Source organism: Promicromonospora sp. NPDC057488 (assembly GCF_042802395.1).
Classification (GTDB): Bacteria; Actinomycetota; Actinomycetes; order Actinomycetales; family Cellulomonadaceae; genus Promicromonospora.
In genome coordinates, this window is the sequence record NZ_JBHVEG010000011.1 from 1 (window position 1) to 56,835 (window position 56,835).

Sequence of the window (56,835 nt, forward strand, 5' to 3'; positions counted from 1 at the left end):
GGCCCGGAGACCGGGCCCGGCCCGCTCGGCTCAGGCGATGCCCGCGCCCTCGCCCGCGGGCGTGAGCACCCGGGCCAGCTGCTGCGCCTGGACGCTCAGCTCCGCGGCCTTGAACGCGTGCTCCTGGGTCATCGCGTTCTCGGTGCGCTCCAGGCAGTCGAGGATGAGCCGGCCGAAGTACGGGTAGCCCACGTTGCCCTTCGCGACGAGGTGGTGCTCGCCCTCGCCGTTGACCAGGAACACGTGGCCGGGGCCCTCGTCCGTGGCGACGTTCGTGTACTTGCGCAGCTCGATGTAGCCCTCGGTGCCCAGGATGAACGTGCGGCCGTCACCCCAGGTCCGCAGGCCGTCCGGCGTGAACCAGTCGACGCGGCAGTAGCCCGCGGCGCCGTTGTCCATGGCGATGTTGGCCTCGCCGAAGTCGTCCAGCTCCGGGTGCTCCGGGTGGTTGTAGTTGGCGATGGCCGCGTGCGTCACCGTCGCGTCCTTGGCGCCCGCGTAGTGCAGCATCTGCTCGAAGTTGTGGCTGCCGATGTCGCACAGGATGCCGCCGTACCTGTCCTTCTCGAAGAACCAGTCGGGGCGGCCGGTGCCGAGGCGGTGCGGGCCCAGGCCCATCACCTGCAGCACGCGGCCGATCGACCCGCGCTCGACGAGCTGGTCGGCCAGGACCGCCGCCTCGACGTGGATGCGCTCGGAGTAGTAGACGGCGTACTTGCGCCCCGTCCGAGCGGTGGCCTCGCGGGCCGCGGCGAGCTGGTCCAGCGTGGTCAGCGGAGCCTTGTCCGTGAAGTAGTCCTTGCCGGCCTCGATGGCGCGCAGGCCGAGGGCGGCGCGCTCCGACGTGACGGCGGCGCCGGCGACCAGCCGCACCTCGTCGTCGTCGAACACCTCGTCCTCGCTGCGCGCGACGCGCACGTCGGGGAACTTGGCGCGGAACGCCTCCACCTTCGCCGGGTCCGGGTCGTACACCCACTTCACGGTGCCGCCAGCGGCCTGGAGGCCCTCGGCCATGCCGTAGATGTGGCCGTGGTCGAGCCGCACCGCCGCGAACGGGAAGTCGCCCGCGCTCACCACGGGGTCCGGTACCGGCTCGGGCGCGTAGTTGGCGCCGCTGGTCGCGTTCATCAGTTTGCCTCCTGGTTGCTGCTGCCGACCGTGATCGCGCCGGGCAGGTCGCCCACCGACGCGGTCTTCTCGAAGAAGTGTGGCGCCCGTGCCACCAGCGTCCCCGTGCGGTAGTAGGGGTCGTCGGGCCGCAGCGGCAGGTCGACGGTGCGGCGCTCGATGCCCGCCTGGTAGATCGCGGTGACCAGCTCGACGGCGCGGCGGCCGTCGGCACCGGTGACCGCGGGGACGCGGCGGTCCCGCACCGCTTCGAGCGTGTCACCGATCTGGCCGTTGTGCCCCAGGTGGGCCAGCGGCTGCCGGGCCGCGGCCAGGGCCTCGATCTTCGCCACGCGCTCGGGGTTGCCGTCGGGTGACGGGAAGCCGTTGGGCGAGGCAGCCGAGGCCACCACCTTCCACGGCTGCGAGACGCGCGCGTCGCGGCCCTGCACCACGATCGCCTGCTCCTCGCCGTGGTGCACCACCGAGCTGGTCACCTCGGCCAGGGCGCGGTCGTACTGCAGCACCGCCACGGAGAGGTCCTCGACCTCGGCGTTCTCGTGCGCGGCGTTGGTGAGGACGGCGGTCACGGCGCGCGGGGCGCCGAGCATCCACTGGGTCAGGTCGAGGTGGTGGATCGCGTGGTTCAGCGTGCAGCCGCCGCCCTCCGACTCCCACGTGCCGCGCCACCACAGGTCGTAGTACGCCGTGCCGCGCCACCACGCCGAGTTCACCTGGACGTGCGAGACGGGCCCGGCGAGGCCCGAGTCCAGCACCTCCTTGAGGGTGGCCATGTCGTCGCGGAACCGGTTCTGCGCCACCACGGACAGCACGCGGTCGTGCTCGGCGGCGGCCGCGATCATCGCGTCGCACTCCTCCAGCGAGGGCGCCATCGGCTTCTCGACCAGCACGTCGACGCCGGCGCGCAGCGCCGTGATCGTCAGCTCCGCGTGGGTCGACGGCGGCGTCGTGATGCTCACCAGGTCGAGGTCCGGCTCGGCGGCCAGCAGCTCCTCGATGCTCTCGTAGGCCCGCGCCTCGGGCACCTGCAGCCGGGCGCGCTGCTCCGCGGCCTTGCCCGGGACGATGTCGCAGACCGCGACCACCTCGCACTCCTGCGCGAAGCGACGGTATCCCTCGGCGTGCGCACCGGCGATACCGCCGGTCCCGACGATGCCGATCTTGAGCATGCTTCCTCCGGTTGGCGTCCTGGACGACGACGGCACGGCGCCGGTCGCGCGGAGGCGGTGCGGCGTCGCACATCGCATCATACGTATGATGCGACGGTTCATCATCGTCATGTCCGGTGCGCGGGATGTCAAGGGCGGGTCGCCCGGCAGGTGCCGGCCGGCGGGGTGAGAACGCGCGGCGGGCTCAGGCCGCGGGATGCGGCAGCACGCCCGTCGACTCCCGCCACACCACCCGCTGCAGCGGGGCGGTCGGCGGCGGCGTCTCCTCGTCGCGGACTGCGGCGACCAGCCGGCGCATCGCGCGCCGGCCGGCCTCGACGAAGTCCACCGGGATCGTCGTGAGCGACGGCATCGTGTACGCGCTGAAGTCGGCGTCGTCCCAGCCGGTGACCACCAGGTCGCCCGGCACGGACCAGCCGCGCTCCGCCGCCCCGCGCAGCACGCCGAGCGCCACGTAGTCGTTGGCGGCGATCACGGCGAGCGGTGGCGCGTCGTCGGGCAGGGCGAGCACGGCGTCGCGACCGGCCTCCGGGGACCAGACGCCACCCACCACCCCGAGCGACTCCACACCGTGCCGCTCGACCTCGGCGAGGTAGACGTCACGGCGCGAGCGCGCCGACGCGAAGCGCTCGGGCCCGGCCACGTGCAGGAACCGGCGGTGGCCGGCATCGACGAGGGCCGCGATCACGGTGCCGAGCAGGCCGGCGTCGGCCAGCTCGCCGGTGGTGCGCAGCTGCTCGTCGAGGGCGGGCTCGGCCACGACGGGCGCGGCGTCGTCGTCGAGGTGGAGCGCCTCGGGGACTACCGGGAGGAACGTCAGCACGCCCTCGACCTGGCCGCCCCGGGCCAGGTCGACGACGCGCTCGGTGCGCGCCTCGGCGGTCCCGTCCACGCTGTGGGTGTCCACGGCGTAGCCCGCCTCGGCCGCGACCTCGGCGGCGCCGGTGAGCATGCGCAGCCGGTTGTCCACGGTCACGCCGGTGACGACGGCCAGCCGGCCCGAGCGCTGGGTGCGCATCGACCGCGCGGCGAGGTTGGGCCGGTAGCCCATCGACGCGGCGACCGCCAGCACGTGCTCGCGGGTGCGGGGGGCGATCGTGCCCTTGCCGGACAGGGCGTAGGAGACCGTCGACTGCGACACACCGGCGGCGCGCGCGACGTCGTGGCTGGTGGGCTGGCGGGCTGACATCGACACAGTGTCCCCTCTGGCCGCCGCCCGCCGCATCAGCTCGCCCGCGCGGCCGGCGGCGGGCCGGCCGGGACCGGCTCCTCGAACACGAGCAGCGTGTGCGTGTTCTCGATGCCGTTCATGCCCTGGATCTGGTCCAGGATCAGGTGCCGCAGGTCGGCGTTGTCGCGGGCGCGGACCAGCAGCACGAGGTCGAACTCCCCGCCGACCAGGCCGATGTGCTCGACACCCCGTAGGGTGCGCAGCGCCTCGCGGACCGAGCGCCACTCCGACTGCCGCAGGTTGACCGTCACGTAGGCCGACGTGCCCAGCCCGGCCAGCACCGGGTCGATGTCCGCGCGGTAGCCGCGGATCACCCCGCTGGCCTCCAGCCGCTGCACCCGGGCATAGGCGTTCGCGCGCGAGATGTGCAGCTTCTCGGCCAGCGCGCGCATGGACATCCGGCCGTCCGCGCGCAGCTCGTCGACGATGCGCTGGTCGACGTCGTCGAGGCCTCCTGCCACTTGTCTCGCTGCCACGCCCTCAGCCCCTTCCGCGCTGGACATTTGGATCGCGTTACCCAGCCATGACTGGACAGGTTCTCGGATCCTCGCCGTTGATGGAATCCGAATGGAAGTTTGACCAGTATATCTACATGGTGAGTGACGTAGATCTCATGCTCCCTACCCGGGAGCCGGTCATGCTGCTCGATCCGGAGGGCCGGCCGACCGCCGGCGACGGGGCAGCGCTGCCCACGGCGGACGAGCTGGTCAGGGGCCTCGCGGGCATGGTCGCGGCCCGCCGTTTCAACGAGCAGTCCTCGGTGCTGGTGCGGCAGGGCAGGCTGGCGGTGTACCCCTCCTCCTACGGGCAGGAGGCGTGCCAGGTCGCCGCCGCGCAGGTGCTCGACGACGGGGACTGGCTCTTCCCCACGTACCGGGACACCGCGGCCGCCGTCGCCCGCGGCGTCGACCCGGTCGAGGTGCTCGGGCTGCTCAAGGGCGACTGGCACTCGGGCTACGACCCGTACGAGCGCCGCGTGGCACCCCTGGCGACGCCGCTGGCCACGCAGCTCCCGCACGCCGTGGGGGTGGCGCACGCCGGGCGGCTGCGCGGGGAGTCCACCGTGGTGCTCGCGATGTGCGGCGACGGCGCCACCAGCGAGGGCGACTTCCACGAGGCGCTGAACTTCGCCGCCGTCTTCCGGGCGCCGGTCGTGTTCTTCGTGCAGAACAACCAGTACGCGATCTCGGTGCCGCTGTCCCGGCAGAGCGCCGCGCCCTCGCTGGCGCACAAGGGCGTGGGCTACGGCGTGCCCGGCGAGCTGGTCGACGGCAACGACCTCGCGGCGCTGCTGTCCGTGCTGTCCGCGGCGGTCGAGCGGGCACGGTCCGGGGCGGGACCACAGCTCGTCGAGGGCCGCACCTACCGCATGCAGGCCCACACCAACGCCGACGACGCGACCCGCTACCGCACCGACGACGAGGTCGCGGCCTGGGCGGACCGCGACCCGCTGCTGCGGCTGGACGCCTACCTGCGCGCGGAGGGCCTGCTCGACGACGCCAGGGCCGCCGCGCACGCCGACGCCGCCGACCGGCTCGCGCGGCACACCCGGGACGGCATCAACGTCGACGTCGTCCCGGACCCGGCGGACCTGTTCGCCCACGTCTACTCCCGCCCGACGCCGCAGCTCGCGGAGCAGCTCGCGCAGGTCAGGGACGAGCTGAGCCGGGACGAGCCGGGCTCCGACGAGCCCGGCACCGACACGCCCGGCGCGGACGCGCCGAACCGAGCGGAGGCCCGCTGATGACCAGCACGACGGTGGAGCACGAGACGCTCAGCACGGCCCAGGCGATCAACCGCGCGCTGCGGGACGCCATGACCGAGGACCCGACGGTGCTCGTGCTCGGCGAGGACGTCGGCGCGCTCGGCGGGGTCTTCCGGGTCACCGACGGGCTCACCGCCGAGTTCGGCGAGGACCGCTGCTTCGACACCCCGCTGGCCGAGGCCGGGATCGCGGGGTTCGCCGTGGGCCTGGCGATGAACGGCATGCGGCCCGTGATCGAGATGCAGTTCGACGCGTTCGCGTACCCCGCGTTCGAGCAGGTCGTGAGCCACATCGCCAAGATGCGGAACCGGACCCGCGGCCGCGTCGAGCTGCCCCTGGTCATCCGGGTCCCGTACGCCGGTGGCGTGGGCGGCGTCGAGCACCACAGCGACTCGTCCGAGTCCTACTACGCGCACACGCCCGGGCTGCACGTCGTGGCGCCGTCGAACCCCGCGGACGCCTACCGGCTGCTGCGCGCGGCGACCGCCTCGCCGGACCCGGTGGTCTTCCTCGAACCCAAGAAGCTCTACTGGGCCAAGGGCGAGGTCTCCTTCCGGGGTGGCGAGCCGGGCATCGGCACGGCCGTGGTGCGCCGCGAGGGCACCGACGCCACCCTCGTCGCGTACGGCCCGTCCGTACCGGTGGCGCTGGAGGCCGCCGAGGCGGCCGCGCGCGACGGCCGCAGCCTCCAGGTGGTGGACCTGCGCTCGATCGTGCCGTTCGACGACGCCACGGTCTGCGCGGCCGTCGAGTCGACCGGCCGCGCCGTGGTGATCGCCGAGGCCGCCGGGTTCGCCAGCGTCGCCTCCGAGATCGCGGCCCGGGTGAGCGAGCGCTGCTTCCACTCGCTCGCGGCGCCGGTGCGCCGCGTCACCGGGTTCGACATCCCGTACCCGCCGCCCAAGCTGGAGCACCTCCAGCTCCCGTCCGTGGACCGGATCCTCGACGCCGTCGACGACCTGCAGTGGGAGGACGCATGAGGGCCACCGCGACCGAGCAGACGTTCCTGCTGCCCGACCTCGGCGAGGGGCTCACCGAGGCCGAGGTGGTGCAGTGGCTGGTCGCCGCGGGGGACGTCGTCGCCGTCGACCAGCCGGTGGTCGAGGTCGAGACGGCCAAGTCCGTGGTCGAGGTGCCGTGCCCGTACGCCGGGCGGGTGGGCGTGCTGCACGCCGCCGAGGGGGAGTGCGTCGAGGTGGGGCGGCCGCTGATCACGATCGCGGCGGTGGGCGCGGAGGAGCCGGAGCCGCCGCCGGATCCTGTCGCGCCGACGCCGGATCCCGCCGCCGAGGCGTATCGCACCGAGGAGCAGGCCGGGTCCGGGAACGTGCTGGTCGGGTACGGGACGTCGGCGCATCCCGGGGCGGGACGGCGGCGTCGGCCCCGCGGGGTGCGGCCCGCGCCATTGGCTGCGCCGGCGCTCGCGCTGGCAGCTCCGGCCGAGCCGCTCGCCGTGGCCCCGGCCGCGCTCGCCGCCGGCGACGGCGCCGTCGCCTCCGGCGAGGGCCACGACAGCCGTCCCGTGCGCGTGATCTCCCCGATCGTGCGGCGGCTGGCCCGCGAGGCCGGGCTCGACCTGCGCGCGATCCCGCCGACGGGCGCGGGCGGCACCGTCACCCGGTCCGACGTGCGTGCCGCGATCGACCGCGCCCGGGCGGCGTCGGCCCCGATCGGGCTCTCGGCCGAGACCACATCCGGCGCCCCCGACGTCCCTGGCGAGCACCGCATCCCGCTCGGCGGCTTCCGGCGCGCGGCGTCCCGGGTGCTCTCCCGCAGCCGGGCCGAGATCCCCGAGGCGACGGTCTGGGTCGACGTCGACGCGACCGCCCTCTGGGACCTGCGCGAGGCCACCCGCCGGCCCGACGATCCCGGCCCGGGGCTGCTGGCCCACATCGCCCGGTTCGTCGTGTCCGCCCTGGCCGACCACCCCGTGCTCAACGCACGGTTCGACGCCGAGCGCGACGAGATCGTCGTGTCCGACACGGTCAACCTCGGCATCGCCGTCCAGGGCGAGGCCGGTCTGGTCGCCCCGGCCGTGCTCGGCGCCGACGCGCTGACCACGCGTGAGCTCGACGCGGCCCTGCGTGACCTCACCGCGCGCGCCCGCACGGGCCGGGCCACGCCCGAGGAGCTGGCCGCCGGCACGTTCACGCTGAACAACTACGGCAGCCTCGGCGTCGACGGCAGCGCCGCGATCATCAACCATCCCCAGGTCGCGATCCTGGGGTTCGGCCGCGTCATCGACCGGCCGTGGGTAGTGGACGGCCAGATCGTGCCGCGCAAGATCACCCAGATGTCCTTCGTCTTCGACCACCGGGTCTGCGACGGGGCGACGGCGGCAGGCTTCATGCGCCAGGTCGCGGACGCGATCGAGGACCCGCTCCCGGCGCTGGTCCGCCTCTGACGCCGTACTGAGCCGCGTTCAGCAGGCAGCGGGCGACCGCCACCGGAGGGCTGGTGGTCGCCCGCGGCCTGCTGAACGAGAGTCAGTCCGTGGGCCCCGGTGGGCCCGCCGGGTCAGCTGCCCGTGAAGCGGGGCGGGCGCTTCTCCTGGAAGGCGGCGAAGCCCTCCTGGTAGTCGCCCGTCTCGCTCAGGGTGCCCTGGGCCTCGTTCTCGTGCGCCACCGCCGCCCAGAACGCCACGCGCTCGTCGCGCAGCTCCGTGACCAGGCGCTTCGAGGCCAGGAACGCGCTGGTCGGCCCCTGTGCCACCCGCTCCACCCGGGTCCGCGTGAAGTCGAGCAGCTCCGGCCCCGGCACCGCCCGGGAGAACAGCCCGGCGGCTACCGCCTCGGCCCCGCTCATCAGCTCGCCCGTGTAGACCAGGTCGAGCGTGCGGTGCGCGCCCAGGCGGTCGAAGAACAGCGCGTGCCCGCCCGAGTCGAGCGTGGCCCCGAGGTTGGCGAACGGCGAGCCGATCTTCGCGTCGTCGGCCACGTAGACGACGTCGGTGGCGATCAGCAGGCCCAGGCCCACGCCCAGGCACGCGCCGTGCGCCGCCGCGAAGGTCGGCGCCGGGAACGCGGCCATGCGCCAGAGCAGCGGGGTCACCCGGTTGCGCAGGTAGCCCAGGGCGTCGTCCGTGCCCGGGTCGACGGCGGAGATGTCCCGGCCCGCGCAGAACGCCCGGCCCTCGCCCCGCAGCAGCAGCGCCCGCACCCCGGCCGCCTCGGCCTCGCGGTAGGCGTCGTCGAGCTCGGCCAGCGCGCCCTCGTCCAGGGCGTTCAGCCTGCCGGGGGCGTCGAGCACCACTTCCGCGACGTCGTCCTTGACGGTCAGCGTGATCATGAGTCGTAGTCCACGGAGATCTCCTTGCTGGTGGGGATCGCTTGACAGGTCAGCACGTACCCGCGGGCCAGCTCCTCGGGTTCGAGGGCGTAGTTCTCCGCCATCTCGACCGTGCCCGAGACCAGTTTGGCCCGGCACGTGCCGCACACGCCGCCCGCACACGCGAACGGCACGTCGCCGCGCACCCTCAGTGCCGCGTTGAGCACGCTCTCGCGCGCCCCGGCGGGGGTGGTCACGGTCGCCGTCGTGCTGTCGAGGCGGAACGAGATCGAGTGCGACTCCTCGTCCGGCGCGCCCCCGGCTGGCGGGACGCCCCGGGGCGCCGTCGGCCGGTCGGGGCGGCCCGTGGTGAACAGCTCGTGCCGCACGCGCTCCGGCGGCACGCCCAGGTCCGTCAGCACGGCGCGGCAGGCCTGCACCACCTCGAACGGCCCGCACAGGAACCACTCGTCCACGTCGTCGGGCCCGATCAGGGACGTCATGATGCGGCGCAGCCGCTCGGCGTCGAGCCGGCCCGACAGCAACTCGGCACCCCGGCGCTCGCGGGTGAGCACGTGGTGCAGGGCCAGCCGGGCGGGGTAGCGGTCCTTGAGGTCGGCGAGCTCGTCCACGAACATCGTGTCCGTGGTGGTCCGGTTGGAGTAGACCAGGTCGAACGTGCTGTCGGGCGCGGAGCCCAGCGTGTGCTCCACCAGCGACATCATCGGGGTGATGCCGGAGCCCGCCGCGATGCCGACCACGCGCCCACCGGTACCTGGCGGACGGTGCGACACGAACAGGCCCTCGGGGCTCATCACGTCCAGCGTCATCCCGGGCGCGAGGTGGTCGATCGCCCACGGCGAGAACAGCCCGCCCATGTCGCGCTTGATGCCCACCTTGAGCGACCCGGCCACCGGCGCCTGGCAGATCGAGTAGGTGCGGCGCACCTCCTCGCCCGCCACCCGGGCGCGGACGGCGATGTACTGCCCCGGCGCGTAGGTGTACGCCTCGGCCAGCTCGTCGGGGATCTCGAACGTCACCTCGACGGCGTCGGCCGTCAGCGGCCGTACGGCGGCCACGGTGAGCGGGTGGAACCGGGCCCGGCGCCGCGCGGGCGCGGCCGGCACGGGCGCGTCGGCGAGCGGCATCAGTGCTCCTTGAAGTGGTCGAAGGGCTCCTCGCAGCGCCGGCACACCCACAGCGCCTTGCACGACGTCGAGCCGAACCGCGTCAGCTCGCGCGTGTGCAGCGACCCGCACCGGGGGCACCGGATGCCCAGGTCCAGCGAGACGACGCCGCCCGCGCGCCGCGCCGGGGGCGCGATGCCGAACTCGGCGAGCTTGCGCCGGCCGGCGTCGCTCATCCAGTCGGTCGTCCACGCGGGGGAGAGCACCACGTTCACGCTGGCGCCCGGGAACCCGTGCTCGGCGAGCGCGACCACGACGTCGTCCCGGATCGCGTCGACGGCGGGGCAGCCCGAGTAGGTGGGCGTGATGTCCACGACCGGCGCCCCGTCCACGAAGCGCACGCCGCGCAGCACGCCCAGGTCCTCGATGGACAGCACCGGCACCTCGGGGTCGGTCACGGCAGCGGCGACGTCCCAAGCGGCCCGCTCGGGACCCGCCGCCGGGCGGGGCCGGGCGACCTGCTCGACGGGACCGCCGACGGCGCCCATCACCACACCGCCCCCGGATGCCGGCGGGCCAGCACCTGCATCTCCGCGAGCAGGGGGCCCAGCGCCTCGGAGTGCACGCCGAGCCGGCCGCCGCCGCGCAGCGCGGGCGCGGCCGGGACCTCCAGCTCGGCGCGCGCGAGCACCGGGAGCACCAGGGCGTCGAACGGCTCGCGCAGTCCGGCCGGCGCCACGGCGGCCCCGGGCACCGCGTCGGCCGCCGGGTCGGCGGCGAACAGCTCGTCCACGAAGGGCCAGACCGCCTCCAGCCCTGCCAGCGTCCGCCGGCGCGACTCCTCGGTGCCGAGCGCGAGGCGGACCGTCCACAGCGTGGCGTGGTCGAGGTGGTACGCCACCTCCTTCACGGCCTTGGCCGCGATCGCCGCCAGCGTCGCGTCGGCGCTGTGCACCAGGCCGCGGTACAGCGCCGTGAAGTACGCGGACACCACGAGCTGGCGCACGATCGTGCACGCGAAGTCGCCGTTCGGCCGCTCGAAGATCTGCCGGCACCGGAAGTCGGCCTCGTCCCGGAAGTACGCCAGGTCGTCCTCCGTCTGGTCCCACGCCGAGCCGGCGTAGGTCAGCAGGCTCCGGGCGTGCCCGAGCGTGTCGAGCGCGATGTTCCCGAGCGCGACGTCCTCCTCCAGCTCCGGGGCGCTCGCGATCCACGAGCCCAGGCGCTGCGCGAGCACCAGGGCGTCGTCGCCCAGGCCGAGCGCGTACCGCGCGACGTCGTCGGCGGCGCGGACCGGGCTGTCCTGCTCGGCCACGGAGGCGGCGATCGCCTCGGGCGTGAGGACCGTGGACGAGGGCTGGGGCGGGTTCGGCATGGCTCTCCATCGAGCGTCGGGCGGGTACTGGATCTGGACCGGCGGTACTGGACTCAGAGGTGCGGCACGGCCTGGGAGGCCGTGTAGTAGGTCGCGTGCCGGAAGTCCTTCCCGCGCGGCGACTCGAAGTAGGCGTCCTTCGCGTCGGGGTCGGACGCCGTGATCGCGGCGGCGGGCACGACCCAGATCGAGACGCCCTCGCTGCGGCGGGTGTAGAGGTCGCGGGCGTTGCGCACGGCCAGCTCGGCGTCCGGTGCGTGCAGCGACCCGGCGTGCACGTGGGACAGGCCGCGCGACGAGCGCACGAACACCTCCCACAGGGGCCAGGTCTCCCGACGTCGTTCCTCGGTCATGAGGCGATCCGTTCGTTCGTCGCGGTGCGCTCGGCGTACGCCCGGGCGGCCTCCCGGACCCACTCGCCCTCGGCGTGGGCGGCCCGGCGCCTGGCCAGGCGCAGCGAGTTGGCCTGCCCGTTCCCGTGCAACACGTCCTGGAACTCGGCCCAGTCGAGCTCGCCGAAGTCGTGGTGGCCCCGCTCCTCGTTCCAGCGCAGGTCCGGGTCCGGCAGCGTGATCCCGAGGATCTCGGCCTGGGGCACGATCATGTCGACGAACCGCTGGCGCAGCTCGTCGTTGGAGAAGCGCTTGATCTTCCACGCCATGCTCTGCCGCGAGTTGGGCGACTCGGCGTCGGGCGGGCCGAACATCATCAGTGCCGGCGCGTACCAGCGGTTCACCGACTCCTGCGCCATGGCCTGCTGCTCGTCGGTGCCGTTCATCAGCGCCAGCAGGATCTCGAAGCCCTGCCGCTGATGGAACGACTCCTCCTTGCAGATGCGCACCATCGCCCGCCCGTACGGGCCGTAGGACGCGCGGCACAGCGGCACCTGGTTGGCGATCGCGGCGCCGTCCACCAGCCAGCCGATCGAGCCCATGTCGGCCCAGGACGGCGCGAGGTAGTTGAAGATCGAGGAGTACTTGGCCTTGCCGGAGTGCAGCGCGTCGAGCATCTCGTCGCGGGTGGTGCCGAGCGTCTCGGCCGCCGAGTAGAGGTAGAGCCCGTGCCCGGCCTCGTCCTGCACCTTGGCCATGAGGATCGCCTTGCGCTTGAGGCTGGGCGCGCGCGTGATCCAGTTGCCCTCGGGCTGCATGCCGATGATCTCGGAGTGCGCGTGCTGCGACATCTGCCGCACCAGCGCCTTGCGGTACGCCGGGGGCATCCAGTCGGTGGGCTCGATCCGCTTGTCCTCGGCGATGAGGGCGTCGAACGCCGCGAGCCGCGCGGCCTCACGTGCGGCGGCCGCGGGATCAGCCGTGGGCGGGTCTTCTGCGGGCATGCCGCCTCCTGCGCTGGAGTCCTACTTACCGATCGTTCAGTCAGGCTAGCACCGGGGTGGGCGCGGCGGCAACGGCCTCCCGGTCGGTTAGGTTGGCTCGCATGGATCAACCGGCAGACGCCCCCGCACCCGCCCGACGCGGCGGCAACGGGCGCGCCGGGCGCGTGGCCTACGACCTGGACGCGGTGCTGGCCGTCGCCGTGCAGGCGTTCAACGAGCGTGGGTACGACGCCACGTCGATGGGCACGCTCGCGGAGCGCCTCGGCACCAGCAAGTCCGCGATCTACTACCACGTCAGCGGCAAGCAGGAGCTGCTGCGGCTCGCGCTGGAGCGCGCGCTCGGCAACCTGGAGCGGCTCCTGGAGGAGCCCGACGCGGGCGAGGCGACGCCCGACGCCGACGCCACCGCCCTGGACCGCCTCGAACGTGTCATCCGCGGCGCCGTGCGGGTGCTGGTCGAGGAGCTGCCCTTCGTGACGCTCCTGCTCCGGCTGCGCGGGAACACCGAGATCGAGCGCGAGGCGCTCGCGCGCCGCCGCGAGTTCGACCACGCGGTGGCGCGCCTGGTCGAGGAGGCCGTCGCGGACGGCGCCCTGCGCTCCGACGTCGACCCGCGCACCGCGACCCGGCTGCTCTTCGGCATGGTCAACTCCCTGGTCGAGTGGTACCGCCCCGGCGGCGGGCTCACCGCCGACCAGCTCGCCGACGCCGTCGTCGCCATGGCGTTCGAGGGACTGCGCGCCTAGCCCACCCGCCGCCCCCGGCGGTGCGCTCTTGAACCAGGACCGTGCGCGTGCCATGCTGCCATCTACAGAACGAACGGTCAGTAAGTAGCGCATCGACGCTACGCCGGTGCGACCCAAGGTGATGAGGCCATGCCAGCACTGCGGCGCGTGGAGGACCGCGCGGACCGCCTGCATGTCCGGCTCGACCGGCCCGAGGTGCGCAACGCCATCGATCGGGCGATGGTCGACGAGCTGCACGAGGTCTGCGCCGAGCTGGAGGCCACCCCGCGCATCCTGGTCCTGTCCGGGACGGAGCGCGTCTTCGCCGCCGGGGCCGACATCGCGGAGCTGCGCGAGCGCGGCCGCGACGACGCGCTCGCCGGCATCAACTCGCGGCTGTTCGTGCGGATCGCGGCGCTGCCCATGCCGGTGATCGCCGCCGTCGACGGCTGGGCGCTGGGCGGCGGCGCCGAGCTGGCCTACGCCGCGGACTTCCGGCTCGCCGGCGAGAACGCGCGGTTCGGCCAGCCCGAGGTGGGGCTCGGCATCATGGCCGCCGCGGGCGCCACCTGGCGGCTGCGGGAGCTCGTCGGCGAGACGCTCGCGCTGGAGATCCTGCTCGCCGGCCGCGTGCTCGACGCTGCCGAGGCCCTGGCGGCCGGCCTGGTCAGCGCCGTCCACGCGCCGTCGGACCTGCTGAAGGCGGCCGACCTGCTCGCGGACCGCATCGCCGAGCAGGACCCGACGGCGGTGCGCTTCACCAAGCGGGCCTTTCGCGCCCCGCGGGCGGCGCACCCCGAGGTCGACGACCTCGCGCAGTCCGTGCTGTTCGAGTCGCCTGCGAAGCACGAGCGGATGACCGCCTTCCTGGACCGGAGGAAGCCATGACGCTGCCGCGGACCATCGGCGTGGTGGGCGGCGGCCGGATGGGCGCCGGGATCGCCCACGCCTTCCTGCTCGCGGGCGCCCACGTGGTCGTCGTCGAGCGGGACGCCGAGGCCGCGGCCCGGGCGCGCGCGGCGCTGGAGCGGGTCGTGACCGCCAGCGTCGAGCGGGGGTCCACCCCGCGCACCGCGGCCGAGCTGCTGGAGCGGGCGAGCGTGACCACCGCCGTCGCGGACCTCGGCCCCGCGGGCCTCGTGGTCGAGGCCGTGCCCGAGGACCTCGCGACCAAGGCCGACGTGCTGGCCCGGGTCGAACGGGTGGTCTCGCCGGTCACCTGGCTGGCGAGCAACACCTCCTCGCTGTCCGTCGACGTGCTCGCGGGCCACCTGGAGCGGCCCGAGCGCTTCGTCGGGCTGCACTTCTTCAACCCGGTGCCCTCGTCCGCGCTCGTGGAGATCGTGCGCGGCACGGACACCGTCCCGGTGCTCGTCGAGGAGGCCGCCGCCTGGGTGGCCGCGCTCGGCAAGACGTCGATCGTCGTGTCCGACTCCCCGGGCTTCGCGAGCTCGCGCCTGGGCGTGGTGATCGCGCTGGAGGCGATCCGCATGGTCGAGGAGGGCGTCGCCACGCCCGACGACATCGACGCCGCGATGGTGCGCGGCTACCGGTTCCCGGTCGGGCCGCTGCGGCTGACCGACCTGGTCGGCCTCGACGTGCGGCTCGGCATCGCGGAGCACCTGGAGCGCGAGCTGGGGGAGCGGTTCGCCGTACCGCCGCTGCTGCGCGAGATGGTCGCCCAGGGGCACCTGGGGCGCAAGACCGGTCAGGGGTTCTTCACGTGGGACGAGTGACATCGCCTGAGCACGAGACACGTTCGGACAATGGAGAGGAAGCGTCATGACCGCGACGGAGACCCCGGTTCGCCAGCTCGACAGCTACGTCCTCGGGGCGTGGCAGCGCCCGCCGTCGGACGGCGACGGGCAGGTGGTGCGCGACGCCGCGACCGGCGAGCCGATCGTGTCGGTCGCCGCCGGCGGGATCGACCTCGGGGCCGTCGTCGAGTACGGCCGGACCGTCGGCCAGGCGGCGCTCGGCGCGCTGACGTTCCACCAGCGGGCGCTCCTGCTCAAGCGGCTGGCGCAGCACCTGACCGGCGTCAAGGACGGCCTGTACGAGGTGAGCCTGCGCACGGGCGCGACCGTGCGGGACAGCGCGGTCGACATCGACGGCGGCATCGGCGTGCTGTTCACCTACGGGTCCAAGGGGCGCCGGGAGCTGCCCAACGCGCAGGTGCTGGTGGACGGGCCGCCGGAGAACCTGTCGCGCGACGGCTCGTTCGGCGGCCAGCACGTGCGGCTGCGTCGCCCGGGCGTCGCCTTCCAGGTCAACGCCTTCAACTTCCCCGTGTGGGGCATGCTGGAGAAGTTCGCGCCGGCCTTCCTCGCGGGGGTGCCCACGATCGTCAAGCCCGCGTCGGCCACGGCATATCTCGCCGAGGCCGCGGTGCGCGCGATCGTGGACTCGAGCATCCTCCCCGAAGGCTCGCTCCAGCTCGTCAGCGGCCCGGCCCGCGGGTTCCTGGACTTCCTGGACGTGCGCGACGCCGTGGGCTTCACCGGCTCGGCCTCCACGGCGCGCGTGCTCGCGGTCGACGACGCCGTGATCCGCCGGGGCGTGCACCTCACCGCCGAGACGGACTCGCTGAACGCCGCCCTGCTCGGCCCCGACGCGGAGCCGGGGAGCCCGGAGTTCACGGCGTTCGTCGCGTCCGTGGTCACCGAGATGACCGTGAAGGCCGGGCAGAAGTGCACCGCGATCCGCCGGGTGATCGTCCCGGCCGACCGCGAGGACGCTGTGATCGAGGCCGTGCGCGAGCGGATCGCGCAGCGCGTCGTCGTGGGCGACCCGCGGGCCGAGGGTGTCACGATGGGCGCCCTGGCGAGCGCCGCGCAGAAGGCGGAGGTGCTGCGCAGCGTCCGCGAGCTCGTCGCGGGCGGCGGGCAGATCGTGGTCGGCGACCTCGCCGAGCCCGAGGTGGTGCACGCCGACGGCACCCGGGCGCCCGCGCCCGACGGCGCGTTCGTCGCGCCCCTGCTGCTGCGGTTCGCCGACCCCGACGCGCCCGCCGTGCACGACGTCGAGGCCTTCGGCCCGGTCGCGTCGGTGCTCGGCTACCGCGACCTGGACGACGCCGTCCGGCTGGCGAACCTGGGCGGCGGCTCGCTCGTGGCCACCGTCGCGTCCGCCGACCCCGAGGTGGTGCGGCACCTCGTGACGGGTATCGCTCCGCTACACGGTCGTGTGCTGGTACTCGACCGCGACGACGCGCGGTCCTCCACCGGCCACGGCTCGCCGGTGCCGCACCTGGTGCACGGCGGCCCGGGCCGCGCCGGCGGGGGTGAGGAGCTGGGCGGCGTCCGCGCCGTCGAGCACTACATGCAGCGCACCGCGGTGCAGGGCACGCCCGCCGCGCTGACGGGGCTGACCGGCCGCTGGCGGGCGGGCGCGCCGTCGCGCACCGACGCGGGGCACCCCTTCCGCCGGTCGCTCGCGGAGCTGCGGATCGGCGACGCCGTCGAGTCCGAGCCGCGCGAGGTCACGCTCGACGACATCACGCACTTCGCCGACTTCACGGGCGACACGTTCTACGCCCACACCGACGAGGAGGCGGCCGCGGCCAACCCGTTCTTCCCGGGGCGGGTGGCGCACGGGTACCTGCTCGTGTCGTTCGCGGCGGGCCTGTTCGTGGACCCCGCGCCCGGCCCGGTGCTGGCGAACTACGGCCTGGAGAACCTGCGGTTCCTCACCCCGGTCTCGCCCGGGGACACGATCCGCGTGCGGCTGACGGCGGCCCAGATCACGCCGCGCGAGGACGAGGAGTACGGCGAGGTGCGCTGGGACGCCGTGCTCACCAACCAGCGCGACGAGCAGGTGGCGACCTACGACGTGCTGACGCTGGTGGCCAAGGAGTAGGCCCCCGGGCCCAGAGGTTTTTGGGCGCACGGTTGGGCCGCCGGGCCGTCGTCCTCTACCCGGCTGGTCCATACCGTGAATGAATGACCAGTGACGCCGGGGTGAACGCGAGCCGTCGGGCAGGGGTGCCGCCGCGCACCCGCCGTCCCGGGCGCGAGGCCGGGCAGGCGCTCACCGAGTACGTCGCGGTGATCGGCCTCCTGCTGCTGATCGTCGGCATCGTGTTCGCCGCTGCCACCCCGGTGGCCGCGGACATCGGCGAGCAGTGGCTGTGCGCGGTCGACCCCATCGTCAAGGAGGAGGGCGCCGAGAACTGCGTCGACGACGACGGCGGCCCCGGGGAGCCGGGCGACGCCCCGAGCCCCGGCGACGACTACAGCCCGCCGTCGGGCGACTGCGAGGACGACGTCACCTTCGACTTCGTGGACAGGCCCGACTCCCAGTGGGACACCGCCGTCGTGCAGATCGACTGCGTCTGGTATCCCGGCCCCACCATCTGCTTCTCCGCCAACATGCCGGACGGGCACCTGGACCGGGACACCGAGGACCAGGTGTACCTGGAGAGCGAGATCCAGGACTTCGTCGACTGCGTGCTCGACGGCCGGGGCGAGCCCAAGGACGACCCGAACGACGAGTCGTGCGTCAACACGATGCCCACCAGCGAGGAGTTCGACGAGGACGCGCCGCCGAAGGTGCAGGTGGGCTGCCGCGAGTACCCGGTGCCGAAGGGCTGCGAGGCCGAGTGGGCCGCCTACAAGGACGCCGAGCCGGGCAAGGAGCGGGCCGCGCGCTCCGGGGAGCTGGCCAACTGCATCACCGAGAAGTACAAGTCGATGGAGCCGACCTGCGTGGTCCAGGCCACGGGGCACGTGGACAGCTCCGAGATCCAGTTCCTGTTCTTCCGGTGGGGCGACAGCAACGGCACGCTCATCGAGAAGCTGGGCGACGGGCGCATCCGCATCCACATCCTGACCGGGGTGGAGGTGGGCGCCGGCGTGAGCGGCAGCGACGTGGGCGGCTCGCCGGTCAGCTTCGACATCGCCGGCATCACCGGGTACGGGACCGACAAGACGTACGAGTTCACGGACATGCAGAAGGCCCAGGACTGGATCAACTGGTACAAGCGCTACGACCTGGCCAAGTCCATCGTCTACAGCGGCGGCGGCCGCAACTGCCCGCCGAACATGAGCTACTGCCCGCCGCCGCCCGACCACATGCCCGACATCGGCGACGTGCAGGACCTCCAGGACGAGGAGCCCGAGCACCACGAGCTGGCCGAGGCGGACAGCGACATCAAGAAGGTGAAGCTCAAGGGCGGCCTCAGCCTGACGGGCAAGAACGGGCCGTTCTCCCTGACGGGCAGCGTCGAGGGCGGCTACGAGGGCGAGGTCCAGGTCGAGGACCGGCGCTGGTCGGACGGCAGCCGCACGGCCACCTACACGTCGTCCGACATCGGGGGGTTCCTGATCGGGGCGTCGCTGGGCGGCAAGAAGCCGTTCACGAAGGACAAGGACGGCAAGGAGACCAGCTCCGGCTCGGGGTCCGGCTCGGGCTCGGTGGGCATGGAGTGGAAGGGCACCACCAGCACGACGGCGGCCTGGGACAAGGAGGGCAAGCTCTCCAAGCTGATCATCTCGATGGACGACCAGGTGATGCGCACCCTGGCCAAGGCCGGCATCGACCTGTCCGTGGCGCTGCCGTACGGCTTCGCGGTGAACGGCGGCTACAGCAGCTCCGAGGAGGAGGGGACCATCTCCAAGCGCGAGCTGATCATCGACTTCAACCAGTACCCGGAGCTGCGCGAGAAGCTCGGCCCGAAGATCGACGAGGTGTTCCCCCGGGACAAGGAGGGCAACCTGGTCAAGGACGACGTCGAGATCAACGGGCAGGACGAGGAGGGCGGCGAGCTGTTCGAGGCCGCCGAGGACTACGCCAACGTCCGGGAGCTCACCTACGACGCCACCCGCTCGACCGAGGGCGGCAGCGGCGGGCTGACGTGGCAGGGGCTCGACCTGTTCAAGGTGTCGTTCACCTCGGTGGACGAGGAGCAGATCCTGTCGGAGTCGTCGTTCGAGGTGACCGACGTGGACGGCAACAAGCAGAAGGTCTCGCCGGCGCCGCAGTGCAAGGCCAAGGACTTCGAGCAGCCGCCCGCCTACTACAGCGACGACTTCTCGGACCCGCCCACGCAGATGGGGCCGCAGAGCCACGACATCGGCACCGAGTACGTGGACAACAAGTCGCCCAAGTTCACCGAGGGCACCTACCCCGGCACCGACTACGACGGCGACGTGCCGGGCGACCGGGCCGAGCGGGTGCACTCGCTGCTGGACGAGTACTCCGCGGCGTTCCCGGACAAGAACATCCTGGTGGTCAAGGACTTCGGCAACTTCAACTTCAGCGGCCTGTTCGGGTTCGTGCACCTGGCCACCGTCGACGGGATGGACGTCATCGGGATCAACCAGGGCACGGTGAAGAACAAGGGCGACGGCGGCTGGATCAACTGGGGGTTCACGGGCAACTACGACTACGACCCGGACACCAAGACCGTGAAGTTCAAGCAGCCGTGAGCGGGCGGGTGAAACCTTCCCGGGCTCTGGGCCCGTGGCCCCACTGTGTGGTGCCGCGGGCCCATGACCTGCGGTTTCGGCGCGAATCTGTACGCCGACGGGACGTTTCCCGGACAGTTCGAGTTCACAGTCCCGACCTAGTTTTCGAGCATGACCAGACGAGATCGCGAGGCGGGACAGGCGCTCACCGAGTACGTCGCGGTCATCGGTCTGCTGTTGCTGGTGGTCGGCATCGTGTTCGCCGCGGCGACCCCGGTGGCGGCCGACGTCAGCGAGCAGTGGCTGTGCGCGGTCGACCCGATCGTCAAGGAGGAGGGCGCCCAGGGCTGCGTCGACGACGACGGGACGGGGGACCCCGGTGACCCGGGGAGCACCCAGGGCCCCGGCGACCACTACAGCCCGCCCACGGGCGACTGCGAGGACGACGTGACCTTCGACTTCGTGGACAAGCCCGACTCCCAGTGGGACACCGCCGTCGTGCAGATCGACTGCGTCTGGTACCCGGGCCCCACCATCTGCTTCTCCGCCAACATGCCCGAGGGGCACCTGGACCGCCCCCGGGAGGACCGCGTCTACCGCGAGGACGAGATCCAGGACTTCGTGGACTGCGTGCTCGACGGGCGCGGCGAGCCCAAGGACGACCCGGACGACGAGTCGTGCGTCAACACGCTGCCCACCAGCGAGGAGTTCGACGAGGACGCCCCGCCGAAGGTGCAGGTGGGCTGCCGCGAGCTGCCCGTGCCCAAGGGCTGCGAGAAGGAGTGGGCGGCCTACGAGGACGCCGAGCCCGGCAAGGATCGCGCCGCCCGGGCGGGCGAGCTGGCCAACTGCGTCACGGAGAAGTACGGCTCCATGGAGCCGCCGTGCGTCGTGGAGGCCACGGGGCACGTGGACAGCACCAACATCCAGTTCCTGTTCTTCCGCTGGGGCGACAGCAACGGCACGCTCATCGAGAAGCTGGGCGACGGGCGCATCCGCATCCACATCCTCAAGGGCGTGGAGTTCGGCGTCGGCGCCAGCGGCAGCGACGTGGGCGGCACGCCGATCGCCTTCGACATCGCGGGCATCACCGGCTACGCCGAGGACTACACCTACGAGTTCACGGACATGCAGAAGGCCCAGGACTGGATCAACTGGTACAAGAAGTACTCCCTGTCGGCGGAGATCGTGGCCTCCCCGCCGACGCACTGCCCGCCGCCGCACATGAGCACCTACTGCCCGCCGCCCCCGGACCACATGCCCGACGTCGGCGACGTGATGGACCTCCAGGACGAGGAGCCCGACCACCACCTGGTCGCCACCTCCACGAGCGACGTCAAGAAGGTCAAGCTCAAGGGCGGCCTCAAGTGGGGCAAGGGCGTCGGCCCCGTCGAGCTCAAGGGCATCGTCGAGGGCGGCTACGAGGGCGAGATCCAGGTCGAGGACCGGCAGTGGTCGGACGGCTCGATGACCGCCACCTACACGTCGTCCGACATCGGCGGGTTCCTGATCGGGGCCGAGCTGTCCGGCAAGCAGCCCTTCACCAAGAAGAACGACAAGGAGACCAGCTCCGGCAAGGGGAAGGGCAAGGGCCAGGTCGGCATGGAGTGGAAGGGCACCACCAGCACCTCGGTGGTCTGGAACAAGGACGGCGAGCTCTCCCGGCTCACCATCGCCATGGACGACCAGGTGATGAAGACGCTCTACAAGGCCGGCATCGACATCGACGTGGTGCTGCCGTACGGCTTCAAGGCGACCGGCGGGTACAGCAAGTCGGAGGAGGAGGGGACGCTCTCCAGGACCGAGCTGATCATCGACTTCAACCAGTACCCGGAGCTGCGCGAGAAGCTCGGCCCCAAGATCGACGAGATCTTCCCCCGCAACGACGACGGCACCCTGAAGAAGGGCGACGTCGAGATCAACGGCGAGGACGAGGAGGGCGGCGAGCTGTACGAGGCCGCCGAGGACTACGCCAACGTGCGCGAGCTCAAGTACGACATGGACAAGGTCACCGAGGGCGGCGGGTACGGCCTCAAGTGGGAGGGCCTGGACCTGTTCAAGGTCGACTTCACCTCCGTCGACGAGAACCGCACGCTGTCGGAGTCGTCGTTCGAGGTGACCGACGTGGACGGCAACAAGCAGACCACGTCGCCGGCGCCGCAGTGCCGGGCCAAGGACTTCGAGGCCCCCGACGACTACTACACGACCGAGTTCTCCGCCCCGCCGACGCCGACGTTCAGCGGCGGCAAGAGCTTCGGCAACCCATGAGCCCCCGCTACGCCTGGGCCCCGGCCGTCAGGACGACCCGGCTGCCGGGGCGCAGGCCCCAGCGCTCGAAGCTCCCGGTGGGCGCCTCGAGCACCTGGGTCACGCCCCTGCGGGGGCGGGTCACGGCCCACGGGCGCAGCACCTGGGCGTGCACCACCTCGCCGTCCGCCGAGAGCAGGGCGACGTCGAGCGGCACGCGCATCCACGCGCCGTGCACCGACGAGCACGGGGAGAGCAGCAGGGCCTCGGGCAGCACGCGCCGGAACAGCAGGCCGCGGGCGCGGGTCAGGGCGGTGTCGGCGACCTCGACGCCGGCCACGGGCCGGTCGTCCACCAGGAGCTGGATCGAGTTCACGAGCAGGAGCGTAGCGCGCTCATATGAGCGTCCACATACGGGAAAACGCTCAGAAGTGAAATTCATCCGTCCTAGATATATACGTATATGAGCAAAATTAGTACAGTCCGTGATGTCCGCGTGGTTGTACGCGGATGCTTGTGACGATTGTGAGGGGGCACCGTGCAGGTCATCGCGATCGGCGGTCCGGGGGGAACGCACCGGGGGGTCGGCCGGGCGGAGCGCACGCTGGGGGACGTCGTCGAGGCCGTCGCCCGGTTCTCCGCGGACGACGTGGTGCTGGCCACCCGGGACGACGCCGCCCGGCGGGTGGCCCGCTCGGCCCGCCTGGTGCTCGGCCCCGAACGGCTCGGCGTGCTGCACGTCGAGGCCCCCGTCACCGCGTGGGCGGTCATGCTGGCGGGCCTCGCCTCGCCGGGCCTGACGGCGTCGTCCGCGAGGGTGGTGGCCGACGAGGTGCTCTCGCGGACCAGCACGCGGGTGCTGCTGTCCAGCGTGGCCGCGCTGCACCGCCCGACGCCGACGTTCCGCCAGCACGCGGGCAGCTACCTGCCGCGCACGGCGTTCGTGGTGGACCCGGGGCGCGGCTCGCAGCCCGGCTCCGTGCGCCGCTTCCGCGGCGACCTCGGGGTGCCCGGCGGCGGCGCCCTGCTCGTCGCGGCCCGGTCCGCGCGGCCCGTCGTGCCGGACGAGGACGGCGGCCTGCTGCCCCGGGAGCCCGACACCGAGCTGGCCGGCGCCGAGGCGGGCTGGTCCGCCGCGCGCTGGCTGGAGGTGTCGACCATCGCCGGCTCGCTGGAGACGGCCGTCGCGAGCGCGCTCGCCCGGTCCTACCTCTGGGGCGCCTGCGACGCGTGCGGCCGGGCCGTCGCGCAGTCGTGCATCTTCTGCGACATCGCGGAGCGCCGGGCCCGCGTCGAGACCAGGGCCGGCGCGCAGGCCGGCCCGCACACCGAGACACAGGGAGTGGTCAGTTGAACCCGCGTCAGCGCCGGGGAGTGTTCTTCCTCGTCGTCACCTCGATCCTGGCGGTCGCCGTGTTCGTCGGCGTCCTCTACTACGTGCGCACCGTGAGCTCGCAGGTGGGGCCCATGGTCACCGTGCTCCAGCTCAACCGGTCGGTCGACGCCCTGGAGCCCGTCGACGAGGACATGCTGGACCGCGTCCGGGTCCCGGAGCGCTGGGTCCCGGACACGGCCGTGCGCAGCGCGGACGCCGCCGACGGGCTCGTCGCGGCCACCTCGTTCGACAAGGGCTCGCTCCTGCAGTCCGGGATGCTGATCGAGCGGCCGGGCGTGCAGCCGGGGTTCCGCGAGGTCGCGATCATCGTGGACGCCGAGACCGGCGTGGCCGGCAAGGTCGAGCCCGGCGACCACGTGGACATCATCGCCACGATGGACGGCGCCAAGGACGAGAAGCCGGTCTCGCGGGTCTGGGTGTCCAACGTGCTGGTCCTGGAGGTCGGCATCCCGCGCACGGTCGAGGCCTCGGACAGCCTGGAGATGCGCAGCGGGCTGCCGGTGACGTTCGCGCTGAGCACCGAGGACGCGCTGACCCTGGCCTACGTCGAGTCCTTCTCGGTGAAGATGCGGCTGGCCCTGCGCGGCGCGGGCGACGAGGACATGCTCCCCGAGCAGCAGCGCGTGTACGACGGCGCGATCCCGAAGTCGGAGGGCTGAGCATGGTCACCAAGGTGCTGCTCGCGACGCCGGCGCACGAGGTCCGGGACCACCTGGGCCACATCTTCGCGGAGTCCGACGGGTTCGAGCTCGCGGCCGCGGTGTCCGACGGCGCGGGCGTGCTCACGGCGCTGGACCGGCAGCCGGACATCGAGATCGTGGTGGTGGACGAGGCCGCCGACGACGGGCACGGGCACGCCGTGGCCCGCAGCGTCGGCCTGGCCACGCCGCTGACCGGCATCGTCATGGTCGTGGACGCGCACGGCCCCACCGAGATGAGCCGGGCGATGGCCGCGGCGATGGAGGTCGGCGCGCGGTCGGTGATCGCCCGGAACGCGGGCCTGGAGGAGGTGCTGACCCGGCTGGAGGCGGTGGCCTCGTGGTCGGCGATGGCGCGCGCCTCGATCGCCGCGGAGCGCAACGGCGGCCGCAGCGGGCAGGTCGTCGCGATCGCCGGGGCCAAGGGCGGCGTCGGGACCTCCGTGCTGTCCCTGCTCCTGGCGCGGGCCGGGCGCACGAACGACACCCTCCTGGTGGACCTGGACCTCGGGGCCGGTGACCTCACCGCCTACACCGGGGTGCGGACCCGCCGCTCGGTGGTGGACCTGGCCGCGGTGGAGGGCGAGGTCACCGGGCGCATGCTGCGCGAGACCACCTACGAGGTACCCGGCGGCCTGCGGCTGCTGCCCGCCCCGGCCGAGGGCGAGCGGGCCGAGGCGATGACGCCCGCCGCCGTCCGGTCGATCGTGAGCGCCCTGCGGTTCGAGTCCGGCCTGGCCGTGATCGACGTCGGTACCCACCTGGACGAGCCGCGGGCCACGGCCCTGGAGTTCGCGGACCGCGTGCTGCTGGTGACCACCCCGGACCTGCCGTCCCTGCGAGCCGCGCGCCGCAGCCTGGCGCAGTGGGACCGGCTGGCCGTCCGGCGCCCGGCGACGGTCGAGCTGGTGCTCAACCGGCGCACCCCGCGCGACGAGGTGACGCCCGCCCTGGTGGAGCGCATCGTGGAGCGGCCCATCGCGTTCACCGTGCCCGACGGCGGCACCACGTTCGCGGGCGCGGTCAACACGGCCACGCTGCTGGAGACGCCCACGCCCGTGCACACCGCCGTGGCGGAGGTCGGGGTCGCGGCGATCCGCCCCCAGGCGGCCGCCGCGCGCGAGAGCACGCCCGACGGGCCCACCGAGGTCGAGTCGCTGGTCGCGGGCTCGGGACGGCGGGCGGGCAAGCGGCCGGGGCGGCGCAAGGGCGCCGACCCCGAGGCCGGCCAGGCCACCGCCGAGCTGCCCGTGGTCATCCTGATGGTGCTCATGGTGGTGCTGCTGTGCGTGCAGGGCATCGGGTGGGCCTCCGGCCTGCTCGCGGCGCGGGCCGCCGCCCAGGAGGGAGCCCGCACGGTCGGCGTCCTCGGGTACTACGACGCGCTGGGCCAGCCCCGGGACGACGTCGTCGACCGGGTGCGCGACGACGTGCGCGAGCAGCTCCCGGGACAGTTCCGCGCCGCCGTCGGCGACTCCGACATCGAGGTGTCGCCGCAGGAGGTCAGCGTGCGCGTGACCGTCTCGACGATCCTGCCGGGCGTGGACCTGTCGGCGTCGTCGTCCGCCGCCGTCTACCGGGAGGGCTGAGATGGCCTCGGGGACGCGGCGCGACCGGGGGCAGGCGACCGTCGAGCTCGTCGGCGTCGTGCTCGCGATGGTGCTGGTCGCGCTGCTGGCGATCCAGGGGATCACCGTGGCGCAGACGGCGTCGATCGCGCAGGAGGCCGCCCGCAACGGCGCCCGGGCCCTGAGCGTCGGCGGCAACCCGCACGCCGAGGCGGAGCGGGCGGTCCCGGACGGGCTGACGGTCCGCGAGATCCAGGTCGCCGTCGACGACGGCACGGCCCGCGTGCGGGTCACGGTCACGGCGCCGCTGGGGCTGGCGGGCATGAAGGTGGTCGACGTCGCGCTGACCCGCACCGCCGCGTTCCCGGTGGACGGCTGAGGGGGAAGGGAAGACATGGCACTGCGCGACCGGCTGGCCGCCGACGAGCGGCACGACGAGGACAACGACCTCGCCAAGGTGTACCGCGAGCGGCTGCTCGAGGAGATCGACGTCGACGAGCTCGCCCGGCTCTCGCCGGCGCAGCGGCGGGTGCGCCTGGAGCGGGTGCTGTCCCGGCTGCTGTCGGTGGACGGGCCCGTGCTGTCCGCGCGCGAGCGCGGCGCCCTGGTGCAGCGGATCACCGACGACGCGCTCGGCCTGGGTGTGCTGGAGCCGCTGCTGGCGGACGAGTCCATCACCGAGATCATGGTCAACGGCCCGGACGACGTGTTCGTGGAGCGCTACGGCAAGGTCGAGCGGGTGCCCGCCCGGTTCGCGTCGGCGGAGCAGCTCTACCAGACCATCGACCGGATCGTGTCGCAGGTGAACCGCCGCGTGGACGAGTCCTCGCCGATGGTGGACGCGCGCCTGCCCAGCGGCGAGCGCGTCAACGTGATCATCCCGCCGCTGGCCCTGGACGGGCCCACGCTGACCATCCGCCGGTTCCCGACGCCGTTCCGGATGGGCGAGCTGGTGGACCGCGGCACCCTCGACGTGACGACCGCGAGCCTGCTCGGCGCGTGCGTCCGGGCCCGGCTGAACATCGTGGTCTCGGGCGGTACCGGCTCGGGCAAGACGACGTTCCTCAACGCGCTGTCCGGGCTCATCCCGGACCACGAGCGCATCGTCACCATCGAGGACGCCGCCGAGCTCTCCCTGCAGCAGGGGCACGTGGTGCGGCTCGAGTCCCGGCCCGCGAACGTGGAGGGGCGCGGCGCCGTCGCCATCCGCGACCTGGTGCGCAACGCCCTGCGCATGCGGCCCGACCGGATCATCGTCGGCGAGGTGCGCGGCGGCGAGACGCTCGACATGCTCCAGGCGATGAACACGGGCCACGACGGCTCGGTGGCCACGGTGCACGCGAACACGGCGCGCGACGCGCTGGGCCGCCTGGAGACGCTGGCCTCGATGAGCGAGCTCGACCTGCCCTCGGCGACCCTGCGGGACCAGATCAACTCGGCGATCGACCTGGTGGTGCACCTGGAGCGCGCGCAGGACGGGTCCCGGCGCGTGCTCGAGGTGCAGGCCGTGACCTCCCGGCGGCGCGAGGAGTACGCGCTGACGCCCCTGATGCGGTTCGTCTCCGAGCCGCTGGGCCCCGACCGCACGGTGGCCGGCCGGTTCGTGCCCGAGCCCGTGCCCGCCGACCTGCTGGAGCGGCTGCACCGGGCGGGCGAGACGGTGCTGACCGCGGCGGCCCCCGCCGCGCCCGCCCCCACGGGAGGTGCGTCGTGACCGTCCTGCTGATCGCCGCGGGCCTGCTGGTGACCCTGCTGATGGCCGCCGCCACCGTGGCGACCCTCGTCAGCAACGCCGAGACCGAGCGGCGCATGGTCGAGACCGCCGACCTCGACCAGCTCGCCGGGGTCTCCGTGTTCACGCGCCTCGACGAGCGGCTGGCCCGGCGGCGCTGGGGCCAGCGCCTCGTGGCGCTGCTCGCCGGCGCGGGCCTACCGGCCTGGTCGCCGTCCCTGTTCCTGACGGCCGCCTGCGCCGGGGCCGTCCTGGCGGGCCTGGCCGTGCTGCCCCTGTTCGGCTGGGCCACGGCGGCGCTCGCGGTGCTGCTGGTCGCGATCGGCGCCCAGCGCTGGCTGGACCGGCGGCGCAAGCAGCGCGTGGACCGGTTCGTGGCGCAGCTCCCGGAGCTGGCGCGGCTGCTCGCGAACGGCGCCTCGGCGGGGCTGGCCGTGCGCCGCTCCCTGGAGATGGCGGCCGAGGAGATGTCCGAGCCGGCGGCGTCCGAGGTGGCCCAGGTCAGCGCGGAGATGGCGGTGGGCCGGTCCATGCGGGACGCGCTGTCCGGGCTGAGCGAGCGGCTGCCGTCCCGGGAGCTGTCGGTGCTGGTGCAGACGCTGACCATCCAGGGCCGCTCGGGCGGCGAGCTGGTCACCGCGCTCGGCGGTATCGGGCAGACGCTGGAGGAGCGGCGCCGCCTGCGCCGCGAGGTGGTGACGTCCACGATGGGCGCCCAGTTCTCCGGGTACACGGTGATCTTCCTGGCGTTCGGCGCGGTGGCGCTGATGAACGCGTTCAGCCCGGGCGTGGTGGACGTGATGATCACGAACCTGGCGGGCCAGGTGGTGCTCCTGGTCGCGACCGGTCTGTTCGTCGTCGGCTACCTGGTGGTCCGGCGGCTGTCGCGGGTGGAGGTGTGACGTGGAAGGGCTGATCGTCGCGGCGGGCGCCGCACTGGCGGCGGTGCTGGGGATGGTCGCGCTGCGGCTGCTGACCAGCACGGGCCTGGAGGACGTCGAGGCCGAGTACGCACCCGAGGCCCAGGAGCGGCCGCGCGGGTTCGTGGCGGTGCTGGACCGGATCGGGGCGCCGCTGCTGCCGCTGGCCGTGCGGCTGTACGGGCGGCAGCGCCTGCAGCGGCTCGACACCGTCATCCGGCGGGCGGGCCGGCCCGAGGGCGTGACCCTGACGATGTTCGTGCGGCGCGAGGCGGGCCTCGTGCTGCTCGGCGTCCTGTTCGGGCTGCTGTTCGTGGTCCAGGACCTGTGGACGGTCGGCGTGCCGATCGGCCTGGTGCTGTGCGCCTGGATGCGGATCTGGCTGTACACCGAGGCGGCCCGGCGCCGGCGGCAGATCGACACCGAGCTGCCCGACTTCCTCGACGTGCTGGCGGTCACCGTCACGGCGGGCCTCGGGTTCCGGCAGGCCCTGGAGCGGGTGTGCGAGTTCCACGGCGGCGCCCTGGCGGCCGAGATGCGTACCGCCCTGGAGGAGATGAACGTCGGCGCGTCCCGGCGGCAGACCTTCGTGGCGCTGCGCGAGCGCAGCAAGTCGCCCGCCGTCGGGTCCTTCGTGACGGCGCTGCTGCAGGCCGAGGAGCTGGGCGTGCCGCTGGCGGACGCGCTGACCGGCATCGCCTCGGACGTGCGCCGCGAGCACGCCGAGACGGTGCGGCAGCGCGCGGCCCGGGCGGCGCCCCTGGTGTCCCTGGCGGTGACGATGACGATCCTGCCGGGCGCCCTGATCCTCATCGTCTCGGCCGTGCTGGTCGCGAACGCGGGGGTGCTCGGTGAACTTTTCTGAGCGGCTCAGCCCGAAGCACGCCATGGACGCGCTGACCCAGCGCGCCATCGGCCCGGCGGTGCGCCTGCTGTGCCAGGTGCGGCTCGTGGTCCTGGCGTTCGCCCTGGTGCTCGCGCTGCTCGACGGCGCGGGCTGGCTCGGCGTGTTCCTGGTGGTGCTCGCCGCGCCGTTCTCGTTCGTGCCCGCGCTGAACTGGGACACCCGGGGCCGGTTCTACGCCCGCAACGGCATCCTGCTCGCGGGGGACACCGCCGTGGCCGTCGTGGCGCTGCTGCCGCTGGCCGGCTCGCCGCTCATGGCGGTCTACGCCGCGGCGACCGCCGCCCTGTGGGGCCTCTTCGCCGGGCTCCGGCTCGCGCTAGTGATGGCGGCACCGCTGTGCCTCTACCAGCTCACGGGGTACGACGGCGGCTGGCGCGGCCTGGTCACGGGCGCCGCCGGAGCGGTGCTGACCATCATCATGACCTGGACCGGGACCCACCTCGGGCGGCGGCTGCGGCGGCAGGCGGTGCAGGCGGCCGAGCTGGCCGCCGTCCGCGCCGACCAGGCGGCCCTGGCCGAGCGCCTGAGCCTGGCCCGCGACCTGCACGACACCGTGGCCGGAGACCTCGCGGGCCTCGCCCTGGCCGCGCGCGGCCTGGCCGACCGGCTCGACCGCGAGGGCGCGGCGCCGGACACGGTCGGTGTCGCCCGCGAGCTGGGCGCCGCCGTCCGTACGGCCCACGAGCACACGCGCCGCGCGCTCGGCGAGCTGCGCGACGATCCCGAGGGCCTGGCGGCGCTGCTCACTGGGACGGTCGGCCGCTGGACCGAGCGCACCGGCACGCCCGCGGCGGCCGACGTCGACCCCGGGGTCGACGCCGTCGCCGGGCCGGGCCGCGCGCGGCACGTCCGGGCCGTGGTGACCGAGCTGCTGGAGAACGTGCGCAAGCACGCGGGCGCGTCCCGCGTGTCGGTCGGCGTGGCCGTCACCGACGGCGCGGTCCGGGTGGTGGTGTCCGACGACGGCGCCGGGCTCGGTGCCGCCGGACCGCCCGGCGGCGGCTCCGCGCTCGACACGGGCGGCTCGCACGGCGGGCACTACGGCATGCGCGGCGTCCGCGAGCGGGCTCAGCTCTGCGGCGGCGACGCGACCTGGGAAGCCGGTCCGGAGGGCGGCACCGTGGTCACGGTGGTGCTGCCCGCCGAACCGGCCCGAGCACTGGCGGAGGCAGCCTGATGCGCATACTCGCGGTGGACGACAACCCCATCATCCGGATGGGCCTGCGGACGCTCCTGGACGGGACCCCGGGCGTGACGTCCGTGGCCGACACGGGCGACCCCTACGAGGCGATCGCGTACGTCCGGGCCGGCCAGGTCGACGTCGTGCTGCTGGACGTGCGGATGCCCCGGATGAGCGGGCTGGAGCTGTTGCCCCAGCTCACCGGGGCGACGGTCGTCATGCTGACCCACACCGACGACCCGGAGACGGTCGCCGAGGCCATCGCCGCCGGCGCCGCCGGGTACCTGGTGCACGGCGCGCTGGAGCCCGAGGCGATGGTCGCCGCGGTCCGGCTCTGCCGGAGCGGGAGCCAGGTGGTCTCCGGGGTGGCCCCGCCGTCGGCCGCCCCGCCCCGCGGGCCCGCGGTACGCGACCTGCTGTCCCGGCGTGAGGCCGAGGTGATGGACCTGGTGGCCGACGGCCTGGCCAACGGCGAGGTCGCGGCCCGGCTGTTCATCTCCGAGAAGACGGTCAAGAACCACGTGAACAGCCTCTTCGCGAAGCTCGGTGTCACCACGCGCAGCCAGGCGATCGTGCGCTGGCTGCAGCGGGGCCCGGAGCCGGGTAGTGCCGTGGGCCCAGGCAGAACAGGCCCCCGACCAGGCCCGCACACCCTGGGGCCGCGGGCCGCCGCTCCGTAGGTTTTCTGGTGTGGCCGCGGTCCGATCCGCGGCCGGTCACCGGACACCGAACGTGGAGGACACCATGAACAAGCTGATCGAGAAGGCCACCGCCGCCCGCATCGCGCTCGCGGCCGTCGCCGAGCGTGCGGCCCGCCGGGCCCGTGACGACGAGGCCGGCCAGGGCACCGTCGAGTACGTCGGCGCGGTCCTGCTGGTCGTGGCCGTCGTCGGTATCGTCATCGCCGCGGCGAGCGACGTCGGCGACGCGATCGTCACGCAGCTCACCGACGCCGTGAACGACATCGCGGGCGCGGGCGGCGGCGAGTAAGGCTCCACCCCACTCAACGGAGGTACTGGATGCGTCAGGTACACCGCGCGGCGCTCACCGTCGGTCTTGTCGGCCTGCTGGCCGGCTGCGGCCTGACCGGCCCCGACGACCGGGCCGACACGGTGACGCCGCCACCCGACGCATCGGGATCCCCGACCTCGTCCGGAGGCGCCACCGCGCCCCCGGACGAGGTCGTCTCCGTGGAGCGGGAGCTGCACGACGCGCGCGTGCGGTTCGACCTGCGCCCGGTCGAGGCCGACGGCGACCTGGCGGTGCTCCGCTACGAGTACACCGCCGAGCCGGCCGGCGACGCCTCCCTGGGCTCCGGGACCGTCCCGCTGAGCCTGGGCGGGCTGGGCAAGTCGGTCACCGACGGCCGAGGCGTCCGCCTCGTCGACACCGAGGCCCAGGTGGTGCACCCCGTGGCCCGGGCCGCCGACGGGACCCCCGCGGCGGAGCTCGACCAGGAGCGGGGCGACGACGACACGCTGACCGGCTCCGCCGTCGCCGTCTTCGCGGCCCCCGCCGGGGACTCGGTGGACGTGCTGCTGCCCGGGTACGGCGCCGTCACCGTGCCCGTCGTCGCCGCGGGCGACGGCTTCGACGCGGCCCTCGAGCAGACCGGCGGCGCCGGGACCGCAGTGACCAAGGAGTTGCGCGCCTTCACCCAGGGCTACGACGCCGGGTCCGCGACCGCCGCCGAGGACGACGACGTCACGGTCACCCTGGCCTCCGACGTCCTGTTCGACTCGGACCAGGACACGCTGTCGCGGTCCGCGCGGGGCGTCGTGGAGCGGGCCGCCGCCTCGATCGTCGAGCAGGCCGACGCCGGCGACGTGCACGTGGTGGGGCACACCGACGACGTCGACACCGATGCCTACAACCAGGCCCTGTCCGAGCGACGCGCCCGGTCCGTGGCCGAGCGCCTGCGCGCCGACCTGGGTGGCGACTTCACCGTGACCGAGGAGGGCCGCGGCGAGTCCGAGCCGGTCGCCGAGGGCCGGAGCGCCGAGGCCCGCGCCGCCAACCGGCGTGTCGAGATCCACTTCCAGGGCCACCTCGTGGTCGACACGTCCGCCGAGAGCGAGGCGCCCGTGACCGACGCCCCGACCGCCCGGGACGCCGCCGTCACGATCGAGACCGACCGGGGCGAGTACAGCGTCGAGGTCGAGTCGGTGCAGCGGCGGCCCGGCGCCCTGGTCGGCACGCTCGTCACGGAGCGGACCGACGGCACCGCGATCGACCCCGCGTGGTTCCTCCCGGCCCACCTGAAGATGTTCGGTGACCGCAGGTTCGGCGCCCTCGCCGAGGTGGCCGGCCCCCACAACCTCTCGCTGCTCGGCGCCCGCGAGCGGGTGCTGCCCTACGACTACGTGGGCGAGGAGCGCACGGGCGGCTTCGTGCTGCGCCGGCTGCTCGGCGACGAGGAGGTCGGGACGCTGGACCAGGGCCAGCGCGCCACGGTCACCGTCTACTGGCCCGACACCGGCCAGGACACCGTGACCGTGGACGCCCCGGAGCGGTTCCGCATCACCGACGTGCCCGTGACCGACGCTGCGACCCACCCGGACCAGGAGTGACCATGCCCCGACGGACCGACGACCGTGAGCGCGGCTCCATGCACGTGATGACGATCCCCGTCGCCGTCGGGATGCTCACCGCCGCGGTGCTGGTGATCGTGATGTTCGGCTCGGCCACGAACGACCGCCGCGAGGCGGGCACCGCCGCCGACGCCGCGGCGCTCGCCGCCGCCCAGGAGTGGGACGACCGGCTGGGCCTGCTGCCCGCGCTGCACCTCCTGGGCGGTGAGCGCTCGGCATTCTGGGAGCTGCTCGAGGAGGCATTGCTCGGTCCGGGCACCGAGGAGGAGATGTACGCGGCGGCCCAGGAGTACGCCGAGCGCAACGGCGCCGAGCTGGTCGACCTCGACGTCGACGTCGAGCGTCTGCGGGTCACCGCCAAGGTGCGGCACCAGGAGCTGGTACCGGGCACCGAGATCGGCTCGGCGGCGCACGCGACGGCGGGCATCCGCCTGAGCGGCGGCGTCTGCCTGGACGGCGGCCTGGGCTGGATGATCGACGGCGAGTGCGTCACCGAGCCGCCGCCGGACGAGGACGCGGGGACCGGCGACGACGCGGACCCCGGCGACGGCGGTGGCTCCGGCACCGGTGACGACGACTCGGGTGACGACGACTCGGGCGACGAGGAGGACGAGGACTGGACCCCGCCCGAGGTGACGGCTTACGCGAGCGACGTCGTTCTGGTGGACTGACCGGGTCATCCCGACCGACCCCTGGAGCTGCCGCCGTGCCCGCCGTCCTGTTCGCGAACCCGGAGACGCAGGCCCTGCTCGGCCCCGCGTACGCCGGCGCCCTGACCAACCTGCTGGTGACCAACACCGTGCCCTGCGACCCGGACGTCTACGGCGGCTCGGGCCTGCTGGACCCCGGCGTCGGCACGTTCTTCCGCGCCGGCGGGGGCTACGCGCAGCCGTGGACCCGGGACGCGGCGGTGAACTCGTGGAACGCCGGCAGCCTGCTCGCACCGGACGTCGCCCGCAACACCCTGTGGTCGGTGGTGACCCGGCAGGACGACGGCGGCCGGGTGGTCCAGCAGGACGACCAGTGGTGGGACCAGGTGATCTGGGTCCGGGCCGCCTGGCACCACTACCTCGTCACGGGCGACCGCGACTTCCTGCGGGACGCGTACGAGGCGGCGGCCCGGACCGTGGCGCTCCGCGAGGCGGCCCAGTACGACGCCGCGCGAGGGCTGTTCCGGGGCCCGTCGTTCTTCAACGACGGGATCGCCGGCTACCCCGACCCGCTGGTCGGCGCCGACGACGGCGCGAGCAGCTTCGTGCTCGACCACCCCGTGGCGGTGACCCAGCTCGCGCTGAGCACCAACGCGCTCTACGCGGGGGCGTACACGGCCCTCGCGGCGATGGCGGACGAGCTGGGCCGGCCCGCCCAGGACCACGCCCGCCGCGCCGCGCGCCTCGCGGAGGCCGTCGAGGCGCACTTCTGGCAGCCCGCCCGGGGCCGCTACGGCTACACCGTCGCGACCGAGGGCCCCGCGGCCGGGGAGCTCCAGGACTACCAGGAGGGCGCCGGCCTCTCCTTCGCGATCCTGTTCGGCCTGGCCGACGGCGACCGGGCCCGGGCGGTCGTCCGGGGCGCCCACGTCTCGCCGCACGGCATCACCGGCGTACACCCGCGGTTCGGGCGGTACGCCGCCGTCGGGCACGCGGGCCGGCACAACGACATCGTCTGGCCCGTGGTCCAGGGCTTCTGGGCCGACGCCCTCGCCCGGAGCGGCCATCTCCCGCAGTTCGCGGCCGAGGTGACGAGCCTGGCCCGGCTGTTCCACGGCACCGGCAGCTACTACGAGATCTACGACGCCGCCACGGGCGCCGTCGACGGCGGCTACCAGACCGGCCGCGTCTGGGACTCGGAGCCCGAGCAGACCTGGTCGGCGTCCGCGTTCCTGCGGATGGTCCACGACGGCGTGTTCGGGCTGCGGCCGGAGCCCGCCGGCCTGGGCCTCGCCCCGACGCTGCCGGCCGGCTGGGGCGACGCGGCCCTCAGCGGCCTGCGGTACCGGGACGCCGAGCTCACCGTCCGGCTGAGCGGCGCCGGCGACCGGGTCACCGCGTTCGCGCTGGACGGCGTCGCGGGCGATCCCGCCGCCGTCCGCGTGCCGGCGGACCTGACCGGCGCGCACACGCTCGACCTGGTGCTCGGCGGGGGAGCCGAGGGCCCCTGACGGTCACGTTCCGCGCGGCCCGTCCGTCACACCGGTAAGAGAGCACCGGACGGAAGGGGCGCTGAGATGACCACGCGAGCACAGGACGACGAGGCCGCGGTCCGGCGGCAGCTCGACGGCATCGTCGAAGGGCTGCGCGCCAAGGACCTCGGCCGGCTGCGGCAGGTCTACGCGGCCGACGTCGTGTCCTTCGACGTCGAGCCGCCGCTGCGGCACGTGGGTGTCGACGCGAAGCTGGAGAACTGGGCGCGCGTCTTCGCCGTCTTCGACGAGGTGCGCTACGAGCTGCGCGACCTGTCGCTCACGGTCGGCGACACGGTCGCGTACGGGTACGGGTTCGGCCGGCTCTGCGGCACGCTCGCGGACGGCACCGCGACGAGCGGCATGTGGGTGCGGGCCACGTTCTGCCTGCGCAGGGAGGGCGGCACCTGGCTGGTCGCGCACGACCAGGTCTCGGTGCCGCTCGACCTGCGTACCGGCAAGGGGCTCACCGGGCTGGAGCCCTGACCGGCGTCATGCCATCTCTGGCACGTGGAGGTGCGCGAACGCGATCTCCATCTCCTCGAGACCGTCGACCGTGGCGCCCAGCTCACGGACCACGCGCTCGCGGATGTGGGCGGTGGCCTCCCGTGCGCGCACGACGGCCTCCATGCTGTCGAACGCGGTGGTGCCCACGGCCCGGCCCCGCTCGCGGTCGACCATCAGGCTGCCGCTGCAGAACCCGTCCATCTCCTGCAGCTGCGGCAGGATGACCATGCGGTAGAGGTCGATACAGCGGTCGACCATGTCCTGCCCGCCGCTCAGCCAGGTGAGGCGGGCGCAGGCGCCGTCGGGCGTGGCGTGGTCGCGGTGGACGACGGCGGCCTCCCACTGGTTGACGTCGCTGCCCCCGGTGCTGCCCAGCGCCTGGACCGCACGCTCGCGCAGCGGGAGGACGGCGTCGGCGCTCGCCAGCATGGCGTCCATCGACTGCCACGCCGTCGTGGCGATGCACCGGCCGGACTCGCGGTCGACCAGCATGGACATCCCGACGCAGCCGTCCATCGCGGTGACGGCCGGGAACACGTCCTCGCGAACGATCCGCAGCCCGTCGTCGATCCCCCTGGGATCACCCTGGACCTCGGTAGTGCGTACGTACATGTCGGACTCTCCCTGTGTGCTCGGGGCAGCGTCCGGACGGCGCTGCCGTCCCTTCCACGGTCCGCCGCCGGGTGGCACAGGTCAAGTGGAGCAGGGGGTCAGCGCCGCAGCTCGACCGCGCTCAGGCCGGCGAGGCTCAGGATCACGCGGTCGCCCGCGTCGACGACCGTCGCGAGCACCTGGTCGCACCCGGCGCAGCGGGCCACGAGCCCGGGCGCGTCGGTGTAGACCACGGCCTCGCCGAGGACGGCCATGTGCCCGCAGCCGCCGCAGCGGCCGCGGGCGGCCGTCACGTCGGCCCGGAACACCTCGGAGAGCGCTCCGGCCAGCACGTTGCCGTCGAGGTGGTGTGTCATCTAAAGACCTCCGAAGCGCTCGGTGTGGATGTCCGCCGCGGCGTGGCCCAGGTCCTGCAGCCAGCGGGCGACCGTCTCGACGAAGACCGTCGAGCCGCAGACGTAGACGTGCGGGCGCTGCTCCGCAGGGACGGTGCGCGCGGCGAGGGTCTCCCGCGTGAGTCGGCCCACCGGGTCCGGCCAGCCGTCCGGCGCCGCCCGCGTGTAGACCAGGTCGAGCCCGAGGTCCGGCCCGGCGAGCGCGGCGAGCTCGTCGGCGAAGAAGACGTCGGCGGGCGTGCGGGCCGAGTACAGCAGCCGGAAGGGCACGGTGTCGGCGGCGGCGCCGTGCGCGGCGGCCATGGCGTACAGCGGCACGACGCCGGAGCCGCCCGCGACGAGCTGCACCGGGCGGGTGCTCTGCCCGGGCCGCCAGACGAAGAACGCGCCGAGCGGGCCGTGCAGCTCGACCTGGTCGCCGGGCCGCAGGTCGTGCACCAGGAAGGGGGAGACCTCGCCGTCGGGCACCTCGTCGACCGCGAGGACCACCTCGCCGGAGGGCGCGGCCGAGGCGACGGAGTACGAGCGGCTCGCCTGGTAGCCGTCCGGGGCAGTGAGCCGCACGTCGAGGTGCGCGCCCGCCGGGCTCTCCGGCCACGTGGGCACGTCCAGCGTGATCCGGACGGCGGACGGCGTCTCGCGGCGCGTCTCGACCACGGTCCCGGTGTGCCAGGAGACGCGCGGCCGGGGCGGGCTCGCGACGTCCGCGGGCTGCGCGCTCACCAGTACCGCTCCTCCTTCCACGGGTCGCCGTAGAGGTGGTAGCCGTACTGCTCCCAGAAGCCCGGGTCGTTGTCAGGCATCATCGTCAGGCCCCGGAGCCACTTTGCGCTCTTCCAGAAGTACAGGTGCGGCACGAGCAGCCGGGCCGGGCCGCCGTGCTCGGGGTCGAGCGGCTCGCCCTCGGCCTCGGTGGCGATCCAGGCCTTGCCGTCCAGCAGGTCCTCCAGCGGCACGTTGGTGGTGTAGCCGCCGTAGGAGTGCGCCATGACGTACTCGTGCTCCGACTCCACGTTCTCGAACACCTTGTCGAGACTGACCCCGCGCCAGGCCATGTCGAGCTTGGACCAGTGGGTCACGCAGTGGATGTCGACGGTGACGTCCTCGACCCCGAGCGCGAGCAGCTCGTCCCAGCTCCACCGGTGGTCGGCGCCGGTCTCGTCGCGGATCGTGAACTCCCAGTCGTCGGTTTCGACGCGCGGGGTGGGCCCGGCGCTGAGCACCGGCCAGTCCTGGACCAGCGTCTGGCCGGGTGGCAGGCGCGGGTCCGCCTCACGTCTGCGACCGGAGAAACCACGGGTGACGAAGGACATGCGCACTCTCCTCCCGGCGACCGGACCGGACCCGGCCCGACGGTGGGTTCAGCGTATTGCCGGTGCCGCCCCCGTGGCGCGCGAACCGGCCCGTACCAGCGGGTGAGTTCGCGCAGTAGGGTCGCGCCATGACTGGTGCGCCCGGTGAGCCGCTGCGGCAGGACGAGGTGGAGCTCTTCGAGGGCCTGCGCGGACGGCTGGAGGCCATCGCGTACCGGCTGCTCGGCTCGGCGTCGGAGGCCGAGGACGCCACCCAGGAGACGTTCCTGCGGTGGGAGGCGGCCGACCGCGCGCAGATCCGCGTGCCGGAGGCCTGGCTGACCCGGGTGCTGACCAACCTGTGCCTCACCCAGCTGAGGTCCGCTCGGGCTCGCCGCGAGGTCTACGTGGGCGAGTGGCTGCCCGAGCCCGTGCTGGGCGGCGACCCGATGCTCGGCCCGGCCGACACGGCGGAGCAGCGGGACTCCGTGTCCACGGCGATGCTCGTGCTGATGGAGCGGCTCACGCCCACCGAGCGGGCGGTCTACGTGCTGCGCGAGGCGTTCGCGTTCTCGCACGCCGAGATCGCCGACCTGCTCGACCTCACCGAGGCGGGCAGCCAGCAGGTGTTCCACCGGGCCCGGCAGCACCTGGCCGCGGAGCGCACCCGCGCGGCGGTGGACGCCGCGGCGGCCCGGCCGGTCGTCGAGGAGTTCCTGGCGGCGGCCACCAGCGGGCAGCTCGAACCCCTGGTCCGGCTGCTCACCGCCGACGTCGTGGGCGTGGGCGACGGCGGCGGCAAGGTCCCGGCGCGCGCGAGGTCGGTGCTCGGGGCCCAGGCCGTGGCCAAGTTCCTGCGCGGCCTGTTCCGGCCGGCCGAGGCCAAGCGGGCCGCCCTGGGCGGCAGCCCCGACTTCTACGCGTGGACCGCCAACGGCCTCCCGGCGCTGGTCGTCGTGGTCGGCGACCGGCTGGTCGGCGTGATGACGCTGGAGGCGACCGCGGCCGGGATCACGGCCGTCCTCAGCCAGGTCAACCCGGACAAGCTCGGCCGGGCCGGCCGGCAGTGGGCCGCCGCGGAGCACGGGGAGCCCCTGATCAAGGGCTGGTGACCGCAAACCTGTGACCGGCGTCACAGGTGCGATCTGTCAGGGTTCGGGCCGCCGTCCGGTTCAGGAGGCACCACCGTCCCGAACGACAGGAGCCGACGGATCATGAAGCACCGCATCGTCATTCTCGGAGCCGGGTACGCCGGAGCCTCCGCCGCCGGCCGCCTGGCCCGCCGGCTGCACCGCGACGACGTCGAGCTCACCCTGGTCAACGCCGAGCCCGACTTCGTCGAGCGCGTCCGCCTGCACCAGCTCGCCGCCGGGCAGGACCTGCCGGCCCGCCCGCTCACCGACCTGCTCGCCGGCACCGGGGTGACCCTGCGGGTCGCCCGCGTGACCGGCGTCGACGTCGACCGCCGGACGGTCGCCCTCGCGGGCGCGCCCGGCGCGCCCGAGGCCGAGCTGGCCTACGACACGCTCGTCTACGCCCTGGGCAGCTCGCTCGACGACCACCAGGTGCCCGGCGTCGCCGAGCACGCCCACGAGGTCGCCGGCCGCCCCGGCGCGCTCCGCCTGCGCGACCGGCTGGCCGCGCTCGCGCCCGGCGGCCGCGTCGTGGTGGTCGGCGGCGGGCTGACCGGCATCGAGGCGGTCACCGAGATCGCGGAGACCCGCCCCGACCTGGACGTCGCCCTCGCCGTCCGCGGTGGCCTGGGCGCCTGGCTGTCCGACGCCGGGCGGCGGCACCTGCGCGGGGTGCTCGACCGGCTCGGCGTCACGGTGCACGAGCAGACCGACGTCGCACGGGTCACCGCCACCGCCGTCGTGACCACGGACGGAGCCACCGTCCCGGCGGACGTCGCCGTGTGGACCACCGGGTTCGCCGCCCACCCGATCGCCGCCGCGACGGCCCTGGAGCTCACCGACCGCGGCCGGATCGCCGTGGACGCGACCATGCGCTCGGTCTCCCACCCGGACGTCTACGCCGTGGGCGACGCCGCGCAGGCCGACGGCCCCCTGGGCAACCCGCTGCGCATGTCGTGCGCCTCCGGCATCCCGATGGCCTGGCAGGCGGCCGACTCCGTCGCGGCACGCCTGACCGGCGGACGCCTCCCGCGCATGCCGCTGGCCTACGTGCACCAGTGCATCAGCCTGGGCCGCCGCGACGCGATCATCCAGTTCGTCACGGCCGACGACCAGGCGCGCCCCGCGGCCCCGGGCGGCCGGCTCGCGGCCCGGTACAAGGAGATGGTCTGCGCCGGAGCCGCCTGGACGGTCGCGCACCCGATCCAGTACCCCGTGCGCCGGCGTCGACTGACGGCGTCCGCCCCGGCCGGTGGCGAGCGGGTGAATTCGGCTGATGCGCCCGCGATGAGGGGTTAGGGTCTCCCGACACACGAGCGGGTGGGCCGACGGCGTCCGCCCGCCGCCGAGGCAAGGGTGACTTGGCGCGATCACCTGTGCCAGGGAGGCAAGCCATGATCTCGGACGACGTGCGCCGGTCGCTCGGCGTCGCCACGCCACCCGCCGTCCGCGTGCTCGACCACCTCGTGGGGCAGGGCGCCGCGGACGAGGCCGGGCTCGCCGAGGCGGTGGGCCTCGGCCCCGCGGAGGTGCGGGACGCGCTGGCCGTGCTGGAGCGGGACGGGCTCGCCGTGCGGGTGCCGACGGCCCCGGGCGAGGAGGCGGGCGCGCGCTGGACGGCGCTGCCCCCGCGCTCGGTGCTCACCACCCTGCTGGCGCGGCGCCGGCTGGAGATCGCCGTCTGGGAGCTGCACGCCGACCACCTCGAGAAGGCCTACCAGGAGGCCACCGGCCAGGCGGGCGACACCGCGCTCGTGGACGTCGTCGTGGGGGCCCAGGAGGTCGGCGCCCTGTACTGGCACCTCATGGAGACCGCCACGCACGAGGTGCTGCACCTGGCCCGGCCGCCCTACCTCCAGCCCACCCCCGAGCTGCTCGGCGAGGTGGAGCGGCCCGCGATGAGCCCCACCGTCGAGCTGCGCAGCGTCTACGAGAGCGCCACGTTCACCGACCCGGTCTCGCTCGAGACCGCGCTCGGCGGCCGGGCTACTGGCGCCGGCCTGCGCCTCTCGCCCCAGGTCCCGCTCAAGCTGGTCGTCGTCGACCAGAAGGTCGCGATGCTCCCCGCGGCGGGGGACGACGCGGGCAGCGCCTCGCTCGTGGTCTACGCCCCGGCGCTCGTGGGAGCCCTGACGGACCTGTTCGAACGGGTCTGGGACGCGGCGGTGCCCCAGTCCATGTGGGGGTCGCCCGGCACAGCCCCCGACGCCGCCTCCGAAATTCCGCCCGACGCCGCGGCGGCGGCCGTGGCCGTGCCGCGCGTGCGGCTGGAGCAGCGCACCCGGTCCATCCTCGACCTGATGGCGGGCGGCCTCACCGACGAGGCGATCGCCCGCACGCTCGACATCAGCCGGCGCACCGTCCAGGCGGAGGTCACGGCGCTCGCGGAGCGGCTGGGTGCGCGCACCCGGTTCCAGATCGGGCTCTTCGCCGCGGAGCAGGGGCTGCTCGGGCGCACGCACGCGTAGCCCTGCTCATCTGCGCAGGTGCGCAATCTTCTCCTTGTCGGACATGTCGCCGATCAGCACAGTTGTCACGTCCGACGGGCGCGAGGGTGCGGCCGGCCCAGCAGTTCAGTTCCGGCCCGCGAGGGTCGTAGGAGAAGCCCATGCGTATCCAGAGACCCCACCGCGCGGTCGCCGTGCTGGCGGCGGCCGCCCTCCTCGGGACCGCGGTCCCCGCCGCCCAGGCAGCCCCGGCCGCGGTACCGGCCGCGGTGCCGGGCGCCACGGCGACCGCCCCGGTGCCGGACACCGAGACCCCCGCGCTGGTCGACGGCCTCGACGAGCCCGTCGACGCCGCGCTCGCCCCGGCCGCTGCCGCGCGAACCCACCTCGAGGGCCACCGGTCGCGCTACCGGATCGCCGACCCCGACTCCACGCTCGTGACCGCCGACGTGCAGCGCGAGGGCACCCGCGAGACCGTCCGGCTGGACCAGCGGTACAAGAAGCTGCCCGTGCTCGGCGGCCAGTACGTGGTCCGCATGGAGAAGCAGGGCGGCGAGCGCACGGTCACGGGCACCTCGGGCTCGTACTTCACCGAGCTCGACGTCGACACGACGGCTCCGGCCCTGCCCGCGGCCACGGCCGTCGAGCGCGCGGTCGACGGCCTCGGCAAGAGCCTGACCGGCGGCGCCGCCGTCGTCGCGGGCGGGGAGCGGCCCGGCTCGTCGCCGACGGCGGGAGCACCCGACCTGACCGGCACGGACCAGGGCCTCGCGATCGTCCCGTCGGGCGCCGGCATCCTGGCCCGGCACGTCCTGGTGCGCGGCACCGCGCCGGTCACGGGCGAGCCCGTGCTCACCGACGTGTACGTCGACGCCGCCACGGGCGCCGTGCTGCTCAGCTCCAGCCGGGTGCGCACGCTGGCCGCGCCGCAGCAGGTCGCGGCCCTGCGGGCCGAGCAGGAGACGGCAACGGCGGGCGGGTCCACCGCGACCGAGCCGCCGCCGTCGGGCAACGGCGTGACGCCGGTGACCGGAACGGGCACCAAGGCGGACGGCACCACGGTGGACGTGCCGCTGCAGCGGGTCGACGCCACGGGGACGTACCTCACGGCGGACCTGACGCACGCGCTCGCCGACGGCCGGACCGTCCCGATCACCACCTGGGACGCCACGCGCAACGACTACTACGACACGGCGGGCCAGTGGCCCGAGGGCATCGCCCCGTTCGAGTCGTCGTCGAGCACGCTGGGCGCCGACCTCACCGACATCGGCGCGGTCGACGCGCACTGGGCGGCGGGCAAGGTCTTCGAGTACTACCAGGTGGAGCACGGGCGCGACAGCCTGGACGACGCCGGCATGGCGCTCGACTCGTTCGTCGGCATCACCTACGGCGGCAACCCGTTCGTGAACGCCTTCTGGGACGGCACCAAGATGGTCTACGGCACGGGCGACTCCGAGTACCGCTCGCTCGCGGCCGACCTCGACGTGGTGGGCCACGAGATGACGCACGGCGTGGTGGAGCACACCGCCGGCTTCCTCTACAGCGGGCAGCAGGGCGCGCTGAACGAGGCGATCGCCGACTACTTCGGCAACGCGATCGACGTCGATGTGTCCGGGATCCCGATGAGCGACCCGGAGGCGAGCCTGCTGGGCGGCGACCTGTGCCGCACCACGGCCCCCGTCGACTGCGCCCTGCGCGACCTCGACGACGGCATGACGACGGCGGACTTCAACCACCTCATCGACACCGACGCGCGCTTCGACTATGGCGGCGTGCACCTGAACTCGACGATCGTCTCCGGCGCGCTGTGGGACGTCCGCGAGGCGCTGGGCGGCGAGCAGGCCGACAAGATCGTCTACCGGGCGCTGACCGAGTACCTCACGCCGCTGTCCGACTTCGTGGACGCCCGGGACGCCGTGATCGCCGCGGCGAAGTCGTACGGCCTGAAGGGCAAGCAGCTCAAGGTCGTCGAGCGGGCGTTCGACTCGCGCGGCGTCACCGAGGCCTGGGAGAAGAGCCTGCCCGGCAAGGGCACGAAGCTGCTCGTCGAGCGGCTGGACACCGGGCTGTACACCGACATGCAGCCGTCGACCGGCGGCGACTGGTGGGCCGTGGCGCGGTCCAGCGCCGACGGCACGGAGCCGACGTCGATCTGGGCGGGCCGTACGGACGGCCGCGGCGAGCCGCGGCGGGTCTCCGCGGCCGACGGGCGGGTCAACAGCTTCGCCCAGACCGACGGCAAGCGGGTGGTGTGGCTGTCCATGGCGGCCGACTACACGGACTTCCGGATCATGTCCGCTCCGCTGGCCGGCGGCCGGGCCACGACCCTGTACACCACGGCGGGCCGCGTGACCGGGCTCGGCATGGACGGCGACGTCGTCTCCTGGTCGGAGTGGGACGCCGAGACCTGGATCGACGAGGTGCACTACCTCAAGGGCCGGTCCGCCACGGTCCACACCGTGGAGCACGACTGGGTGGGCCCGGCGACCGCGCCGACCGTCAAGGGCGGCCGCATCGCCTACGTGCGCTACGAGGTGTTCCAGCACGAGGACGGCAGCTGGGACTGGGCGCTCGGCGTCGAGGTGTTCGACACCCGCACCGGCCGAACCGTCCTGGCCGGCCTGGACAACGGCGCGGAGACCGTGAGCTACCCGGCGCTGACCGGCAAGGGCGCCTACTGGGTGGCGGACCGCGACCCGGGGTACACCGAGCAGGGCGCGTGGAACAACTCGGTGCGGGCGTACTCGTTCGCCACGCGGGAGGGCGAGATCCTGTTCGACGAGACCGGGTCCACGGCCAAGCGTGCCTGGGTGCTCACGGCGTCCGACACGACGCTGACGGTCACCGAGGACGCCTCGAAGGAGGCGTGGCAGTCGGCCACGATGCCCACGGACGCGCTCATGCCGCGCCTGAAGCAGTACACGCTCGACGGCCGCTACCTCGGGGAGGCCTCGTGCAGCCCGGGCGCCCAGATGTTCGCCGAGGCGGGCGAGGGCCGCACCGTGGTCTTCAAGTCCACGGCGACGTCGGTCACCGGGCTGGCGGTCGCCTCGGGCGCGAAGCGCTGCTGACCTGACGGGCTGACCGACAGGGTGCTGACCGGTCCGGCGTTCGCCGGGCCGGTCAGCGTCTACGCTGGGCGCCATGGACGACAGGCCAGTCATCCTGCTGGCAGGCGGCGAGCACGCCGACGTCGTCGAGCAGGAGTTTCGCGCCCGGTATGACCGCGACTACCGGATCGAGCTGACCGGCGGCGTGGCCGCGTGCCTCGACCGGGCACGGGAGCTCGTCGGTGAGGGCGCGCAGGTCGCGATGGTCGCCGCCGAGCACCACCTGCCCGACGGCACGGCGATCGAGCTGCTGCACCAGGTGCCCGCCGTCGTCGCGACCTCCCGGCGGGTCTCGCTCGTCCCGTTCGAGTACTTCAACGACAGCCTGGACGAGCTGCGCGAGGCGATGACGCGCCGCGAGCTGGACACGTACGTCATCCTCCCGCGTGGGCCGCGCGACGAGGAGTTCCACACCGCGCTGATCGAGCTGCTCTCGGAGTGGGGCTGGTCGGTCGGCCGCCCCGTCGTCACGGTGACGGACCTGGTGGCGGGGCCGGGAGACCGGAACGCCGCGGCGATCCGGGACCTGCTGGAGCGCCTCGGGTTTCCCTACCGCTCCCTCGAGCCGGACGACGACGACGCGCAGGCGATCCTGGAGGCCGCCGGCCCCGGCGCCGAGCTGCCCGTGGTCAGCACGTTCCGCGGCCAGGCGCTGTCCGCGGCGACCCCGGCCGCCGTGACCGAGGCGATCTACGGCGGGTTCGACTCGATCCCCGAGGGCGTGATCGCGGACGTCGCCATCGTCGGCGCCGGGCCCGCGGGCCTGGCCACCGCGGTGTACGCGGCGTCCGAGGGGCTGGCCACGGTGGTGCTGGAACGCGACGCGATCGGCGGCCAGGCCGGGTCGAGCTCGATGATCCGCAACTACCTCGGGTTCCCGCGCGGGATCTCGGGCATGCGGCTCGCGCAGCGGTCCCGCATCCAGGCCAGCCGGTTCGGCGCGCGGTTCTTCACGGGGCGCTCCACGGTCCGGATCGAGCCCGGCCCGCCGAACGAGCCCGAGCACCAGCACGTGCACGTCCGCGGCGCGCAGCTCTGCGCCCGCACCGTGGTGCTCGCCACGGGCGTGACCTACCGGCGGCTCGGCGTGCCGAGCGTCGAGGACCTCGTGGGCGCCGGCGTGTACTACGGCGCCGCTACCTCGATGGCGCGCGAGATGCAGGACCGCGACGTGTTCGTGGTCGGCGGCGGGAACTCCGCGGGGCAGGCCGCCGTGCACCTCGCCAAGTTCGCGGGCGCGGTGACCATCCTGGTGCGCCGCGCGAGCCTCGCCGAGACCATGTCGGACTACCTGGTCCGCGAGATCGAGGCGACCCCCACCATCCAGGTGCGCACCCGGACCGTCGTGGCCGACGGCGGCGGGGAGGGCTGGCTGCAGTGGCTGCGGCTGGAGGACCTGGACACGGGCGAGTCGGCCAAGACCTCCGCCGACGGCCTGTTCTGCCTGCTCGGGGCCGAGCCCGACTGCTCCTGGCTGCCCGAGGGCGTGGCGCTCGACGAGCGCGGCTTCGTGCTGACCGGCCGGGACGTGCCCCGCGATGCGTGGGTCGACGGCCAGCCGCCGGCGAGCCTCGAGACCACGGTGCCGGGCGTCTTCGCGGTCGGCGACGTGCGCGCCGGCTCCATGAAGCGCGTCGCCTCGGCGAGCGGCGAGGGCGCCTCGGTGCTGCCGCTCGTGCACGCCCACCTGGCCCGGCTGCGGGCCCGCGAGTTCGGCGCCTGACCCGTCCGGGACCCGATGCGCACGCATCGTTCGTCGCGCGGTGAGACCGGTTGTCTCATAACGTGTCGAGCGTGAAGCGCACCCCAGGGGGCTTGGGCGCACTCGCGGCGGCGGTACTGGTCGCGGTCTGCGCAGTCGTTCCGGTGATGTCGGCGTCGGCGGCCACGACCGCCGGCTGGGCGCAATGGGACCCGTTGTCCGGTTCGGCCGGGGACTGGTCCACGAGCGTGCGGCTCCCGGCGAAGGGCTTCCCGGAGGCGACGGTGACCTCCGACTCGCGCGGCGGCGTCGGCGTGATCTCCGGGGCGTCCTCCTGGCTCGCCGCGGCCACCCCGCCCGGCGAGGTCTACGGGTCGAGCCGCGACCAGCAGTACCTCAACCTGCGGCCGCAGGCCGACCGGCCCTCCTCGCCGTCGACCACCACCTACACCTTCGAGCGCCCGACGCCGCCCGGCGGCTGGGCGTTCGTGCTCGGCGACATCGACGCGGACCGGGCGGTCGTGACCGCGCTCGGCGTGGACGGCCGGGAGCTCGCGGGCGCGGAGCTCGGCTTCCAGGGCGGCTTCAACTACTGCTCGGGCGCGGGGTCGCCGTCCTGCACGGGGGACCCGGCGGACGTGCCCACCTGGGACCCGGCCACCGGCGAGCTGCTCGGCAACCCGGACGCGAACGACACCTCGGGCGCTGCCGGCTGGTTCCAGCCGACGACGCCGATCAAGTCGCTCACCGTCCAGTTCTTCCAGCGCAGCGGGTTCCCCGTCTACCAGACGTGGTTCGCCTCGCTGGCGCGCGACATCTCCGGGACCGTGAACCTGGTCGACGGGGCCGGCGCCCCGCAGGGCGTGCTGCCGGGCGCGACGCTCACGCTGTTCGGCCCGGACGGCGCCGAGCTCGCCACGACCACCTCGGACGAGAGCGGCCAGTACGCCTTTCCCGGCTACGCGGCCGCGGACGGGTACGCCGTGGAGCTGACCACCCTGCCCGAGGCCGACGACGACCACCCCTACGGGCTCGTGCCGTACGGCGAGCGGACGGTCGAGGACGTGGACCTCGGCGACGCCGACGCCACCGGCGTCGACCTCGCGGCGCGCGACGTCGCCCCCGTGGCCGTCAGCGGCACGGTCCTGACCGACGACGGCGAGCCCGTGCGCGGTGCGACCGTCACCCTCACGCCGGTCGGCGGCGGCGTGCCGCTCACGGCCGTGACGAGCTCGACGGGCGAGTACCTGATCGACCACGTGGGCTGGGACGCTGAGAACGACCGCCCGCAGGAGTACACGTTCGCGCTGAGCGACCTGCCCGAGGGCTTCGCCGTCGGCTCGGCGCCGGACCCGGTCACGGTGCGCGTGGGCCAGGAGGAGGCCAGCACCGGCAACGACTTCGTCGTCCGGGCGCCGGCGTCGCTCTCCGGCACGGTGACCGTGGGCGGCGAGCCCGTCGCGGGCGTCGTCGTCACGCGCGAGGGGCCCGGCGGGACCGTGAGCACCACGACCGGCGCCGACGGCACCTACCGGTTCGACGAGGTGCCCGCGGGCGACCACACGGTGCGCGTCACCGTGCCGGACGGCTACCGGGCCGACGGCCCCGCCACCCGGGACGTCACGGTCGGGGCGGACGACGTGACCGACGTCGACTTCGGCCTGTCGCACCGCGGGGCGATCGGCGGCACCGTGGCCGACGACGCGGGGGAGCCCGTGGCCGGCACGACCGTCACGGTGACCGGCCCGGACGGCCCGGTCACGCTCGTCACCGACGACGTGGGCGGGTACTTCGTGGGCGACCTGCCGCCGGGCGACTACACGATCGTCGTCACGCTGCCCGAGGGGTACACGGCCGAGGTCGTCGAGCGGTCCGTCACCATCACCAGCGCCGGCGAGGACCTGCTGCAGGAGGACTTCGCCCTGGTCAACGGACCCGTCGAGCCCCAGGGTCAGCCGGTGGGCGGCACGGTCACCCACGCCGGGGGCGCGCCCGTGCCCGGCACCCGGGTGACGGTCACCGACGCCGACGGCACGCCGGTCGCCGCCACCAAGGCGGACGACGACGGCGCCTGGCGCACCCGGCTGCCCGCCGGCACCTACACCGCCGTCGTGCACCCCGGGGACGGGTACGTCGTGGACGGCGAGAGCCGCATCACCTTCGAGGTGGCCGACGCCGAGGTGACCGGGCTCGACTTCGTGCTCGGCAACGCGACGCAGGCCCCGAGCCCCGGGCCGGGCACGGACCCTTCTGCCGACCCCGATCCGGACCCGGCGGAGCCGGGCGACCTGGCCGCGACGGGCGCGACCGTCGGCTCGGTGACGCTGGCCGCGGGTGTGCTCGTGGTCGCGGGCGTCGCGATGGTCCGGGGGTCACGCCGCCGGAGCTGAGCCTTGCGGGTACCCGAGAACTCCCTCTAGTGTGCACATGTCATACATGTTCCCTCGCTGGGTCGGCGCTGCCGTCCCGGCGACGGGGAGCACGACACACGACGAGGGAGTCTCTCGATGACGAGAAGGATCCATCCGGTGACGAGGCTGCGCGCGGTGGCCGTCACCCTGGCTCTGACGGTGGGCGCGGCGCTCGGCGCGGGGGCACCCGCCTCCGCGCTGCCGGCGGCCCCCGGGCACGGACGGCTGGTGGTGTACGTCTCGGCGTCCGACGGCGACGACGCGAACCCGGGCACCCGGGGCGCCCCGTTCCGGACGATCACCGCGGCCCGCGACGCGCTCGCGGGCCGCACCTCCGCCCAGCACCGGGGCACGGTCTGGGTGCGGGGCGGCGAGTACGTGCTCGACGACACGGTCACGCTCGACGGCCCCGAGCACTCGTGGGTCACGTACGCCGCCTTCCGCGACGAGCAGGTGACCATCACGGGCACGCACGAGCTGCCCGCCGACGGCTGGCAGCGGCTGACCGACCTGGGCGCCGACGAGCTCGCGCAGCCGCAGTACGCGGCGAACAGCCGGCTCGACAGCCCGGAGCTGCGCGACGGCGTCTGGGTCTACGACCTGGGGGCGCAGGGCATCGACCCGGGCACGCTGTACAAGAACGGCTTCAACTGGGTGCAGCAGCCGTTCGCCCCGGAGCTCGTGGTCGACGGCGCCACCCAGACGCTCGCGGAGTACCCGAACGGGAACACCTGCGAGACCAAGGACACCGCGTGCCACCTGTGGGGCACCGGGAGCAAGTGGGGCGCCGCCGGGCCGCAGGACCTGATGAACGTGGACCTGCTCGGCCGGTTCGGCGCCCAGGGTGCCTGGGAGCGCAGCGGGACCACGCCGCGCGGCCAGTTCGAGGACAAGAAGCAGACGCTGGCCGACCCCGACGAGCGCGGCTCGTGGACGCCCGAGCAGATGCGCACCATGACGCCGTCGGTCTTCACGGTGGGCGGGCGCGCGGCCGAGGGTGACCGCTACCAGCGCTGGGCCCCGCAGGCCGAGCCCGTCGTGGACGACCTGGGCGGGCGCGGCCTCGCGGAGTACTCGGACGTGCCGGTGCAGCTCGACCCGCGGTGGATCGAGGACATCGACAGCACGCGCTACGAGACCGAGGCCTGGCTGTCCGGCTACCTCGGCAACAACTACGCCAACGACATGGTCCGGCTGCTGTCGTGGGACGAGGACCGGCTCTACGCCAAGTACCCCTCGATGTACATCCCGCAGGACGAGTGGACCAAGGTCAAGGTGGTCAACGTGCTGTCCGAGATGGACGCGGCCGGCGAGTACTACATCGACCGGTACGACGGCCACGACGTCCTCTACTACCTGCCCGACGGCGGCTCGGTCGAGGGCAAGGACATCTCCCTGATGTCCTTCGACAAGAACTTCTTCCGCCTGGACGGCACCACCGGCGTCACCCTGCGCGGGCTCGGCATGACCGGTTCGCTCGTGAGCGGCGTGCAGCTCCTGGACGCCGTCGACACCCTGATCGACGACGTCGAGATCTCGAACGTGAGCATGGACGCCGTCCGGATCGGGCGGCCGGCCGACACCATCACGGCGATGCCCGACTATCAGACCTTCCAGGGCGGGCACGGCAACGTGGTGCGGAACTCGTACCTGCACGACCTGGGCGGGGGCGGCGTGCTGCTCGGGGGCGGCGACCGCGCCACCCTGGAGCGCGGCGACAACGTGGCGCGGTACAACGAGATCGCGCGGTTCTCGAAGCTCGCGACGTACACGCCCGCCGGGTACCTGTACGGCGTGGGCAACACGTTCGAGCACAACTACGTGCACGACGCCCCGCACATGGCGGTCCAGATCATGGGCAACGACATGAAGGTGAACCACAACCACTTCTACGACCTGGTCAAGAACGCGGGTGACCAGGGCGTGGTCTACACGGGCCGGGACTACACGTTCCTCGGCAACGAGGTGGCGTACAACCACTTCGAGAAGATCGGCGGCTCGAACGACGCGTTCTACATGGACGACGGCGCCTCGGGCATGCGGTTCCACCACAACGTGGTGCAGGGCGCGCACTCGGGCGTGTTCTTCCAGTCGGGGCACAGCAACACGGCCAACGACAACGTCTTCGTCGACGTCGACCGCATCGGCCACGACATGATGTACCACCAGAAGGGCGAGAAGTCCCTGCCGGTGTCCAACGCGTGGGTGGTGCAGAGCCGGTTCAACACGTTCCTCGACGTGCGGCCGGGCGAGAAGTACAGCGCCACGCCGCAGACGGTGGCGACCTGGCACGACCACTACACGAGCGGGGAGCACACCTACTCCGACGGCACCCCGATCGTGTACCCGGAGATCGCCGACTGGTACGTGCCGCGGGTCGCCGCGACCGGGCTGGCCTGCACGGCCGCCGACTACGCGACCGACGCCACCAACGGGTGCAGCCGGGCCACGGTCTGGAACAGCGCGGACTCGCTGTACGCCCCGGCGCGGATCGAGCTCGACCACTCGGTCGTCATCGACGGCGGGGACTACGCGGCCGGCTCGGCCACGTTCTCGGCCCCGGCCGAGACCTACGGCCTGGCGCGGTGGAGCGACAAGGTGGGCACGAACGTCGTCCGCCCGGCGTCCCTGGCGGAGGCGGGCCTGGACGAGGAGACGCTCACCTTCTCGACGACCGGGACGGTCGCGGAAGCGTTCGGCCCGGCGTGGGTCGAGGAGTGGAACCGCCTCCAGACCGCTCCGTGACCCGGTGGGTGCCGGATGTTCGCCCTGCTCGCTCGCGGGAGAGGGTGGACGTCCGGCGCCCGGCGGGCGGTCGGGTCACTCCGTCGGGCGGCGGCGGGCCCAGCTGCCCGTGATGTGGTCGCGCATCGCGGCCGACGCCGCCTCGGCGTCGCCCGCCAGCAGCGCCGCCAGGATGTGGGTGTGCTGCTCGTGCGTCAGCTCGAGGTCCTCGCGCGTGGGGTGCCCGCTGTACTGCGGCGTGTGCAGGGCCTTGCCCTGGATGTTCGAGACGATCGCCCGGCCGAACGCGTCCTGCGATGCGCGGTGGATCAGCTCGTGGAACTCGACGTCGGCGGCCGCGTAGGCGGTCGGGTCGTCCATCAGCCCGGCGAGCTCCTCGGCCTTGGCCGTCAGGGCCGCGCGCTGCGGCGCGTCCAGCAGGCCGGCCGCGCGCTCCGCCATGGCGCACTCCAGCGTGGCGCGGACCTGGACGAGGTTGTCGAGGTAGACCAGCCGGTCCTCGCGCTGGAACAGCGCGTCCAGCACCAGGGGGTCCAGGAGGCTCCACTGGTCCTGGTCCAGCACCACGGTGCCCCAGCCCTGCCGCGTCGCGACGAGGCCCTTCTCGGCCAGGGTGGTCGTGGCCTCGCGGATCACCGTGCGGCTCACCTCGTACTGCTCGCACAGCACGCCGGCCGGCGGCAGTGCCGACCCGGGCGCGTAGTCGCCCACCACGATGGCCGTGACCAGGCTCTTGACGACAGCCGCGGCGAGCGGCGGACGGTGCCGCTGGGGGCGGGGTACTGCGGCACCGGCCGCGGGCGTCGAGTTCATCAGACCGAGGGTAGTCGAGTGTTGTACTATCGTCACTCGTATCATAAGTTATGAATGACATGCTGGCGGAGCGTCGCGAGCGTGCTGTCTCGACGACGATGTGGAGCACGATGCGAATCACCGGGTACCGGAGCCTGACGACGATCCACCGCTGGGGTCGCCCCGTGGGCGATGTGAACGGCGTGGTGGCCGGTGGCGTGACCGAGGTGCCGATCGTCCTGGTCGAGACCGACGGCGGGCTGACCGGCGTCGGCCTCGGGGCGCACGGCGACATCGCGCGGGTGTTCCCCGCCCTGGACGGGCAGGACCCGCGGGCCGTGACCGCGCTGTACGACCGGATGCTCGCGTTCGTGTTCAAGTCCGGGCACAACGGCGCCACGTTCGGCACCATCGGCGCCCTCGACATGGCGCTGTGGGACCTCAAGGCCAAGATGGCGGACGAGCCGCTGTGGCAGACGCTCGGCGCCGACGACCGGTTCGTGCGCGGCTACGCCTCGGGCCTGGAGTACGGGCTCGGCGACGACGAGCTGGTCGGCCTCTACGAGCAGTGGGCCGAGCGCGGCTACACGGGCGCCAAGGTCAAGGGCGGCCTCGACGTGAACCGCGACGCCAAGCGGCTGGCGGCGGTGCGCGACGTGCTGCGCGTCAACACCGACCAGCCCGCCATGATGTACGACGTGAACGAGTCCTGGGGCCGGCACCAGGCGGTCCGGCTCGCGCGCCAGGTCGAGGAGCAGGTGGACCTGACCTGGATCGAGGAGCCCGTGCGGCGCTGGGACGTGCCGGGCCACCGCGCGGTCGTGACCGGCGTGCAGGCCGCCGTGGCCACCGGCGAGAACCTCACGGGCCTGGAGCAGTACCGGCAGCTCCTCGACCAGGACGCCGTGAGCGTGGTGCAGGCCGGCAGCGTCTGGGGCATCACCCACTTCCTGCGGGTGTCCGTGCTGGCCCTGGGCAAGGACCTGCCCGTGAGCCCGGTGGCGTACGACACCAACCCGGTGGCGCACGCGGCCGCGGCCGTGCCGAACCACCTCGTCACCGAGGTCCAGGACCTCGAGGCCCCGGTGGGTCTGGTCGTGGACCAGGAGATCACCGACGGCGGGATACTTCTCGGCAGGTCGCCCGGGCTGGGTATCGAGGTCGACGAGGCGCTCATCGCCGCGCAGCGCGAGTCGGGGGCGTGGTCCGCCCCCGCCGGGCCGCACGTGCGCCCCGCCGACGCCGGCCTGCGGCTCGCCCCGCGCCGTGCCTGACCATCCGGGACACCCCGGTCCAGCCAAGGAGGATGACCACCCCATGACCCAGCGCCCCCGCGCGGTCCTCGCCTTCGGGCCGCCGTCCCTCGTGGGCCAGATCTTCACCCCGGACGCCCTCGCCCGGATCACCGCCGTGCTCGACGTCGACGTCGAGCAGGTGGTCACCGAGACCGGTTCGGACGCCGCGCGCCGGCTGCTGGCCGACGCCGAGGTGCTGCTCGCGGGCTGGGGCGCGCCCCGGGTCGGCGTCGAGCACGCCCCGCTGCTGCGCGCCGTCGTCTACGCCGGGGGCGTGGCGAGCACCTGCCTCGACGACCCCGCGGCGCACGCCGCCCGCGGCCTGGTCGCCGCGAACGCGCGCGCCGTCAACGCGGTGCCCGTGGCCGAGTACACGCTCGCGGCGATCCTGCTGGCCAACAAGCGGGCCTGGGCCGCCGAGCGGTCCTACCGCGCGAGCCGGCGGCTGCCCGACCGCGCCGACGAGCGGGCCGACCTCGGCAACTACCGCCGTACGGTCGGCGTCGTGGGCGCCTCCCAGGTGGGGCGCCGCGTGATCGAGCTGCTGCGCCCGTTCGACCTGGACGTCCTGGTGTACAGCCCCGAGCTGGACGAGGCCGGCGCGGCCGCGCTCGGTGCCCGGTACGGCACCCTGGACGAGGTCGCGGCGCGGAGCGACGTGCTGTCGCTGCACCAGCCGGTGCTCCCGGAGACGGTCGGCCAGATCGACGCGCGGGTCCTGGCCCTGCTGCCCGACGGCGCGACGCTGATCAACACCGCGCGCGGCGCCGTCGTCGACGAGGCCGCGCTGCTCGCCGAGCTGCGCACCGGCCGGATCGACGTCGTGCTCGACGTGACCGAGCCCGAGCCGCCGGCCGCCGACAGCGAGCTGTGGGACCTGCCGAACGTGGTGCTCACGCCGCACATCGCCGGGTCGGCTGGCGGCGAGCTGCACCGCATGGGCGACCACGTGGCGGCCGAGGCCGAGCGGTACGCCGCCGGGCTGCCGTTCGCCCACCCCGAGCACCTGGGAGCACCGCATGCGTGAGCACACCCTGCGCACCGGCACGCGGCTGACCGAGCTCGGCCTCGGCGCCGCCCAGCTCGGCAACCTCTACCGCGAGACGACGGACGAGGAGGCGCGCGCCGCCGTCGACGCCGCGTGGGACGCCGGCGTCCGGTACTTCGACACGGCCCCGCACTACGGCCTCGGCCTGTCCGAGCGGCGGCTGGGCGCGGCGCTCGCCGGCCGCCCGCGCGACGAGTACGTCGTCTCGACCAAGGTGGGGCGGGCCCTGGTGTCGACGCCGGAGCGCGCGCACCTGACGGACGACGGCGGCTTCGCCGTCCCGGCCGCGCACCGGCGGGAGTGGGACTTCTCGCGCGACGGCGTGCTGCGCTCGCTGGAAGGCAGCCTGGAGCGGCTCGGGCTGGACCGGCTCGACGTCGTCTACCTGCACGACCCCGACGACCACTGGGAGCAGGCGTCCACGAGCGGCGTCCGGGCCCTCGTGGAGCTGCGCGACCAGGGCGTGGTCTCGGCGGTCGGCGCGGGCATGAACCAGTCGGCGATGCTCGCCCGGTTCGTCCGCGAGACCGACGTCGACGTCGTCATGTGCGCCGGGCGGTTCACCCTCGTGGACCACACGGCCGTGGCCGACCTGCTGCCCGCCGCCGTCGAGCGCGGGGTGTCCGTGGTCGCGGCCGCCGTCTACAACTCGGGGCTGCTGGCGAACCCGCGACCGCGCCCCGGCGCGCGGTTCGACTACGCGGAGGCGCCCGGCGACCTCGTCGCGCGGGTGCACCGCGTCGCGGACGTCGCGCAGGCGTACGGCGTCACCGTCCCCGACCTGGCGGCCCGGTTCGCGCTGCGACACCCCGTCGTGGCGTCGGTCGTCATGGGCATGCGCACCGCCGAGCACGTGACGACGTCCGCCGAGCGGATCGCCCGCGACGTGCCGGCCGGGCTCTGGGACGAGCTCGACCGCCTCGGCCTGGTGCCGCACCTCTCATCACCCACAGGACGGAGCACGTCATGACCACCCATCACGCCGCGGGGCCCGCGACGGCACCGAAGGTGACCGCGCTCGCCCGCTGGATGCGCACCTGGGTGGGCGCGGAGGGCCAGATCCGGGGCTTCCACAACCACAGCGTGTGGGGCACCAACCCGGCCACGTTCATCGACTTCACGAGCGGGCACCAGGCGTTCTCGGCGCCCGCGACGGCGGCGTTCGCCGAGGCCCTGGCCCGGCACCCCGACGACCGCGGGCTGGACCTGTGGCGCCGGATGATGCTGTTCCAGGCCCGCACCGTCCAGGACGACGGCCAGTTCAAGCACATCGGCTTCCAGGTGGGGGAGTCGGCCACGGCCGGCCTCATCCACAACATGGCGGGCTGCATCGGGCTGCTGGAGGGGCTGCGGCACGCCGGGCACCTGCTGGAGCCCGCGGAGGTCGCCGAGGTGCTGCGCGCCGTGGCGGCCAACCTGGAGGCGTGCCGCGTGTACGGCGGCGGCCGGCCCACGCCCGAGGGCACCGTGAACCAGGAGTACGCCCGCGTCTGGGCCAAGCTCCGCTACACGGAGCTGTCCGGCGACGACCGCTACGCGGCCGAGCTGGAGGAGGACCTCGACACCCTGGTGCGGCTCAGCGCCGCGCCCGGCGTGCCCGACGAGGAGAGCTCCGGCGCGTACCGGCAGCCCACCGACCGGGCGGGCGGCGGCATCCTGGAGCCGGCCGAGTACTACGGGCTGATGATGGTGCCGCTCGTGCTCGGGTCCCGGCGGTTCGGCCGCCGCGACCTGCTGGACGAGGCGGTCCGCCTGGGCCTGCACGTGGCGCGGTCGGCGTGGGTGGACGAGCGGGGCTGCACCCGCTACCACCGCTACTGGTACGTCCGCGGGGACACGGTGCTGCGCACCACCACGCCCATGCTGATCGCGGGCATGGGGCTGAGCCTCTACGGGATCGACGAGATCCTCGCCGAGGTGAGCAACCCCGAGCTCGGCCGGTTCGTCGACGCGTGCCTGGCCACCTACGCGCGCTACCAGACGCCGGCCGGCTACTTCGCGTCGGCCACGGGCTGGCACAACGAGGCCGACGTCGCCCCCAGCACGGCGTGGCACGCCCACGACCTGATGTTCCTGGTGCGGCACGTGAGCACGCACGACTCGTTCTGGGCCGAGGTGTTCGCGGTGCCGGACCGGCGGTCGGTGCTGCTCTCCGACCGCGCCTACTGGGTCGAGGACGGCGCGCACTGGGCGATCCTGAGCCCGGAGACCGCGGGCGACCTCAGCATCTTCGGGCGCAAGGACCGGGACACCTTCGGGCGCTCGTTCTTCGCCTGGACCGACAAGACGCCGCTGCCGCAGGAGCTGGAGCTGCCGGAGGCGCCGCACTTCTTCGTGGCGGACGACGGCATCTACCGGCTGGACGACGGGGCCCGCGAGACCGACGTGTCGGTGC

At 73.8% G+C, this 56,835-nt stretch carries 50 protein-coding genes (1 of these 50 only partly in view); 34 read left to right on the top strand and 16 right to left on the bottom strand.

Going from position 1 to position 56,835, the window contains the following annotated elements:
- Positions 1 to 30: 30 nt before the first annotated feature.
- The 4 genes from ACFU5G_RS03900 to ACFU5G_RS03915 form a co-directional block, all read right to left on the bottom strand.
- Positions 31 to 1,128, bottom strand: a complete 1,098-nt coding sequence (locus ACFU5G_RS03900; RefSeq protein ID WP_377240980.1) for a Gfo/Idh/MocA family protein — start codon at positions 1,126 to 1,128, stop codon at positions 31 to 33.
- Positions 1,128 to 2,297, bottom strand: coding sequence for a Gfo/Idh/MocA family protein (locus tag ACFU5G_RS03905; RefSeq protein ID WP_377240982.1), 1,170 nt, complete (start codon positions 2,295 to 2,297; stop codon positions 1,128 to 1,130). The genes ACFU5G_RS03900 and ACFU5G_RS03905 overlap by 1 nt, the downstream gene beginning before the upstream one ends.
- Before the next feature lie 184 nt (positions 2,298 to 2,481).
- Positions 2,482 to 3,486, bottom strand: coding sequence for a LacI family DNA-binding transcriptional regulator (locus ACFU5G_RS03910; protein WP_377240984.1), 1,005 nt, complete (start codon positions 3,484 to 3,486; stop codon positions 2,482 to 2,484).
- A gap of 35 nt (positions 3,487 to 3,521) precedes the next feature.
- Positions 3,522 to 4,004: an Lrp/AsnC family transcriptional regulator gene (locus ACFU5G_RS03915; protein WP_377240986.1), complete on the bottom strand. Its 483-nt coding sequence runs from the start codon at positions 4,002 to 4,004 to the stop codon at positions 3,522 to 3,524.
- 116 nt (positions 4,005 to 4,120) lie between these two features.
- Here ACFU5G_RS03915 and ACFU5G_RS03920 point away from each other — a divergent pair, with 116 nt between their 5' ends.
- Genes ACFU5G_RS03920 through ACFU5G_RS03930 form a run of 3 tightly spaced genes read left to right on the top strand, consistent with a single transcriptional unit; the run spans position 4,121 to position 7,697 of the window.
- Complete coding sequence (locus ACFU5G_RS03920) at positions 4,121 to 5,272, top strand: thiamine pyrophosphate-dependent dehydrogenase E1 component subunit alpha (protein WP_377240988.1); 1,152 nt, start codon at positions 4,121 to 4,123, stop codon at positions 5,270 to 5,272.
- Complete coding sequence (locus tag ACFU5G_RS03925) at positions 5,272 to 6,273, top strand: alpha-ketoacid dehydrogenase subunit beta (protein ID WP_377240990.1); 1,002 nt, start codon at positions 5,272 to 5,274, stop codon at positions 6,271 to 6,273. Before ACFU5G_RS03920 ends, ACFU5G_RS03925 begins: the two co-directional genes overlap by 1 nt.
- A complete protein-coding gene (locus ACFU5G_RS03930; protein WP_377240992.1) occupies positions 6,270 to 7,697 on the top strand; it encodes a dihydrolipoamide acetyltransferase family protein in 1,428 nt (475 codons plus the stop codon). The genes ACFU5G_RS03925 and ACFU5G_RS03930 overlap by 4 nt, the downstream gene beginning before the upstream one ends.
- Before the next feature lie 113 nt (positions 7,698 to 7,810).
- On the opposite strand, the gene ACFU5G_RS03935 is transcribed toward ACFU5G_RS03930, so the two are convergent.
- Genes ACFU5G_RS03935 through paaA form a run of 6 tightly spaced genes read right to left on the bottom strand, consistent with a single transcriptional unit; the run spans position 7,811 to position 12,398 of the window.
- Positions 7,811 to 8,581: an enoyl-CoA hydratase/isomerase family protein gene (locus tag ACFU5G_RS03935; protein WP_377240994.1), complete on the bottom strand. Its 771-nt coding sequence runs from the start codon at positions 8,579 to 8,581 to the stop codon at positions 7,811 to 7,813.
- Positions 8,578 to 9,708: a 1,2-phenylacetyl-CoA epoxidase subunit PaaE gene (gene paaE / locus ACFU5G_RS03940; protein ID WP_377240996.1), complete on the bottom strand. Its 1,131-nt coding sequence runs from the start codon at positions 9,706 to 9,708 to the stop codon at positions 8,578 to 8,580. The genes ACFU5G_RS03935 and paaE overlap by 4 nt, the downstream gene beginning before the upstream one ends.
- Entirely contained in the window at positions 9,708 to 10,235 is a 528-nt protein-coding gene (paaD, locus tag ACFU5G_RS03945; protein WP_377240998.1) for a 1,2-phenylacetyl-CoA epoxidase subunit PaaD, read from the bottom strand. Before paaD ends, paaE begins: the two co-directional genes overlap by 1 nt.
- Positions 10,235 to 11,062: a 1,2-phenylacetyl-CoA epoxidase subunit PaaC gene (paaC, locus tag ACFU5G_RS03950; RefSeq protein WP_377241000.1), complete on the bottom strand. Its 828-nt coding sequence runs from the start codon at positions 11,060 to 11,062 to the stop codon at positions 10,235 to 10,237. The genes paaD and paaC overlap by 1 nt, the downstream gene beginning before the upstream one ends.
- Before the next feature lie 53 nt (positions 11,063 to 11,115).
- Entirely contained in the window at positions 11,116 to 11,415 is a 300-nt protein-coding gene (paaB, locus tag ACFU5G_RS03955) for a 1,2-phenylacetyl-CoA epoxidase subunit PaaB (protein ID WP_377241002.1), read from the bottom strand.
- Positions 11,412 to 12,398, bottom strand: a complete 987-nt coding sequence (gene paaA / locus ACFU5G_RS03960) for a 1,2-phenylacetyl-CoA epoxidase subunit PaaA (protein ID WP_377241004.1) — start codon at positions 12,396 to 12,398, stop codon at positions 11,412 to 11,414. The genes paaB and paaA overlap by 4 nt, the downstream gene beginning before the upstream one ends.
- A gap of 101 nt (positions 12,399 to 12,499) precedes the next feature.
- Between paaA and ACFU5G_RS03965 the strand changes: the two genes are divergently transcribed.
- From ACFU5G_RS03965 to ACFU5G_RS03990, 6 genes are all read left to right on the top strand, one after another.
- Entirely contained in the window at positions 12,500 to 13,144 is a 645-nt protein-coding gene (locus tag ACFU5G_RS03965; RefSeq protein ID WP_377241006.1) for a TetR/AcrR family transcriptional regulator, read from the top strand.
- Between the two features lie 129 nt (positions 13,145 to 13,273).
- Positions 13,274 to 14,011 carry an enoyl-CoA hydratase/isomerase family protein gene (locus tag ACFU5G_RS03970; protein WP_377241008.1) on the top strand — a complete coding sequence of 246 codons (738 nt, stop codon included), beginning with the start codon at positions 13,274 to 13,276 and terminating at the stop codon, positions 14,009 to 14,011.
- Positions 14,008 to 14,859 (top strand): 3-hydroxyacyl-CoA dehydrogenase family protein, encoded by an 852-nt coding sequence (locus ACFU5G_RS03975; RefSeq protein WP_377241010.1) that lies wholly within the window; start codon positions 14,008 to 14,010, stop codon positions 14,857 to 14,859. Before ACFU5G_RS03970 ends, ACFU5G_RS03975 begins: the two co-directional genes overlap by 4 nt.
- Before the next feature lie 46 nt (positions 14,860 to 14,905).
- Positions 14,906 to 16,981 carry a phenylacetic acid degradation bifunctional protein PaaZ gene (gene paaZ, locus ACFU5G_RS03980; protein ID WP_377241012.1) on the top strand — a complete coding sequence of 692 codons (2,076 nt, stop codon included), beginning with the start codon at positions 14,906 to 14,908 and terminating at the stop codon, positions 16,979 to 16,981.
- 83 nt (positions 16,982 to 17,064) lie between these two features.
- Positions 17,065 to 19,551, top strand: coding sequence for a hypothetical protein (locus ACFU5G_RS03985; protein ID WP_377241014.1), 2,487 nt, complete (start codon positions 17,065 to 17,067; stop codon positions 19,549 to 19,551).
- A 150-nt stretch (positions 19,552 to 19,701) separates the two neighbouring features.
- Positions 19,702 to 21,798, top strand: coding sequence for a hypothetical protein (locus tag ACFU5G_RS03990; RefSeq protein WP_377241016.1), 2,097 nt, complete (start codon positions 19,702 to 19,704; stop codon positions 21,796 to 21,798).
- 7 nt (positions 21,799 to 21,805) lie between these two features.
- On the opposite strand, the gene ACFU5G_RS03995 is transcribed toward ACFU5G_RS03990, so the two are convergent.
- Positions 21,806 to 22,153, bottom strand: coding sequence for a DUF192 domain-containing protein (locus ACFU5G_RS03995; RefSeq protein WP_377241018.1), 348 nt, complete (start codon positions 22,151 to 22,153; stop codon positions 21,806 to 21,808).
- Positions 22,154 to 22,315: 162 nt separating this feature from the next.
- Here ACFU5G_RS03995 and ACFU5G_RS04000 point away from each other — a divergent pair, with 162 nt between their 5' ends.
- From ACFU5G_RS04000 to ACFU5G_RS04065, 14 genes are all read left to right on the top strand, one after another.
- A complete protein-coding gene (locus tag ACFU5G_RS04000) occupies positions 22,316 to 23,131 on the top strand; it encodes a hypothetical protein (protein ID WP_377241020.1) in 816 nt (271 codons plus the stop codon).
- Positions 23,128 to 23,832, top strand: a complete 705-nt coding sequence (gene cpaB / locus ACFU5G_RS04005) for a Flp pilus assembly protein CpaB (protein ID WP_377241022.1) — start codon at positions 23,128 to 23,130, stop codon at positions 23,830 to 23,832. Before ACFU5G_RS04000 ends, cpaB begins: the two co-directional genes overlap by 4 nt.
- Positions 23,833 to 23,834: 2 nt before the next feature.
- Positions 23,835 to 25,460: a hypothetical protein gene (locus tag ACFU5G_RS04010; protein ID WP_377241024.1), complete on the top strand. Its 1,626-nt coding sequence runs from the start codon at positions 23,835 to 23,837 to the stop codon at positions 25,458 to 25,460.
- 1 nt (position 25,461) lies between these two features.
- On the top strand, positions 25,462 to 25,818 hold the full coding sequence (locus ACFU5G_RS04015) for a TadE/TadG family type IV pilus assembly protein (RefSeq protein WP_377241026.1): 357 nt from the start codon (positions 25,462 to 25,464) through the stop codon (positions 25,816 to 25,818).
- A 15-nt stretch (positions 25,819 to 25,833) separates the two neighbouring features.
- On the top strand, positions 25,834 to 27,153 hold the full coding sequence (locus tag ACFU5G_RS04020; RefSeq protein WP_377241028.1) for a CpaF family protein: 1,320 nt from the start codon (positions 25,834 to 25,836) through the stop codon (positions 27,151 to 27,153).
- The gene (locus ACFU5G_RS04025; RefSeq protein ID WP_377241030.1) at positions 27,150 to 28,073 is read left to right on the top strand and encodes a type II secretion system F family protein; all 924 of its coding nucleotides are present in this window, start codon (positions 27,150 to 27,152) and stop codon (positions 28,071 to 28,073) included. Before ACFU5G_RS04020 ends, ACFU5G_RS04025 begins: the two co-directional genes overlap by 4 nt.
- Position 28,074: 1 nt before the next feature.
- Positions 28,075 to 28,956, top strand: coding sequence for a type II secretion system F family protein (locus ACFU5G_RS04030; protein ID WP_377241032.1), 882 nt, complete (start codon positions 28,075 to 28,077; stop codon positions 28,954 to 28,956).
- Complete coding sequence (locus tag ACFU5G_RS04035) at positions 28,943 to 30,175, top strand: sensor histidine kinase (protein WP_377241034.1); 1,233 nt, start codon at positions 28,943 to 28,945, stop codon at positions 30,173 to 30,175. The genes ACFU5G_RS04030 and ACFU5G_RS04035 overlap by 14 nt, the downstream gene beginning before the upstream one ends.
- Complete coding sequence (locus ACFU5G_RS04040) at positions 30,175 to 30,858, top strand: response regulator transcription factor (protein ID WP_377241036.1); 684 nt, start codon at positions 30,175 to 30,177, stop codon at positions 30,856 to 30,858. The genes ACFU5G_RS04035 and ACFU5G_RS04040 overlap by 1 nt, the downstream gene beginning before the upstream one ends.
- A gap of 64 nt (positions 30,859 to 30,922) precedes the next feature.
- A complete protein-coding gene (locus tag ACFU5G_RS04045) occupies positions 30,923 to 31,168 on the top strand; it encodes a hypothetical protein (RefSeq protein ID WP_377241038.1) in 246 nt (81 codons plus the stop codon).
- Positions 31,169 to 31,197: 29 nt separating this feature from the next.
- Positions 31,198 to 32,748, top strand: coding sequence for an OmpA family protein (locus ACFU5G_RS04050; RefSeq protein WP_377241040.1), 1,551 nt, complete (start codon positions 31,198 to 31,200; stop codon positions 32,746 to 32,748).
- 2 nt (positions 32,749 to 32,750) lie between these two features.
- Positions 32,751 to 33,440, top strand: coding sequence for a pilus assembly protein TadG-related protein (locus tag ACFU5G_RS04055; protein ID WP_377241042.1), 690 nt, complete (start codon positions 32,751 to 32,753; stop codon positions 33,438 to 33,440).
- A gap of 35 nt (positions 33,441 to 33,475) precedes the next feature.
- Positions 33,476 to 34,930 (top strand): hypothetical protein, encoded by a 1,455-nt coding sequence (locus ACFU5G_RS04060; RefSeq protein ID WP_377241044.1) that lies wholly within the window; start codon positions 33,476 to 33,478, stop codon positions 34,928 to 34,930.
- Positions 34,931 to 34,996: 66 nt separating this feature from the next.
- Positions 34,997 to 35,437: a YybH family protein gene (locus tag ACFU5G_RS04065; protein WP_377241046.1), complete on the top strand. Its 441-nt coding sequence runs from the start codon at positions 34,997 to 34,999 to the stop codon at positions 35,435 to 35,437.
- Between the two features lie 6 nt (positions 35,438 to 35,443).
- Here the strand turns inward: ACFU5G_RS04065 and ACFU5G_RS04070 are convergent, their stop codons facing one another.
- The 4 genes from ACFU5G_RS04070 to ACFU5G_RS04085 all read right to left on the bottom strand — a co-directional run bounded on the left by ACFU5G_RS04070 (position 35,444) and on the right by ACFU5G_RS04085 (position 37,778).
- Positions 35,444 to 36,070: a hypothetical protein gene (locus ACFU5G_RS04070; RefSeq protein ID WP_020016372.1), complete on the bottom strand. Its 627-nt coding sequence runs from the start codon at positions 36,068 to 36,070 to the stop codon at positions 35,444 to 35,446.
- 98 nt (positions 36,071 to 36,168) lie between these two features.
- Positions 36,169 to 36,426, bottom strand: coding sequence for a DUF6510 family protein (locus ACFU5G_RS04075; protein ID WP_377241048.1), 258 nt, complete (start codon positions 36,424 to 36,426; stop codon positions 36,169 to 36,171).
- On the bottom strand, positions 36,427 to 37,188 hold the full coding sequence (locus ACFU5G_RS04080; RefSeq protein WP_377241050.1) for an FAD-binding oxidoreductase: 762 nt from the start codon (positions 37,186 to 37,188) through the stop codon (positions 36,427 to 36,429).
- Complete coding sequence (locus ACFU5G_RS04085) at positions 37,185 to 37,778, bottom strand: molybdopterin-dependent oxidoreductase (protein WP_377241052.1); 594 nt, start codon at positions 37,776 to 37,778, stop codon at positions 37,185 to 37,187. The genes ACFU5G_RS04080 and ACFU5G_RS04085 overlap by 4 nt, the downstream gene beginning before the upstream one ends.
- A 128-nt stretch (positions 37,779 to 37,906) precedes the next feature.
- Between ACFU5G_RS04085 and sigJ the strand changes: the two genes are divergently transcribed.
- The 7 genes from sigJ (at position 37,907) to ACFU5G_RS04120 (ending at position 51,305) form a co-directional block, all read left to right on the top strand.
- On the top strand, positions 37,907 to 38,869 hold the full coding sequence (gene sigJ, locus ACFU5G_RS04090; RefSeq protein ID WP_377241054.1) for an RNA polymerase sigma factor SigJ: 963 nt from the start codon (positions 37,907 to 37,909) through the stop codon (positions 38,867 to 38,869).
- A 102-nt stretch (positions 38,870 to 38,971) separates the two neighbouring features.
- The gene (locus tag ACFU5G_RS04095) at positions 38,972 to 40,189 is read left to right on the top strand and encodes an NAD(P)/FAD-dependent oxidoreductase (RefSeq protein ID WP_377241056.1); all 1,218 of its coding nucleotides are present in this window, start codon (positions 38,972 to 38,974) and stop codon (positions 40,187 to 40,189) included.
- 95 nt (positions 40,190 to 40,284) lie between these two features.
- Positions 40,285 to 41,358, top strand: a complete 1,074-nt coding sequence (locus ACFU5G_RS04100) for a LuxR C-terminal-related transcriptional regulator (protein WP_377241058.1) — start codon at positions 40,285 to 40,287, stop codon at positions 41,356 to 41,358.
- A 140-nt stretch (positions 41,359 to 41,498) separates the two neighbouring features.
- Complete coding sequence (locus ACFU5G_RS04105) at positions 41,499 to 44,408, top strand: M4 family metallopeptidase (protein ID WP_377241060.1); 2,910 nt, start codon at positions 41,499 to 41,501, stop codon at positions 44,406 to 44,408.
- 73 nt (positions 44,409 to 44,481) lie between these two features.
- Positions 44,482 to 46,170, top strand: a complete 1,689-nt coding sequence (locus ACFU5G_RS04110) for an FAD-dependent oxidoreductase (protein ID WP_377241062.1) — start codon at positions 44,482 to 44,484, stop codon at positions 46,168 to 46,170.
- A 71-nt stretch (positions 46,171 to 46,241) separates the two neighbouring features.
- Entirely contained in the window at positions 46,242 to 48,539 is a 2,298-nt protein-coding gene (locus ACFU5G_RS04115) for a collagen binding domain-containing protein (protein ID WP_377241064.1), read from the top strand.
- Positions 48,540 to 48,677: 138 nt separating this feature from the next.
- Complete coding sequence (locus ACFU5G_RS04120; RefSeq protein ID WP_377241066.1) at positions 48,678 to 51,305, top strand: right-handed parallel beta-helix repeat-containing protein; 2,628 nt, start codon at positions 48,678 to 48,680, stop codon at positions 51,303 to 51,305.
- Positions 51,306 to 51,380: 75 nt separating this feature from the next.
- Here the strand turns inward: ACFU5G_RS04120 and ACFU5G_RS04125 are convergent, their stop codons facing one another.
- Positions 51,381 to 52,118, bottom strand: coding sequence for a FadR/GntR family transcriptional regulator (locus ACFU5G_RS04125; RefSeq protein ID WP_036970616.1), 738 nt, complete (start codon positions 52,116 to 52,118; stop codon positions 51,381 to 51,383).
- Between the two features lie 110 nt (positions 52,119 to 52,228).
- Between ACFU5G_RS04125 and ACFU5G_RS04130 the strand changes: the two genes are divergently transcribed.
- The 4 genes in view from ACFU5G_RS04130 to ACFU5G_RS04145 are tightly spaced (at most 43 nt apart) and all read left to right on the top strand, a layout consistent with a single transcriptional unit that may run on beyond the window.
- Entirely contained in the window at positions 52,229 to 53,371 is a 1,143-nt protein-coding gene (locus ACFU5G_RS04130; protein WP_377241068.1) for a mandelate racemase/muconate lactonizing enzyme family protein, read from the top strand.
- Between the two features lie 43 nt (positions 53,372 to 53,414).
- On the top strand, positions 53,415 to 54,419 hold the full coding sequence (locus ACFU5G_RS04135; protein WP_377241070.1) for a hydroxyacid dehydrogenase: 1,005 nt from the start codon (positions 53,415 to 53,417) through the stop codon (positions 54,417 to 54,419).
- The gene (locus ACFU5G_RS04140) at positions 54,412 to 55,410 is read left to right on the top strand and encodes an aldo/keto reductase (protein WP_377241072.1); all 999 of its coding nucleotides are present in this window, start codon (positions 54,412 to 54,414) and stop codon (positions 55,408 to 55,410) included. Before ACFU5G_RS04135 ends, ACFU5G_RS04140 begins: the two co-directional genes overlap by 8 nt.
- Positions 55,407 to 56,835, top strand: the 5' portion of a protein-coding gene (locus tag ACFU5G_RS04145) for a hypothetical protein (protein ID WP_377241074.1). It continues 41 nt past the right edge of the window; 1,429 of the gene's 1,470 nt are visible here — the first part of the coding sequence; its start codon is at positions 55,407 to 55,409; its stop codon lies off the right edge, out of view. The genes ACFU5G_RS04140 and ACFU5G_RS04145 overlap by 4 nt, the downstream gene beginning before the upstream one ends.

Excerpts from the sequence above, each read along its gene's own strand:
- ACFU5G_RS04045 (WP_377241038.1), top strand. The coding sequence starts at position 30,923 with ATGAACAAGCTGATCGAGAAGGCCACCGCCGCCCGCATCGCGCTCGCG.
- paaE (WP_377240996.1), bottom strand. The coding sequence starts at position 9,708 with ATGCCGCTCGCCGACGCGCCCGTGCCGGCCGCGCCCGCGCGGCGCCGG.
- ACFU5G_RS04015 (WP_377241026.1), top strand. The coding sequence starts at position 25,462 with ATGGCCTCGGGGACGCGGCGCGACCGGGGGCAGGCGACCGTCGAGCTC.
- ACFU5G_RS03930 (WP_377240992.1), top strand. The coding sequence starts at position 6,270 with ATGAGGGCCACCGCGACCGAGCAGACGTTCCTGCTGCCCGACCTCGGC.
- paaC (WP_377241000.1), bottom strand. The coding sequence starts at position 11,062 with ATGCCGAACCCGCCCCAGCCCTCGTCCACGGTCCTCACGCCCGAGGCG.
- ACFU5G_RS03910 (WP_377240984.1), bottom strand. The coding sequence starts at position 3,486 with ATGTCAGCCCGCCAGCCCACCAGCCACGACGTCGCGCGCGCCGCCGGT.
- ACFU5G_RS03975 (WP_377241010.1), top strand. The coding sequence starts at position 14,008 with ATGACGCTGCCGCGGACCATCGGCGTGGTGGGCGGCGGCCGGATGGGC.
- ACFU5G_RS04055 (WP_377241042.1), top strand. The coding sequence starts at position 32,751 with ATGCCCCGACGGACCGACGACCGTGAGCGCGGCTCCATGCACGTGATG.
- ACFU5G_RS04105 (WP_377241060.1), top strand. The coding sequence starts at position 41,499 with ATGCGTATCCAGAGACCCCACCGCGCGGTCGCCGTGCTGGCGGCGGCC.
- paaA (WP_377241004.1), bottom strand. The coding sequence starts at position 12,398 with ATGCCCGCAGAAGACCCGCCCACGGCTGATCCCGCGGCCGCCGCACGT.
- ACFU5G_RS04075 (WP_377241048.1), bottom strand. The coding sequence starts at position 36,426 with ATGACACACCACCTCGACGGCAACGTGCTGGCCGGAGCGCTCTCCGAG.
- ACFU5G_RS04070 (WP_020016372.1), bottom strand. The coding sequence starts at position 36,070 with ATGTACGTACGCACTACCGAGGTCCAGGGTGATCCCAGGGGGATCGAC.
- ACFU5G_RS04010 (WP_377241024.1), top strand. The coding sequence starts at position 23,835 with ATGGTCACCAAGGTGCTGCTCGCGACGCCGGCGCACGAGGTCCGGGAC.
- ACFU5G_RS03965 (WP_377241006.1), top strand. The coding sequence starts at position 12,500 with ATGGATCAACCGGCAGACGCCCCCGCACCCGCCCGACGCGGCGGCAAC.
- ACFU5G_RS04020 (WP_377241028.1), top strand. The coding sequence starts at position 25,834 with ATGGCACTGCGCGACCGGCTGGCCGCCGACGAGCGGCACGACGAGGAC.
- ACFU5G_RS04050 (WP_377241040.1), top strand. The coding sequence starts at position 31,198 with ATGCGTCAGGTACACCGCGCGGCGCTCACCGTCGGTCTTGTCGGCCTG.
- sigJ (WP_377241054.1), top strand. The coding sequence starts at position 37,907 with ATGACTGGTGCGCCCGGTGAGCCGCTGCGGCAGGACGAGGTGGAGCTC.
- ACFU5G_RS03900 (WP_377240980.1), bottom strand. The coding sequence starts at position 1,128 with ATGAACGCGACCAGCGGCGCCAACTACGCGCCCGAGCCGGTACCGGAC.
- ACFU5G_RS04125 (WP_036970616.1), bottom strand. The coding sequence starts at position 52,118 with ATGAACTCGACGCCCGCGGCCGGTGCCGCAGTACCCCGCCCCCAGCGG.
- paaB (WP_377241002.1), bottom strand. The coding sequence starts at position 11,415 with ATGACCGAGGAACGACGTCGGGAGACCTGGCCCCTGTGGGAGGTGTTC.
- paaZ (WP_377241012.1), top strand. The coding sequence starts at position 14,906 with ATGACCGCGACGGAGACCCCGGTTCGCCAGCTCGACAGCTACGTCCTC.
- ACFU5G_RS04065 (WP_377241046.1), top strand. The coding sequence starts at position 34,997 with ATGACCACGCGAGCACAGGACGACGAGGCCGCGGTCCGGCGGCAGCTC.
- ACFU5G_RS04140 (WP_377241072.1), top strand. The coding sequence starts at position 54,412 with ATGCGTGAGCACACCCTGCGCACCGGCACGCGGCTGACCGAGCTCGGC.
- ACFU5G_RS04100 (WP_377241058.1), top strand. The coding sequence starts at position 40,285 with ATGATCTCGGACGACGTGCGCCGGTCGCTCGGCGTCGCCACGCCACCC.
- ACFU5G_RS03990 (WP_377241016.1), top strand. The coding sequence starts at position 19,702 with ATGACCAGACGAGATCGCGAGGCGGGACAGGCGCTCACCGAGTACGTC.
- ACFU5G_RS03905 (WP_377240982.1), bottom strand. The coding sequence starts at position 2,297 with ATGCTCAAGATCGGCATCGTCGGGACCGGCGGTATCGCCGGTGCGCAC.
- ACFU5G_RS03935 (WP_377240994.1), bottom strand. The coding sequence starts at position 8,581 with ATGATCACGCTGACCGTCAAGGACGACGTCGCGGAAGTGGTGCTCGAC.
- paaD (WP_377240998.1), bottom strand. The coding sequence starts at position 10,235 with ATGGGCGCCGTCGGCGGTCCCGTCGAGCAGGTCGCCCGGCCCCGCCCG.
- ACFU5G_RS04085 (WP_377241052.1), bottom strand. The coding sequence starts at position 37,778 with ATGTCCTTCGTCACCCGTGGTTTCTCCGGTCGCAGACGTGAGGCGGAC.
- ACFU5G_RS03920 (WP_377240988.1), top strand. The coding sequence starts at position 4,121 with ATGGTGAGTGACGTAGATCTCATGCTCCCTACCCGGGAGCCGGTCATG.
- ACFU5G_RS03925 (WP_377240990.1), top strand. The coding sequence starts at position 5,272 with ATGACCAGCACGACGGTGGAGCACGAGACGCTCAGCACGGCCCAGGCG.
- ACFU5G_RS04040 (WP_377241036.1), top strand. The coding sequence starts at position 30,175 with ATGCGCATACTCGCGGTGGACGACAACCCCATCATCCGGATGGGCCTG.
- ACFU5G_RS04110 (WP_377241062.1), top strand. The coding sequence starts at position 44,482 with ATGGACGACAGGCCAGTCATCCTGCTGGCAGGCGGCGAGCACGCCGAC.
- ACFU5G_RS03985 (WP_377241014.1), top strand. The coding sequence starts at position 17,065 with ATGACCAGTGACGCCGGGGTGAACGCGAGCCGTCGGGCAGGGGTGCCG.
- ACFU5G_RS04130 (WP_377241068.1), top strand. The coding sequence starts at position 52,229 with ATGCGAATCACCGGGTACCGGAGCCTGACGACGATCCACCGCTGGGGT.
- ACFU5G_RS04095 (WP_377241056.1), top strand. The coding sequence starts at position 38,972 with ATGAAGCACCGCATCGTCATTCTCGGAGCCGGGTACGCCGGAGCCTCC.
- ACFU5G_RS04135 (WP_377241070.1), top strand. The coding sequence starts at position 53,415 with ATGACCCAGCGCCCCCGCGCGGTCCTCGCCTTCGGGCCGCCGTCCCTC.
- ACFU5G_RS03970 (WP_377241008.1), top strand. The coding sequence starts at position 13,274 with ATGCCAGCACTGCGGCGCGTGGAGGACCGCGCGGACCGCCTGCATGTC.